Below are 57,671 nucleotides of genomic sequence, written 5' to 3' on the forward strand. Positions count from 1 at the left end.
TCCTGACAAGCGCGATGATCATCAATCTGCATGGTGTCCCCCAATACCGTATTCCGCTGCAAGTTCCGATAGGCTGTCGCGAAGATTCTTTCGCCCGCGATGAAGCCGCGACATGACTGTCCCAATAGGAATGTCAAGCATCTCGGCAATTTCTTTATAGGCAAACCCCTCAACATCAGACAGAAGTACGACCACACGCTGATCTTCAGACAGAGCTTCAAGAGCCGAACGAAGCTCAGCTGACGGAATATTATCCAGAGCTTCGGCTTCCGCCGAGACAAGCCCCTTTTCGTCGTGTGATGCAGCCGCTGCCAGCTGCCAGTCCTCAACGTCTTCACCACCGCTACGCTGTGGTGAACGCTGAGCCTTGCGGTACTGGGTAATGTACGTGTTCGTCAAAATCCGATAGAGCCAGGCCTTAATGTTCGTTCCTTGCTGATATTGGTGGAACTTCGTGTAGGCCTTCATAAAGGTCTCTTGCACGAGATCTTCTGCGTCGGCACGATTGCGCGTCATCCCCAGCGCCGCACCGAAGAGCTGATCGACCAGAGGCAGGGCTTGTTCGGCAAAAAGCCGGTCCTTTTCCTCTTGACTGATTTCTTGTGTATCACTCATCGATGTCAAGGCTAATCGCGAATACCTAGGATGGGAAAGCGGACGCGCAAAATCAGGGCGAGGCTTGTGCCTTCCCCTGACCGATGGGCGCTGCGCCACTCTCACATCGCTTTGCATATCCACATCAACGCCTGCGATAGCTAATTATTCCGCTCCGTATTCCACCCGCAGCCAAAATTGCCCATCTTTGCGACGTGGAAACCGGTGTACCTGAGTATTTTTTGACACAATAGAGTTATGTCTATTCTTCGCGGTATCGCTCGCCCCTTGTTGGTTGCACCCCTTGCGCTAGACGCATTTGACGCCTTGATCCATCCCGATCAGCATGCAGCTAAACTCGAAGGGCTTCGCCCGCTCTTCAACAAAGTTGAGGATTCGACACAGATCGACGACATCGATCCCTACCTGCGTTCCGCCGCACGCATCAGTGCTGGCGTAGCCTTGGCTGCCTCCGTCACTTTCGCAGTCGGTAGAGCCCCTCGTACATCGGCTGCACTCCTGGCAGGGATCGCTCTTCCCATGGCGATTATCAACCATGAGGATCGCACTTCCCTTGGTCTGAAGCTTGCAAATTGTGCAGGGCTTGTTTTTGCGGGGATGGACCGACGCGGTCGCCCAAGCGCTGCCTGGCGTCGTGATGAGAAACGCCGCGCGCTTTCTCAGCAGGCGATTGCAGCGGGCTCTGGACAGTGAAGCACTGGGACGCGCCGTGCGTACACGAGCCACTCAACACTCAGGTTGAAATCCCAGGCTCAAAATCTCAAACTGCCCGGGCTCTCTACCTTGCAGCGACCGGTTCTTCGCCCTGTACCATCCACGGACTGTTGCGTTCCCGAGATACAGATCTCTTTGCCGATGCCCTAGTCACCTTAGGCGCGCGGATCTCATTTATTGATGAGATGTCGGCACGCGTGATTCCAATGGAAATCCGCTCAGCTACCGAAGAAGAACGGCAGATCGACTGTGGCCTCGCGGGCACTGTGATGCGTTTTCTCCCTCCCCTGGCTGCGCTCTCCCCTATCCCCACGCGCTTCGATGGCGACAAACAAGCCTATGCGCGCCCTCTCGGCGCACTTCTCGATGTCCTCGAAAATCTGGGGGCACACATCACCTATCACGGGGAGCACGCTCACCTCCCCTTCACCATTCAGGGGCCCCTGCGCTACCACCCCGGTACGATTACCGTCGACGCCTCGGCCTCTTCTCAGTTCTTTTCTGCAATGCTGCTCATCGCTCCCCTCCTTGGCGGAGCCATCATTCGCAGCGAGCAAGAACTGATCTCTCTTCCCCATATCAACATGACCTTGGACATGATGCGGGCAACCGGAATTACCTGGTCAAAACTCAGCGGAAGCGAGTGGATGATTGAGGAAGGCAAGCCCACGGCCTCGGAAATCAAAATCGAAGCAGACCTTTCAAATGCGGGTCCCTTCTTGTGCGCGGGAATCCTTAGCGGCGGAAGTCTTGCTATCCCTCATTGGCCTGTGAACTCCACACAGCCGGGAGCAATGTGGCCAGAACTTTTTGAGCGCATGGGGATTGACACCCGATTGCTTGTCGAAGGAAGCGAAAACGGCACCTTGCTTGTCGACGGCCACGGCCCGGGCACTTTCCAGGGGATCACCTGTGATATGTCCGCAATGGGCGAGATGGTTCCAACCCTTGCTGCGCTCCTGCTCTTTGCACAAACTCCATCTACTCTCAGCGGAATCGCGCACCTTCGCGGGCATGAGACTGATCGTTTGGAAGCCATCGCGGACTCCATTCGATCCCTGGGCGGCTGCGTCGAAGTTCTTGACGATGGCCTCACAATTAAGCCACGCCCTCTTCATGGCGCCAAACTGCGTTCCTTCGCCGACCACAGGATGGCAACTTTCGCGGCAATCGTTGGATTGGTGATCGATGGGGTGAGCGTGGACGATATCGCGTGCACCTCAAAAACTCTCCCGAATTTTGAATCTATGTGGCAGAGCATGATGGAGAATCGAGGCGCAAATGTCTAGACGCGATATCGGCACCGATGACCCGCGCGTAAAAGTTCGCCCCGGGAAGCGCTCGCGGCCACGTACAAAAGTTCGCCCTGATTGGGGTAACAAGCCAATCGGTCAGGTGATCGGTATTGACCGTGGCCGCTACCTGGTTCGCTATGAGGATATCGACCTGCGCTCTGTTCTTGCCCGCGAGCTTAAGAAAGGAAGCGTTGTCGTTGGTGATCGTGTCCGTTTGACCGGTGATCTCAGTGGCCACCTTGACACCTTGGCCCGGATCGTTGCTGTAGAGGAAAGAAGCAGCGTTCTGCGCCGCTCTCTTGAGGACGCTCCCGATCAAAAGGGAGAAAAAATTATCGTTGCAAACGCACAGATTATGGTGATTGTGACGGCTTTGGCCGATCCTCCTCCTCGAATGGGAATGATTGACCGCTGTTTGGTAGCCGCTCACGAGGCGGGGATGCGCGCCGTTCTTTGCCTCACGAAAGCCGATCTTGCTCCGGCCGAAGAATTTCTTCGCGCGTATGCGGATTTTGACCTGACGACAGTGGTGACCTCGGTTGCGGCTGGCGATCAGGGGCTTGATGAATTAAGAGAGCTTCTAGCCGGGCATTTTTCCGTTTTGGTCGGCCACTCCGGAGTTGGAAAATCAACACTCATTAACGCGCTGATTCCCCAGGCCCAACGCAGCGTGGGAATGGTCAATCAGGTCACCGGACGAGGTCGCCATACATCAACCTCCTCTCGAGCCTTCGAGCTTCCCGGTGGCGGCTGGATTGTTGATACCCCCGGTGTGCGTTCCTTCGGACTCGGGCATGTCGATACCGACGATGTGCTTGGCGTTTTCCCCGATGTTGCCGAGGCTGCGCAGTGGTGCCTCCCGCTGTGCACGCACCTCGAGGATGCCCCCTCATGTGCACTGGATGCGTGGGCGCAGGGGCGCGAACCCTTCACTCTCCCTTCCTCCCCTTCCGAGGCCGAGGCAGAGCGCCAGAGACGTACTTCGCAGCTTGCTTCCGTTCGTCGCCTTTTGGACGCGGTTGCAGGAGCAATGCGCGTTTCGAAGGCTGCACGCTGATCTCGAGGTAATTTTTCTGGTGCTGCTCCAAACTGACTCAAAATGCCGGCGGGGCGGTTCATACTAGGCACATGCGAATTCTTCACACCTCCGATTGGCATTTTGGCCGTAGTCTCCACGGTCAAGATTTAGGCGACGCACGCGCTCTTTTTTCTCGCTGGCTCATCGACACCGTGAAGACGCAGAATATCCAGCTGGTTTTAATCTCTGGCGATGTCTATGACCGAGCTATTCCTCCCGTCGGTCAGATCAATGAAGTGATGAGCCTTCTTGAAGAACTTAGCTCTATCACTCAGGTATTACTCACATCAGGAAATCATGATTCCGCGGGGCGTCTGGGAATGTATTCGCACTTCCTTCGCGGAAATATCCAGGTGTGTACACGTGTTGAAGACATCGGCACCGCCCGCGAATACCTCGGCACCGGTGACGATCCAGGAGTTTTGGTCTACCCGATCCCCTACCTTGAGCCCGATTTAGTCCGTTCAGCGTTATCCCCCAGTGATCAGCCGCTTGAACGCAGCCATCAGGCAGTAATGGATGCAGCAATGCGGCGTATCGGCACTGATCTCAAGCAACGGCGCAGTGAAGGGGATTTGCGCCCAGCTGTGGTGATGGCCCATGCCTTCATTGTCGGTGCCGCACCTTCGGACTCTGAGCGCAACATTGAAGTTGGTGGTGTTCCTTCAGTCTCAGCCGAAACCTTCGAAAACTTTGGTGCTGATCCCCAAGCACCAACTCCTGGGCTAAGTTACGTTGCTTTAGGACATTTACATCGGCCTCAAGCTATCTCCTCTTCTCAAGTACCTATTCGCTATTCCGGTTCACCCATTGCCTATTCATTTTCAGAAGCTCCTGGGGATAAAAGCGCAGTCATCATTGATACTTATCCGGATATTAAAAAGCTCACGCCACATACTCAAAGGGTTGAGATTTCTGGTATTTCAATGCCTCTTACGCTCTCAACGGTTGATATCCCATCCGCGCATCCCCTTGTTGTCCTCACGGGCTCAATGGATTCTCTTCTCGAAAAAGCAGCACAGATCGATCGGGAATCCTATGTGTCTTTGACCGTTACCGATAATGCACGACCTCAGTCAATGGTTTCCCGTCTTCGCGCTGCGTACCCACACGCGCTCTCGATCATCCACGCGCCAGCACATACACCCATCCTGTCAGCGCCCGGGCGGAACCTTGCAACGATGGATATTCGTTCAACCCTCGCAGACTTTTTCTCTCAACAGGGTGGACAGCCGGTATCAACAGAAGAAAGTAACGTTATCGATCAGGTTGTGAACAAGGTGAAAGAAGACCTCCAATGAAGCTACTCACTTTGGAACTCAGCGGGATCGGCCCATTTGCGTCACGTCAATTTATTGACTTCCAGCATTTCACCGACGCGGGACTCTTCCTTTTACGTGGAGCAACCGGTTCTGGAAAATCGACACTGATCGATGCCATCGTGTTCGGACTCTACGGAGATGTCGCAAGCGGAAACGACGGGGCGAAAAACCGACTACGTTCGCTGTATTGCGCCCCAAATGACCCCTCTTATGTGGAAGTGGTTTTTGAAGTCTCTGCCGGGATTTACCGAGTTCGCCGAACCCCGCAGTATGTCAAAGAGGGACGTGCAACCCCGGTCAATGCAACAGTGACTTTTGAAAAGGTAACTCCCAGCCCTTCGGATCCCTCTGGTTTTTCAACACTTGAAGCCCTGAGCCGTTCCATCCCCGAAGCGCAATCAATGATTACCGCGCTCATCGGATTAACAAAGGAACAATTCCTGCAAACTGTTGTTCTTCCACAGGGACAATTTGCGCGCTTCCTCAGTGCAAAATCCTCGGATAGAGAGAAAATTCTCCGAGATATTTTCGGTACCCAGTATTTTCAAGATCTGCAAAATGCTTTTGTCGAAGAAGCAAAGTCAGCAGATGAATCCATCACGCGGACACGCCACGATATTTTGAGTGCTCTGGGAATGCTACAGAGCCAGATCACCGACTCTTCCCTGGGCGAGTCTCTTTCCGATGAGCTCACGAAGCTGAGCGAAAAACTTGAAAGTACCGGTGAATATGAAGAACTAAACGCAGATCTGCTGAAGCTCAGCGGGCACCTGAATGATGTATTGAAGAAACAGCGCGATGATGCCCAGCACAGTCTTGACAGTGCTCAGGTTCTTCTTGACCATCGAAACGCGGAGTTGACTGCAGCCCAAGACCTTCAACAACGTTTCAATGAATACAAGCTGTTAACCACCCAGCAGGCCGCACTTCTTTCACAAGAAAGTCAGATTGATTCCCTCACCGTCAAGGAAGCGCATCTGCGAAGCCTCGAGCCTCTCAAAGCTCCCCTGCAGCAATTCGACTCTGCAAGGTCAAAACTTATGCAGGCCTCGTCCGCTTTAGAAAAGTTCATCTCGCTCTCTGAGCGGATGGATGGAGCACTGTTCGATACGACTCAGGCCCATGCCGATTTATCCGCGGGAAAGAATGAACTTCTTGCTGAGTTTGAGAAGGTGAGCAACGCAAGCCATGTCCACCAGCAATTAGTCGATGCACGCATGGAATATGACCAGCTGAGCGCCCAGGAAATCCAGGCACGTCAACTGATCGAAGAGCTGAAACAGCGCTCAGATGCACTGCTTAAGACCCGAACGGAACTCAGGCAGAAAATTGAATCCAGCCAAGAGGCGCGTTCTGTCCTTGCTTCCTCATCGGCTCAGCTCGACGCATTGAACCAACGCGTCGATGCGGCTGAAAGAGCCGATATACTGCGTGCTCAACTCATCGGTCTTGCTGAGGAAATCCAAAAAGCGCATCGGACTGCCCGCGAAAGTGGCATCGCTGCTCTTCTTGCACGCGAGACATGGCTCCAAGAAACTGCTGCCTCGCTGGCTACCGAACTCGAAGAGGACACCCCCTGTCCCGTCTGCGGCTCAACCTCGCATCCCGCCCCAGCACAATCGGATAGCGACAATACAATGAGTCGCCAGAGACTCGATGAGCTTGAGGCACTTCGCCAAGAAGCCGATAAACTTCTTCATGAGCTCAGTACCCAACGCTCACAATGCGTGGCGCAAATTGCCGCACTCAATGAGCAAGCTGGATCAGACAGCAAATCCCTACGCATTCAACGAGATACCCTTAGGCAAAGCATTGACCAGCTCAACGCTCTGGCAGAAAACTATCAGGCACTGAGCGCAGAATTTGAAGCTACTTCAGAGAGCGAAAAAGAAATCCTGAGTGCGCACGCATCAACGCAAGAAAAACTCACAAGCATTAACTCACGAATCCAAGAAGTCAAAGCTCAAATCAGTACATTCGAAGCATCCCTCACCCAAGCTCTGGCGGACTACGCCTCGCTTGAAGAGTGGAAAGAGGCCCTTGAGCGCAAGCAAGATCATCAAGACGCTTTTTCTCAAGCTCTCAACGACTTCGATCAGGCTGCACAGCTTGTCCAGAGCAATCAGCAATACCTCAATACCGCGCTCTCAGAGTCCGGATATAAAGATGAGCATATAGACCTCAATCAGATTCGTGAAGAGCTCAAAGACCTTCCTCAGTTGGAGGGACTCAGCGAGCAGATTCGTCACTATCGCCAAGAACTTCATACGGTTCAGGCACGTTTGAATTCGGAACGTTTTTCTGGCTTAGAGACGGCAGAAATCCCAGATCTTAATGCATGTGAAAGCGCACGAGAAGCGGCACGAGAAGAAGAACTCCGCGCTAGTTCCACCCTTGCTGACATCCAAGCACTCACAAAAGGTATTCACCGCTCAGAAACCCAGATTCGCTCAACGCTGGCCGATCTACGTCAGGTGCTCAAAGAAGGATATCCTCGCCTTCGACTTGCCCAGCTTGCAAGTGGAAACGGCCAAGCCAGCATCCATCGAGTACCACTGAGTTCATGGATTCTCATGTCTCGTTTTGAAGAATTGATCTCGGCTGCCAATCCGCGGCTAGCAGAGATTTCACACGGACGCTACGAACTACAACGCAGCGATACAGACCCAACACGATCGCGTAAAAACGGCCTAGGTCTGGTGATCTTCGATCATGAGGCTGAAGATACTCGCACCCCTTCAACTCTCTCGGGTGGAGAAACCTTCTATGTCTCCCTGGCATTGGCACTTGGACTCGCAGACGTGGTTATGGCCGAAAGCGGCGGCATCATGCTTTCAAGCATGTTCATCGACGAGGGCTTCGGTTCCTTGGATCTCGACACCCTCGACATCGTGATGGCACAGCTCCTAGCCTTGCGTCAAAGCGATCGATGCATTGGTGTCATCAGTCATGTCGATGAGATGGCACGGCAAATCGCAGACCAAATCCAGGTCACATGGAAAGAAGGCCAAGGCTCAACCCTGAGCATCAGAGGGCACTAGCCGTCAGCGCATCTGACGAAGAATACGGATCACGTCCTCGCGCTCTTCCGGGGCGTACCATTCCATGCTTTCATCCCACAGGCTTGCGACAGCTTCGTCCGCCTCGTCCTGAGTCTGTGCGTCAAGGACTGCACGAACCTTCTCTGAAGCATCTGGATGATCGATAAAGTAAGCGGCAATATGGCTTTCAACTGGAGCGCAAGGCTGTGTCTGAGCAACCTCACCATCGTAGGGTGCAACAGAAATACCCTCGATATCTGCAGCGATAATGCACCGACTGAGCGCACCCTGTTCATCGCGTAGTAACGCCAAGGAATCGAGAGCAGCTAAATCGCGCGCATCGTCTTCAGCAAGTTCTAAATCTTCACCGCGCAGCGAAGAGGAAAGATCGACACAGTAGGCGGGTCGGGGCGCCAAGTTTCCCTCTTCCAATTCACGAGCAAGAACAGGGTAATAGATTCGCATAGCACCAGTTTATGCACGAAAGTGCGTACTGTCTTAAGGCACCCGCATCCACCCAAAGACGTGTCAGACAAGAACGAAATGACATTAACTGAAACAAAGCGGCAGTAATCAAATTGACACGTGTGACATTGTCCGAACTTAATCGATCGCCCCCGATTTCACCGAAGCGGAATCAATAGGCTTTCATCTGCACAAATAGCTCAAAAGTAATCGCTTTACAGACTCCAAAAATCCCGAAAAAAATGGCATGATTGAAGGCATGAATCAACGATTCCTCACTCTCGCCGAGGTCGCCGAGACACTCAACATTACGCTTTCCGCTGCGCGCTCACTGGTAAATTCCGGCGAGCTACCAGCCATTCAATTGGGAGGCAAGCGCATGTGGCGTGTTGAAGAATCCGTCCTCGAAGAATTTATCCAAACCCAATACGAGCATTCACGTGCACGCTTAAGCCATAGCGCATAACCCTAGGAGATGTTAGATGTGGGCAGAGATTTCTCTGCCCACATTTTCATGCGAAGGGCGCATAATCCTAGATCTTTTCACGGCGAAAAGAAGCTCATCCACAACCCTAAATCTGGATGTTTTCCCATCGGCGACTGCACATTTTCTCAATTTTTGCTGAGATCGAGAAGATACTTATTTTATTGCTACTGGCACATACGTCTACTTGAGCGACTTCACTTTCATATAAAAATTGATAAAACCAGGTATCACTCATACCTGACAGTGACTTCATTAGCCAACACCTTGTATACACAAGCATTTTATAGTTGGATTGACAGCTCAACTTAATTCCTCAAGACTCCAAGTATCCGCCCCAAAGATGAGGCGTCGCCCCCATGAATACAGCCGCCCAAGGAGTCTTGACAATGCCACGACAGTCAAGAGTACTGATCCCACCAGCAGATCACGCTTTCCGAATTAGCTGGGACCTTTCGCGAGATACTCCTGTCAATAGCCCAACAACGCTGAGTTCGTATCTCAACGCCGATAATCCTCTGATCCCGCAAGAACAAGAAATTACGAACCTATGCCAGTGGTCAATTGGACTAGCTCGAGGCATTATGGAGGTCCTTCTCCACCTCCGCCCATACGAACAGCTCCGACGATGGCTAGTCCCACCGCTCTACCAACGACTTGTCACCATCATTAACAGAGATCCACGAAGCTTTCGACGCGAGCCCTGCCACCCCATTCAATGGCATATCAGCCAAACTTCAGCAACGGTCATCGAATCCTGCGTGATCATCGCGCAAGGAGAAGGCAGACACGTCATCTCCATGCGTCTGCAGACTTTTAAAAACAGATGGATTGTCACCGCACTGGATGTTCTGTAAGGAGAGTGCAGATAAAACAGTGGCGGCATGCACCGCATGGTGCATGCCGCCATCAACATTCAGTCACAGCGGTCGATCAGCGCTTCTTACGCTTCTTTGCCGCGCGACGCTGAGCACGATTAGTTCCCTCTGTTGTCGAGGTCGTCTCACCGTCTTGATCTGGTGAAGAATAGCTCAGACGAGCAGAGGTCTTTTCCTGCCCCACATCACCCATCACGGATGCGGAACGCTCGATAGCCCGTTCTTCGGTCTCAGCAGCCTTGCGGCGCGCATCCTCACTGAGTTCAGCCTCAGATACGCCTTCTGCCTGCTCTTCGACCGCCGCGCGCTCACGAGCCTGCTCATAGGCCAGCTGGAATTGACGCGCGTAGGAGAAGATCTGCTGAACGCTTTCCTCGCGAATGCGATCCATCATCGTGTTAAACAACCGCGCACCCTCGTCCTTATATTCGACAAGAGGATCACGCTGGCCCATCGCACGAAGACCGATACCTTCCTTCAGGTAATCCATCTCGTAGAGGTGTTCACGCCACAGACGATCAACAGTTGCAATCACCACTCGTCGTTCCAGCGTACGCATCGGTTCATCACCGAGCTGCTGAATGGCCAACGGGTTGTGGTTGAGCTGCTCTTCTGCTTCTTGGTACTGCGTTTCAATATCGCCGAGGACCTCGCGCATCAAGTCATCGCGGGTTAGCGAGCCGTGGCCGCCATACTGGTCTTCAACTTCCTCAGGAGTAACCGAGGGCGGGTAGTAACCGCGCAGGGTATCCCAGAGTTCCTTGAGGTTCCATTCACGAGGCGACAGACCGTTGGTCTTTTCAGCGATGATCCCGGACACCAGGGACTCCATGAAGCCCTTCATCTGGGGCCCCAAATCTTCGCCTTCCAAAACGCGACGACGCTGGTCGTAGATCAGCTCACGCTGGTCAGTCATCACGTCGTCATACTTCAAGACGTTCTTTCGAATCTCGAAGTTACGAGCCTCAACCTGGTGCTGTGCGGAGGCAATCGAGCGGGTGACAATACGATTTTCTAGCGGCTGATCCTCGGGGTAAGCACCTGATGCCATGATGCGCTGTGCGAGGCCTGAGGAGAAGAGACGCATGAGGTCGTCTTCCATCGACAGGTAGAAACGAGACTCGCCAGGATCGCCTTGACGACCGCTACGGCCTCGGAGCTGATTGTCGATACGACGGGACTCATGGCGCTCCGAGCCCAGCACATACAAGCCACCCAGCTCACGAACTTCTTCACGCTCGGCATCGACTGCGGCCTCGGCCTCGGCAAGGGCTTCCGGCCACGCGCTACGGTATTCTTCTGCGTCAGCCTTCGGGTCCAGCCCACGAGCAGCAAGGTTCGCCTGAGCCAGGAACTCAGAGTTTCCACCGAGCATGATGTCGGTACCACGACCGGCCATGTTTGTCGCAACTGTCACTGCGCCCTTACGGCCAGCCATCGCAACAATCTGAGCTTCACGCGCATGCTGCTTAGCGTTCAGAACCTGGTGCGGAATCTTACGTTCTTTGAGCATCCGCGACAAAAGCTCGGACTTTTGAACCGATGCGGTACCAACCAAAACCGGCTGTCCAGCCGCGTGGCGTTCTTCAATATCGTCAATGATCGCTCGGAACTTGCCGGCCTCGGTCGGGTAGACCAGGTCGCCTTGATCCTTACGAATCATCGGACGGTTCGTCGGAATCGGAATAACACCGATCTTGTAGGTCGAGGCGAATTCTGCAGCTTCGGTCTCTGCAGTACCGGTCATACCCGAACGCGAACCCTCGGGGTACAGACGGAAGTAGTTCTGAAGAGTAATGGTTGCCAGGGTCTGATTTTCAGCCTGGATCTTCACGCCTTCCTTCGCTTCGATCGCTTGGTGCATACCATCGTTGTAACGACGCCCAGGAAGCACACGGCCAGTGTGTTCGTCAACGATCAGGACTTCTCCCCCGTCGACGATGTAATCGCGATCGCGATGGAAAAGTTCCTTTGCACGAATCGCGTTATTGAGGAAGCCGATCAGCGGAGTATTAGCTGCTTCGTAGAGGTTCTCGACACCCAGTTGATCTTCAACCTTGTCGATACCGGGTTCAAGGACACCGATGGTCTTCTTCTTCTCATCGACTTCGTAGTCCTCGTCGCGAACCAGAATATTCGCGATGCGAGCAAACTCCGTGTACCAGCGATTGACATCGCCAGATGCGGGGCCTGAAATGATCAGAGGGGTACGAGCCTCGTCGATCAGAATCGAGTCGACCTCATCGACAATCACGAAGTTGTGTCCACGCTGGACCATATCTTCTGGACGCTGCGCCATGTTGTCACGCAGGTAATCGAAGCCGAATTCGTTATTCGTTCCGTAGGTAATGTCCGCGTTGTACTGCTCGCGGCGTTCCTCCGGCTCCTGTCCAACCAGCACACAGCCCACGGTGAGTCCCAGGAAGTTGTAGACGCGGGCCATCAGATCAGATTGGTACTTCGCCAGATAATCGTTCACGGTCACGACGTGAACGCCCTTACCGGTCAGCGCACGCAGGTAGGAGGGCATAGTCGCGACTAGCGTCTTACCTTCACCGGTTTTCATTTCGGCGATGTTGCCTCGGTGCAGGGCGATACCACCCATGACCTGAACATGGAAGGGACGCTGACGCAGGGTGCGCCACGCTGCTTCGCGAACGGTTGCAAAAGCCTCAACCAGGATGTCATCCAAGGTTTCGCCTTCATTGAGGCGCTCTTTGAACTCCTCTGTTTTTCCGCGCAATTCCTCATCGGTGAGGGCTTCAAAGTCATCTTGAAGAGCATCGACTTGCGAGGCGAGCCGGTCGAGTTGACGTAAGGTACGTCCTTCTCCAGCTCGGAGGATCTTGTCAATAATGGACACGGGGACTCCTGGGATTGTGACCGGATGATCCGGGCGTGCGTCTAGCACACTTCTCCTAGTCTACGAATTTCCGCCGACGCTTTCGACTTCATCCCAACAACCGTGTCGTTTTTCTCTGCAAGCCGATTGTTCTGAAGTTGTTCATCAGTGACGCAATATCAACCCGACAACTGATATCCGACAACTTGGCGCGCAAGCAATGGTACGCTGTACGGGTCAGGAAATTACGCGCGTAGAAATGGGTCTATGCGCACAACCTCGCGATCTTCTCTTCTACGACGAGGAGCAGGTCCCCAGGTGCGAAAGAGTCTAAGCCATGTCCGAAATTCAATCGCCTCACCCCGACGCTGGAGTGTTCGCACACCGGAGCGCGATACAGTCGCCGGCTCCAACACTACTTTCGCGCACCGAAACAACGATGGAAGCGATCGAACAGTACATCGTCGCTAATCACTTACAACCCGGAGATCCTCTTCCCACAGAATCAGCTCTATGCGATTCGCTAGGTGTATCACGTTCATCAGTACGCGAGGCACTGCGCCAGCTCAAGGCGCTTGAGATTGTGGATGTCCAGCAAGGTCGCGGTGCTTTCGTCGGAGATATGACACTTCGCCCCTTGATCAAAACCGTTTTCCTTCGCTCCTCTACCGCTCCTGATTCTGCCGAGGCCTTGTCCCAGGTTTTGCGGGTCCGCCAAGTTTTGGATCTAGGTTTGGCAAGCGAGGCAATCCAGGCACTTCAAGGCACGCACGATGATCATCTTCATGAACTAGTCGACCAGATGATCTCGAAGGCTCAGCGCAGCGAGTTCTTCATGGACGAAGACATTGAATTTCACACCGCGCTCTTGAAGAAGATCAATAACCCCCTTGCCGAGCAGCTGGTGAATGCCATGTGGATGATTCACATGATGGCGCTCCCACAGATCCATCGAGGTTTTGAAGGGCTTCCGGAAACTGCTCGCGCCCACGAGGCCATGCTGGTCAGTGCAGAAAACGGCGATCTTGAGGGATACCGTCGTGCTGTCTTCGCACACTACGATCCACTGAACCAGGCCTTGGGTTCTTTGTCGCAAGAAGAAGCCTCATCCACTGATAAATGAAAACTTGAGGGGTGTGGGGAGCCTACCGAAGCAGGCTCCCCACACCCCTCAAGTGCGCGTTTTATTCGCCAGTTTGGATAACTGTTGCATTCAGACGCAGAACACCATAGGTCCAGCCGTGGCGATGGTAGACGACGCAGGGCTGCATTGTTTCTTCATCAACAAAGAGGAAGAAGGGGTGCCCCACCAGTTCCATCTGATTCAATGCCTCGTCAACGCTCATAGGAACCGTCTCATGAACCTTCTGGCGGACAATAATCGGACTATCTCCCAGCTGCTCCTCGCGAGCTTCGCCGACTTTCAGATCCCCCGCGCTCTTCAAGGACGTTGGAGCCCGTTCAACAAGCTCCGCTTCTTCCCCAACGCTTGCGGGAAGAACATCTAAATCGGGAGCCAGAATTTCTTCCGTGCGGTGGTGATCTTTCGCCCGATCACGCATACGACGAAGGCGCTCAAATAGCTTTCCAGCAGCAATATCAACCGCGGCGTAGCGGTCTGCAGATTCTGCCTCTGCTCGAATAATTGGGCCTTTGCCAAAGACTGTTAGTTCAATCCGCTCTGCTGTATCAGCCTGTCGCGGATTCTTCTGGTGGGTTAACTCAACATCAACCCTTTGGGCACGAGGATAAAACTGCGTAACCTTCGCAAGTTTTTCCTCGATGTATGCGCGGAAGTTCGGATGAATCTCTGCATTACGTGCAGCTACTGTGATGTCCATATTTCTCTCCACATCATGAAATGCGACCACAGTCGCGATCGAAAACCCGGCGACGTCATTGCCCCGGAGTGTCTTGAACTACCACCCCCGATCAGCATGTGATGGAAAACCATCACTGGAAGAGATGCATCGAGTATAGCAGATAACGGTGATCTGCATCATAGAGCGACACTATCGTCGCGCCCGCGCAATACACGCCCCTGCCACCCAGTTTTTTCCGCAAACACGGAATAATTCGCTCATCGTTCCACCCGTTGCAACAACATCGTCGACTGCCACAAGTCCCACATCCTGAGGAATGGGCATTGATACGTACATGTGACCGCGCCGAGCTTCTCTGCGCTTTTCTGAGTTCTTTCCCGCCTGTGAAGAGACCCAGGGATCCAACCTGCAGATATCACGAACCACTACCGGAACCGGCGCAGATAAACGAATTCCCTGAGCCACACCATCGGCAATATGGGAGGTTATGGGATGACCAAAGAAACGTCGTTTCCAACTGGATGGTGCAGGCACAATCCACAAACATGTATGGGGTTCACCCACCGCAAGCATCCCGCTCTTTCCCAGCGCATCGCCAATGCTTTTTCCGCATTCGAAAAGAAAAGGCGATAGATCGACGCGCCCGGAGTGTTTTGCGGCCAAAATAATGGACCGCATAGATCCGGAGTATTCACTCAGCGACCACAGCGGATATTCTGCCCACCCCGAATCGATAACTTCCCATGTCGGCACGAAGGAGCGTGATAACCCAAAACATTGGTCACACAAGGTCTGATCCCACGCGCCACAGCCAGCGCAACTACTGGGGATACATAAACTGGCCAACTCCCGCGCGGCCTCGTGAAAAACTCCCATACAGGAAGATCAGCACGAAAAGAAAGCACACGCAGACCGCATAGGCAATCTGTGGAGAAAACGATTCAGCCAGGGAAGTTCACGTCGCGAAGGTTCCCTTCAAGAGACTGCCATAGCGCCCCGGAACGAACCTGATAATTGCCGTCTTTCCCGCGGATCACCATCGTCGTTGAAGAGGAGCCTGCACTCAGTCGCTGAGTCCCAGTGGGAAGAGCAAGAACCGAGGGAAAACCACCGACAGGCACGGTCACCAAAGAAACTTCGTCCACCTGATCATTACCTACGCGAAGCCCCCCTTGACGCACGGCAACAACCGTAGAACGCCCTGCCCACGACACATCATCGACACCGGTAGACAAACCAGCCAGGGGTTCGGGGTCAGTGAGCGCGATCGGCTCACCACTGCCTCGGCGCTCAATTCCGGCAATCCAGGCACTCGTGGAGCCACCCACCTGGCGGAGTAAAAGTGCACGCGCGCCATCGGGAGAGATCCTCACGGCACTCACACCGCTCAGGGATTGATTTTCCGAGGCAATCGGCAAGTTCTGCCCATCAATTCGCGAGGCCCTCAGGTTGCCTCCCCGAGGAATGTCCCACACCCATCCGAAACGATCGATAGAAGGCGAATACTGCCCTTCTGACCCATCCACTACCCGCGTTGCGTTGGTTGAGGAATCGACCAAAATAAGACGATCGTCCTCACGCCAAGCTAGCAAGGATGAAGAAACTGGAGACACCGCCGGAAGCGAGGCAGATGGCGAAGGGGCAATGGGAAGAACCCGGGTCGAAACACTACGCCCGTCAATTCGAACCAAACCATTCGAGTTGAAAGCAACCGCTGAATCAAGATCAAAGGACGGCTGAGAAGGAAGCCCCGAGGAAGGAAGAACCTCTCCCCCGACATTAATCTCGACAGAATTCACGCGACCCGAGCGCTGGAGGGTTTGGGAAATCTCCCACGCCATCAACTGCTTCCCGCGGTCATCGCTGGGAAGCGTTCCGTTCAAAGACACCTTGGCAACGTGGTCGGAGAGCTCGATACCACCCGCTGAAATCGAGGTGCCCGAAGGGATTGCATTCACTAGGGCATCGGAGAGATGTGACTGGGGGCCAGCGATGAGTCCCTCGAGCATATGGGTTTCGACCCGGCGCGTGGGATACCAGCGCGGATCAGCAATCAGAGAATCGCCGGTCGCTGAAAGAAACATCAGCGAAACAAGCTCGTGCGAGGCCGTAAATGATGCCTGAGAAACAACGACCCCATCCGCAGGCGCATCAATACGCCACTGGCCATTCTCACGAACCAGGTGGAAGCGCGCTTCAAGTGAGGAAGTTTCTGCCGGGGAAAGGACACCATTTTGGTCAACAGAGCCCACGCCGGTGGCCGTGATCGATGCATTCAGAGTGTCCGTTTTCGAAGGGTCAAAAGAGTAAGACACCTTCGGCGTTGAATCCGTCGAATAAATCGTCACTAACTTATGCGGGTCCCAGGTCTGCGCGGAGGAGCTGGTTAAGAAAAGACGCGCGGTTGCGTAGTCGTCTGAAGCTCCCGCGGCACAGGCCAAGAGAAAACTGCTGAGCAAGCTTTCCGGATCCGCATCAGCCACAGGACCACCCGCTGCCAAATCAACCGGCTGAGCATTGGGGGCATCGACATCAAAAGGCGAAGGTGAGGAGGAAGTTGGCAAAGAAGTGCAGGCAGCCAGAGAAAGGCTGCTGAGAATAGCCACTACAGCAAGATACAGTCGCTGATTCATCTTCACTCCTTTTCCCACAGTTCTAAGGGATCGCTTGAAATCGCTGTCCCGACTTTCTTGGGAAGCGTCATCATGAAAGAGGATCCGACTCCGATCTCACCCCACGCAGTTAATGTTCCTCCGTGAAGAACAACATCTTCCAAGGAAATGGCCAACCCAAGACCTGTTCCTCCAGTGGTTCGTGTTCGCGCAGGATCCGCACGATAAAAGCGGTCAAAAACTCGCTCAACCGTTGCCGGTTCCATGCCAACGCCATGGTCACGTACGCGTACCGCGACAGCGGTTTCATTCGAAGCAATGGTCACAACAACTGGTCGAGATTCTGCGTGTTCATAAGCGTTCACCAAGAGATTGCGAATGACACGCTCAATACGTCGATCATCAATTTCTGCTGTGCAATTATGCGTCGGCGCATTGACAATAACCTCGACTCCCAAGCGCTGCGCAAGCTCACTGTTTGCGTTAACAACGCGCGTGACCAAGCCTCGAAGATCAATGCTTTCCGCAGCGAGGTCGACAGATTGCGCATCGTGACGCGAGATCTCTAGGAGATCAGCCAGCATGGAATCGAAGCGCTCAACCTGTTCATGAAGCAGTTCTGCACTCCGAGTGGTCACGGGATCAAAATTCTTACGTTGATCCCAGATCATTTCTTCCGCCATACGAATGGTCGTCAGCGGCGTACGGAGTTCATGAGAGACATCAGAGACGAAGCGCTGCTGGAGCCGAGAGAGCTCGTCATATTCATCAATTTTCTTCTCAAGCGATTCGGCCATGTTATTGAAGGCACGCCCAAGATTTGCCATCTCATCGCTACCGCGGGCATCACTGCTGTCAATTCGAACATCTAGATTTCCCTCAGCAAGCTTTCCTGCCGCTGTTGCAGTACGACGCACCGGTCCCAAGATGTGATAGATCAAGATGAAGGTGATGATCGGAATCAACAGCAAGAACGGAATCCCGGCAAAGATCAAGATTCCCATGACGGTGTCAATGCGTTCTTGGTCTGCTTGAAGCGAATAAACGATATACAGCTGGTGGGTTCCTGCTCGCGGTACCTGAACGTTTCTCCCCACAAGGATTGCAGGTACTCGCTGGTTCGCATCACGCGCGGAAGGAATTGAGACTGATTGCCATTGGGGATCCGTTGATCCTGCTACGGCATTTTTCATCTCTTCACTAATGACACCTAAGACCGTGGGGTCAACAATCTCATTGATCCGAAGTGATTGCGATTGCGATTGCGATTGCGAGCGCAAGAGCAGAACAGAAACCGCCCCAGTACCCGAGGCAGAAACACGTAAGGAGGTTGCAAGCTGTCGGGTTGATTCTTGGATCTGATCGGGAGTGCTGGCTGTTGACTGGTCGAAAACCGATTGCGCAGTTGAAAAACGCAAAGCCGCATCTGAAAGTACTGCGGTTCGTCGAGATTCAAAAACGCTACTGCGCAGTTGAGTCGCAACAATTGTTCCCGCAATAAGGATGAGCACCATCGACACCGCAGCGAGGTAGGAAGCCGCACGCAAAGAAGCGGAATTACGAATTGCTCTTAGAGCTTCCCACTGAGAAATACGTTCCCAACCACGCCACTGTCGAAGAGGCCGGAATAGCCGTTGAAGAAAAAGAAGTATGCGCTCCAGTGGCGCAACATGAGACTCAGGAACAGGGGGCGTCGAGAGCACTCCCCCATCTCCACCTATCATGACGAGGCGTTGCCGGCGCGGTAGCCTACTCCGCGGACAGTCACAACGACCTCGGGATTATCCGGATCGCGCTCAACTTTTGAACGTAGACGCTGGACATGGACATTCACCAAGCGAGTGTCTGCAGCGTGGCGGTAACCCCATACAGATTCAAGCAACTCTTCGCGGGAGAATACCTTCCACGGGGAACGCGCAAGAGTCACGAGCAGATCGAATTCAAGTGGTGTCAAAGGCAATTCTTGGCCACCACGATGCACGCTATGACCTTGAACATCGATGACAAGATCCCCAAGACGAACCAGCTCTTCACCACTGTCATCTCGCCCTCGCAGTCGCGCTCGAACACGCGCGACTAGTTCTTTGGGCTTGAAAGGTTTAGGAACGTAGTCGTCTGCCCCGGCTTCAAGACCGGCGACGACATCTGTTGTATCTGATCGAGCAGTCAGCATCACAATAGGCACGTCGGATTCTCGGCGAATCTGACGGCAGATTTCAATCCCATCGACGTTTGGAAGCATGAGGTCCAGAAGGACAAGATCCGGTGAAACTTCATGGAAAACATCAAGGGCTTGCGCTCCATCTGCACAATCAGCAACCTCGAAACCTTCAGCATGAAGCATGATTCCGATCATTTCGGAAAGCGCGACATCGTCGTCAACGACCAGGATCCGTGAACTCATGTAACGATTGTGTCACGAAACTGACAGGTGTGTCGAAAAGACGCGGCGAATTTTATCAACATAAGAAACGCTGAAGACTCGCTGACTACTTCCTCAGTTCTTTCTGATTAGTTGAATGCATGGCACAATATTCAGGAAGACACGTGTCACCTATATAGGAGTAATAATGTCTGATCCTCAGGGCGTTCCCACGAATGATCCGTGGGCACCCCAGTCATCTTCTTCTCAGAATCCCTCCCAGGGCTCTGTTCCCTCAACACCCCAAGTTCCTCAGACTCCTCAGGCTCAGCAGCCTTGGGGAGCACCTGAGCAGCCCGCACAGCCCCAGCAGACTCAGCAGCCTTGGGGCGCACCTGAGCAGCCCGCACAGCCCCAGCAGGCTCAGCAGCCTTGGGGAGCACCCGAGCAGCCCGCACAGCCCCAGCAGCAGTGGGGCGCGGCGCCTCAGCCCGACGCCGCATGGCAGGGCACCCAGACTCAGGGCGGCACCGCATGGACCGTTGCGCAGCCCGGAATTATCCCGCTCCGTCCGCTAACCGTTGGCGAGCTCTTCAGTGGCGCCTTCCAGGCGGTTCGCGTCAACCCGCAAACCATGTTTGGTTTTGCCTTTGCGATTATGGCGGTCGTCGGTCTCGTTCAGGCCTTCTTCGCTTCCTCTTCGACATCGTCACTGACGCGCGCACTGTCCTCCGGAGATGCCAACGATTTGGTCTACTCGCTGGGCAGCAGCATGGGTTCCTTCGTAACAAGCGGACTTACCCTGCTCGCAACCGCGTTCCTCTCGGGCATGCTGGCACTGACAGTGTGGGATGCAGTCCTCGGACGCAAGTCTTCTCCCGCGGACGCATGGCACCGTTTCTCGCCGCGCTTCGTCCCGGTTCTTCTGGCAACCCTCCTCATCGGCATCATTGAATTCGTGGCGATCGTGGTAGTCCTGCTGGTCTTCCTGATCCCCTTCATCCTTGTGGCTGTTAACGCAGCTTCGGCTCGCAGCTACGATTCTGCGAGTGCAAGCATTGGTGGAGCCTTATCGATCATCTTCCTCATGATCGTTGCCTTGATCGTGATCGCCTGCTTCTTGACTGTGAAGTTCGCATTCACTTCCAGTGCAGTCGTCCTTGAGGGACTCGGCCCGGTCGATGCCATGAAGCGTTCATGGTCACTGTCTAAGGGTTCCTTCTGGCGAATCCTGGGCCGCATCTGGCTCATCGGTATCGTCACCGCTTTGATCACCTCAGTTCTGGGCGGCATCGTCGGTGCAATTCTGGGTGTTGGCGCCGCTGCAGCTGACTCGGTAGGTATGCTCGTCGCCTTCTCGGCCTTCTTGAGTGCACTACTGTCGGCAGTTGTAATCCCGGTTCAATCGTCCTTCTACACTCTGATGTACCTGGACGAGCGCATGCGCAAGGAGAACCTTGCTCCCATGATTGCTCAGGAAGCTTCTCGCGCCTGATGTTTTTCTGTGAAGCTCCGCTGACACCCGACGACGAGGAAGCTCGCGCATGGGTGTCAGCGGAGCTTTCGCGTCCCGACTACCTACCCACCCCGCCTTCCGCGTTATCACGCTTCTTCAACTGGCTTATTCAACACCTCGTGAGCGGTGCTAGTAAGGCTGCACCTGTCGGTTTCCCCATTGAGGGTTTCTTTATCTTCCTCTTATTCGTGATACTCGCGATCATCGCAATCATCGTCATCACCCACCCGATCCGCCTGCGCCGCCGCATGCGACGAACTGCTGTGTTTGACTCCGATTCCACGCTTTCGTTGCGCGATGTCATGAAGCGGATTGACGAGGCTCGCGCAAGCGGAGATCTCGATGCTACGTTGATCTGGTCCTACCGACTTTTTGTGCTCTATCTAGCGCGCGACGGCATTCTTCGAGATACTCCCGGCCTTACAGCGGATGAAGCCGGCCGAGCAGCTCAAAATGCTTTTCCCTTCCTCGCTGCCCCGATCACCTCCGCGACTTCCGTCTTCGCCTCGGTACGTTACGGTGAAGGCCACGCAAGCGCAGAGGACTGCGCGGGGATGGACCAGCTTATTGCCGCCTATTCACAGAACAAGAAGCAGGCAGTGCACGCATGAAAGCAACTCAAAGCACTGTCGTTTCGCCAACTGTTCGTCAGCGTTGGACGCGAATGCGCCCGCTTGTCATCATCATCTTTTTGGGGCTGTTGTTTGTCATCGCAACCACGTTGGTCCCTCGCTACGAAAAAGATAGCGAGACTCTATCGCCGAATAACCCCGGGAATTCTGGCGCTCAAGCTCTTGTCCAAACGCTGCGTCACCACGGTGTTAAGGTCGTGAAAGTCCGCTCCGCACGCGAACTCATTGCACGCTCAACACCTGATTCGACAGCTGTTATTACCTATCCAGGTTACTTGCCTGATGCCACCGCGAAAGCAATCGACGAGAAACTTCATCGAGTGGTCTATCTTCTGTCTCACTACGGCTCGGATCTTGATACTCCCTCCGTCGAAGTGACGACTTCAAAGACGACAAATGCGACGAGAATCCTCTCTGCAGAATGCGCGTCTGAGCCTGCGCAAAAAGCTCAAACTCTGACCAATTACAGTGGGCAGCTTGTTACCACCACCGAAGATGGATGGACCAAGTGTTTCCCCGTAGATGACGCCTACGCCTACCTTGAAAAGAATGAAGGCAATCGTTTCCGCGGGATCATCGCCGATGGGGCTATCGCATCAAATCAATGGGTCGATAGTGATGGCAATGCAGCACTTGTCATCAATGCCATGGCGCAGAAACCAACCATCTACTGGTATGACGGCAGTAAAGACAACGTCCTAGCTAGCGACACGGTTGACACTCTTCAACCCGAGTGGCTGATCCCGATCCTTTCGCTGATCGGCATCGGAATTACCGTCATCGGTTTTTCTCGGGGCCAACGATTAGGACGTTTAGTTCCCGAAGATCTGCCCTCTTACGTCCCTTCATCAGAGACAACGAAGGGCCGCGGACGTCTAATGGCAACACAGAAGCAACATGCTCACGCGGCGCGCCTCTTGCGAATCGATGCCGTAACGACAATCGCCAAGCGCTTGGGAATCGACCCCAAAGCACCGCGAGCCACCCTAGAACACGCACTTGCGGCGCGAGGATTGCTGACTGAGCACGTGAGTGATTTACTGTGGGGTCCAGCCCCAACAAACAACTCTGAACTGGTCGAATTGGCCGAAGCACTATCCGCGCTCACACAGGAGATTGAGTATCAATGACAAGCCCCGAACTACCGCCCCAGGGGCGTGATTCCCGCGACGCTCTGGTTTCCCTGCATTCAGAAATTGGCAAGGCTGTCGTCGGCCAAGAAGGTGCACTCACCGGCCTGATCATCGCTCTGGTAGCCGATGGACACGTCTTACTTGAAGGCGTCCCTGGCGTTGCGAAGACACTCTTGGTTCGAACCCTTGCTCGATGCATCGATTTGACTATGACGCGTGTCCAATTCACCCCAGATCTTATGCCCGCCGATATCACTGGTTCTTTGGTGTGGGACAACGGCAAGAGCGAGTTTGAGTTCCGCCCAGGACCGATCTTCACCAATCTTCTTCTGGCAGATGAAATTAACCGAACGCCCCCCAAGACTCAATCTGCGCTCTTGGAAGCTATGGAAGAGCACCAGGTCAGCGTCGATGGGCATACCCGCCCGCTGGCTTCGCCCTTCATGGTGATCGCCACCCAGAACCCTGTCGAATACGAGGGCACCTATCCTCTTCCCGAGGCCCAGCTCGACCGTTTCTTACTCAAGCTTGATCTGCCTCTGCCCTCTCGCGAGGACGAATTCAATATTCTGCTCCGCCACCAAAATGGTTTTAATCCTCTGGATTTGGCCAGCGCTGATCTACACCCGGTCGCAAATGCCTCAGATATCTTGACGGCTCGCGAGCAGGCAGAACACATTGAGGTCTCCCCCGCGGTTTTGACCTACATGGTCGATCTGATCCGCGCGACCCGAACCTCTCCCGCTGTCCGCATCGGTGTCTCTCCCCGTGGTGCAACCGCATTACTTCGCGTGTGCCGCGTCTGGGCGTTCCTTCAGGGACGTTCTTTCGTCACTCCTGATGATGTCAAGGCAATGGCTGACTCGGTTCTTGCACACCGCCTGAGCATGAAGGCTGAAGCAGAATTGGAAGGCTTAAACGCTCACTCTGTCATCGCCTCGATCCTCGAACAGGTCCCGGTTCCTCGCTGATGGCACTGTCTTGGCGCGCGAGTATCCCCATTTTCTTGGGGGTCATTCCACTGTTTTTCTTCCCGACATGGGGTTTCATTGTCGGGTGGGTTGTTCTGTGCGCATGCCTGTGGGCCTTTGACGCTTACCTTGCGCCTTCTCCCAGGCAGTTGGTCATTGAGCGCTCCATTGATACACCCATCGCAATGGACTCTCCCGGTCATTCGCGCCTTTCTCTGCGCTCGGCGCTCCCCATGCGCGTCGATGTTAGGGACGCGTGGCCACCCTCGGCACATCCCACGCCCTATTCACATTCGTGTGAGCTCGAGGCAGATGTTCCGATGCCGCTTACGACGCTCTTGCAGCTGGAGCGTCGCGGAAGCGTTCGCGCCGACTACGTGACGATTCGCTCCTGGGGGCCTCTGGGAATGGCCGCTCGTCAGACCTCGATTGCGGCGCCACTGACGCTCACCGCGCTTCCTCCATTCCGCGCGAAGCGTCTTCTTCCTTCTCGGCTTGCGCGTCTCCATGAGCTTGAGGGAACAACCGCCACGATTCTTCGAGGCCCGGGAACGGAATTTGATTCTTTACGCGAGTACGTCCGCGGAGATGATCCACGCGATATCGATTGGCGAGCCTCGGCGCGCTCAAAAGATTTGGTTGTACGCACGTGGCGTCCCGAACGGGACCGTCACGTCATGATCGTTGTCGACACCGGGCGTTCTGGGGCAATGCTCTTGGGCGAGGCTCAGGAAAAGGATTTGGGAGACAAGGACCTGGTCGAGTTGGGGGTTGCACCCCGCTTGGATGCTGAGATCGAGGCGGCACTCTTGCTGGGGGTTCTGGCTGACCGTGCCGGAGATCAAGTTCATCTGCTTGCTCTGGACCGCAGTATTCACGAAGATCTTGCCCAGGCACGTGGTGGGAATTTGATTAGCGAGGCCGCGCAGGCTTTCTCGCGCGTCCAGCCTTCCCTTCTCCCACTGGATTGGCAGATGGTCGTCTCCTCGGTTGAGAAGCGTATGCATCACCCGGGGCTTGTCGTCCTTCTGACAGAGATCCCGCCCGCAGCTACAGACGCCGATTTTTCCGAAGCCATTGCAGCGCTCAGCAAGCGTCACCGAGTAGTTGTCGCGGGCGCACGCGACCCCGAGCTTGGCCGAATGGAACGCGATTGGAGCGACGCAGCTTCTGCCTTCACTGCTGCCGCGGCAAGTGCAACAATCCGCGACCTTGATGCTGGTGCCAATGATGCTCGCGCACTTGGCGCTTATGTCGTTGATTGTGATGCGGGCTTTTTGCCTGCACGTCTGGCAGACACGTACATTGCATTGAAGAAGGCTGGAAAGCTCTAAGCCTTTCTTAGATCACAGGTGTCGCGTAACCGGCGTCTTCGTCAAGGTCGCCGCTCACTCCCGCGCGATAGGCACGTCCACCGGCCACGAAGGTGTAGATCCACACGCCCGCGGTTAAGTTCACACCGCAGGTGATCTTCAGCCACAGTGGAAGATTAGACGGGGTGACGAAACCTTCGATGGCTCCGCACAAGAAAAGCAAGATCACCATTCCCAAACCAACAGTGATCATCGAGCGCCCTGCCTCGCCGAGCGCTTGGCCTCGAGTCTTTCGCCCAGGAACAAGCCACGCCCAGAAGAGGCGTAAGCCCGCTGCGGTTGAGATCCAAATTGCTGTAAGTTCCGGGATGCCGTGGGGAAGAATAAAACTGAAGAAGTGCGCGGGGCCGGCATAGTGAATGACAACCGCAGCGGAAATTCCTAGGTTTTGGGCATTCCCCCACAAAGCCATAATTGGATAGAACCCTGTGATTCCACCTGCAACGACACGCAAGGCAATAAAGGCATTATTAGTCCACACATAGGACATGAAAGAGGCATTGGTGTCTTGACTGTAGTAGCTGGAAAATTGTGTTGTCGCGTAGTTCTTCAGCTGTTCCGGACTTCCCAGCATGGAGAGAGCAGCGGGGTCACGCAAGATCCACCACGTCTGCAACGCTGTCATCGCGATGAAAATGAGCATGACCGCAATCGTGACATAGCGGATCCGATACAGGGCTGCGGGAAGATCATAACGGAACCAACGCGAAATCGCCCACAGGCTCGCTCCAGCCGTTCCCGTCAATCGAGCTCTTGCATGCAAGAGCTCACCAGAGAGATAGGAAATGACATCTTGATCCGGGTTTTGTGAGCGTACTTTCGCAAGATCAGCGGTGACCTGCCGATAAAGCACTGAAAGCTCATCAATTTCCGGTCCCGTCAATCGGCGCGAATGCGCCAATTGATGAAACCGATTCCAATGGCGCATATGTGAAGCTTTTAGTGCGTCGATATCCATACAAGATATAGTGTCATACATGAGCGAGCTTCCTGTAAACGTCCAACGAATTTCTGATGAATCTTTCATCAGCGGCGAGGGCGTCAAACTCGATCTCAAACCCGCTTCTCCTTTTGTCAGGGCCGCTGCTTTCCTCATAGACCTGACCCTGTATGTTGGAGCTTTTTTCGTTCTCTTCTGCATTCTTGTTGCTGTCACCTTTGATCAAGGCCTTCCACAAACCTTGGTGAAGGCAATCTTCGTTATCATTATTTTCTTGTCTTTAGGAGTCCTCCCCTTTGTTATTGAGGTCTTCACCCATGGTTATTCCCTCGGCAAGTGGGCCTTTAACCTAAAAGTTGTGCGTCGGGATGGCGGGATTATCACCGCGCGTCACGCCTTCGTCCGCGCAATGACTGCAATAGTGGAAACTTACATGTTCTTCGGCCTGTTGTCTTTCATGGCAACGGTCTTCTCTCCGCGAGCGACACGCCTAGGAGACATCGCAGCAGGGACCATGGTTATTCAGGTTCCCGAAGCTGTCTTCTATCCACCGCTGGTTATGCCCCCCGACTGTGCTGAGTGGGCATCTCATGCACAGGTCCTTCCGATCCCGGATGAGCTGCACTTTGAGTGTATGAATTTCCTGCACAATAATCGCCAGATTCTTGACCAGCTCCGTCTGTCGATCGCAATGTCCTTAGCGGGACGAGTTTCGGCTTTTGTTTCACCCAAGCCGCCAACAAGTATTCACCCCGAGCGTTTCCTTGCAGCGGTTCTTGTTGTTCTGCGCGACCGGGAGTACGCGAAGGAACTCAAGCGACAAGACATCCTTGAAACCCGCCGGCAACAGGTGGAAGCCGTACCCTTCGAGGTCTAGTGCACGCGCGCAGCCCTCTTATTCCTGATCGGATTATTCTTGATCGGAAGAAGGCTCCTCGGTGATCAATTTAAACTGAGCCCGGCGACGAGCCCACGGCGAATGTGGATCGAGGGGGCTGGAGGATTCGGCCTCGTGAGAGCTAGTCGGTTGAGCGAAGGGACCAAGCTCAGCGTGTGCCGAGGCCGTAGCGCCCGTTTTCGCGGCAATTGCAGGCTGAGCAGGAGTCTGGGTTTCCACGTCGTCAGCGTGCTGTGAGCGGTTTCGGGTGTGTGCTGCGGCTTGGCGAACCGCGTCAACAAGAGCCATAAGGTCATCCCCCGATGGAGGTGCCGGTTCGAAGGTCGTCTGAAGGCGCACGATCTGCCACCCACGCGGGACCGTCAAACTGTTTGCATGGTGCTCACACAGGTCGTAGGCGTTGGGGTCTGCAGCAGCTGAAAGCGAACCGACAACAGCAGTCGAATCCGAATAATCGTAGGTGAGTGTAGCTACAGCAGGCCTTGAGCAGCCGGGCTTAGAACAGTGTCGAACCGAGATCACCGCTCTACAATACGGCATTTTCTATTCCTATTGCGTGCCCTTCGTCGGCAGGTCCTCAGCTTGAGCGCAGAGGTGAGCGATACCCTTATGTGTATGGCTCTCCCATCAGCTTTTCCACGCACCCGTGACCGCCATGGCCGCACCCCGCGCTATGTTCGTCTTTTCCCTGGGCTTCCCGCGTGGAAAACGCGTCGGGAAACATTTGATTCGACCGTTGCCCTTGTGATTAGCGAACTCACCGAGCGCTGGCCTGAGGTTGCGACAATCGAGTTTGCAACCGAGGACGTTCCTCCCTCAGATCCAGCTCCCTGGGAAGACCACGGGGTAGTTTTAGCTCGCGTTTTTCCCGCGGACCGACGTAAGGGACTGGGAGACCGCATCGTCCTCTACCGGCTCCCCATCACCATGCGGATTCCTCCTACAGACCTCTATCCGGCATTGCGCGCACTCATTGCCGAGCGCGTCTCACATATCCTCTACATCTCACCAGAGGAACTTGATTCCCTCTCCTAGGCGTTCTGGCGACCTCGCATTGCCGCTGTAGAAGGTGGCAAAAGGGGCCACGCAGGCTTTGCGCAGGCACGCTTGTGCATCAAAGCATGCTTTGAGCGTGTGGACGCTCTTTGCAAGCTAGTGAACGGTGATCGAGGTCGATGCCTGCTCGACATCGTCTGCACTCAGCGGCCATACGGCACGAAGCACTCCACTGGGAGTTTTCGCTTCCACCTCAATCGCAATCGCAACATCGCTTGGAGATTCTAGGCCCCTGCCCTGCGAGGGAAGATCCAGCATTGCCATCTTCCCGGCTTCGAGGGTGACCTGTTCATCTCCCAGTTGAAGCTGGATGCCACTTTGAGAGTGCACAGAGGTGAGCAACAGATGGGAAGAAATCTCATTGACTCCACTACCGCTCTCTTGCGCAGTCCCGCGTAGAATCGTCGAGCTCAAGCGCGAACGAACCAGCGCTTCCACTGTTGATGCAGAAGGTAGTTGAGCGTGAACTAACCCCTGAGCAGAGCTCATACCCGCGCGCATCCCCCAGTGTTGTCCTCCGGGATATTCTTCCTGCTCGGCATTCGTCACAACCTGAGCCACAAGCGGACGTTCGGCATGAACACGCAGGGCATAGCGTTCATCGGTGATTCCGTTCAGCGGAACATCAACGACCGTTCCCGCGCTCACGTCCAATTCCCCGCCCGGCACATTAAAGGTGCCAGCGTCACTGGTGTAGCTCAAGGCGACGTGAGTATCGGCCTCGTCATCTGCTGCCGAAGGAGGAACAAGAAGACGCAGGCTACTGCTCCCCTGCTTTGAAAGCCCAAGGAAAAGCTGGTCCTCCCTTGGCTTTGTCCCACTCACGCTTGTCACGCCTTTAGGCACTTCTCCCTGCATTGCAGAGCTTTGCACCCAGGTTGCCACTCCTTGACCATCGGCGTGGATATGTACGGCCAGTGCGCTCTCTTCTGGGAAGAGTCCCCCTGCCAGGACAGATTGAGTGGAACGGGCCGGAATCGTCATCTGGTGCGGTTTGACATCAATGGGGCCGTTTGCTCCGTACCCCTCAAGGGTCACCACAGAAGGCGAAGAATTGGGGTTTGCAAAGGTCACGACCAAGTCTTCGCCGCTGGTACTTGATCCCAGAACGCTCCACTGGTCATTCGCCGGCAATTGGCATGACGTCATACTCAGACCGCGAAGCTCTCCCCCGCCTTGGCCCATCACTCCAAGCGTTGTGGGAAGGGTGTGCGCAGAGGCATCCGCGCGAAGGATTGTCCATTCTCCGCTGGTGTCATGTTCCCCGGCGGAATTCCACACTGAGGCAGCAGATACACCTCCATCAAGGTGGAATGGATCGACAATCCCTGCCGGACAGGCATAGTTAAGGGCTTCTGGACGCGCGTGGACAACCTGGGGCGCAGGAAGTGAGGGTTCAGGCACGACTCTGCCTATTCCCCACGAGGCAGCGCCTAGGAGTAGGAGCGAGGCGGGGATGGCGCCAATAGTGAGAATGCGTTTTCTATTCACCATCGTCTACTACGTCCTTCCTCCCTCGAAGAAGCCCACAAAGCATCACCGCGGCAGCAAGTGCGCACGCAGCTTTCCACGCCAGAACCCAGTTCGAGCGGAAGTTCAGCACGAGCTCACCTTCGGATGGAACCGAAAATGCCGTTCCCCACTGATTCGTTGCTTCAGCTTGCTCCAAGTGCTGCCCATTGAGAGTTGCAACCCAATGCGAGTTCTGCCGTTCAGCAAGGCTAAGGACCCCCGGGCCCGACACGTGTGTTCGCGCACCGATAACACCGCTTGCGAGCTCTTCACACTGGGAGTCTGCAGATTCCGAAGCAAGGCACAAGCGCGCGGGCTTACGCCCATCTGGACGCACTCTCCATGCGCTCCCGGCCTCGGTTTCACCGATCTTCTCAATACCGGGTGCACGATCCAGTGTTTGTGTAATAGAAGACGCTGCAGGTCCCTGGGAGTGCACAATGATCGTATCGACGCCGTGAAGCGCTAGACGCTTGGAAGCAGAATCGTCAGGGAAAGACACTAAGGTCGCGATCGTCTCCCCCAATTCGACCCGCGCTGGATCGCTGGTGTTGTTCATCCTGTCATGAAGTGCCACCCACGAGGCCACAGTGGAATGTTCAGTCCATTGCGAACCTGCGCCGCGCCAGATTCGAGCATCGAGGTCACCATCGGCGCCGACGTTGAGCACAAGAACCCGAGCATCCCGCGAAGAATTCTGTGCGTAGCGAGAAACAAGAGGGATCTGTTCGCTGGTCGAGCGCGCGCTCCACTGCGCTGAAGGGAGTACCTCAAGCCAGGGGTTAGCCGCCATAAAAAGAAGTGGGATCAGTCCAACACAGGCAACGAGTTTCCATCCTGCGCGGACAATTTTTCCTTCATTTTCTGTACCTTTGACGCAAAGCAATGAAGCACAGATCAGGGCTAAAGCCTGAACGCTGAGCAGCGCTCCACCCCAAGCAAACAGCGGGCTATTGGCAGAATCAACTGGAACATAAGACAGGGCTAATGCTCCGATACCGCTCACAAGCGCAATGCCCACGAGCGCCGGAAGAGAAGCCGGGAAGGAAGAAGAGCCTCGGGAAGGAAGAAGAAAACGCCCGAGGCTCAGCAGAGTGACCAGCCAGAGGCAAAGGAGAAGGAGCACGCAGATACCAAGCCACGCGGCAGAAGAAGCTGCGGGAATACCCCAAGCGCCCAAACCGAAGGGGGCACGCTCATAGGAAGCTACGGCCTCGGCGGGAGCAAGAAGTGCGGGCCAGGCACGCCAGGCAATTGCATCGACAAAGAAGGGCAGACACAGGAGCAGGGCGGGAAGAGTTGCTGTGGCGCGGTTGAGATCACGTGAAAAAAGCACAAGCGCGCATACCCCAAGCAGCGGGTAAGCGGCGGTAATAATCAGCCCAACGATTGCCGCGCAAGTCCAGCGGCGACCCACAATGACATGTCGGTCACGTGGAAGAGAAAGAAGCAAAGCTACCCACAGGGGCATAAATACATGCACAGCAAGGGAAGCCAGTCTTCCGCTGGTCATTGCGAAAAGAGCACTGGGAAGAGAGGCCCACAGACACATCAGTGCCACTCGCAGTGAGCGCGATGATGTCAGGCGCATGCTGAGGACGTCCATATTCCACGCTGCCCACGCAGGGCTCAGGACCAGGAAGACGTAGAGCAGTACCGTTGGCGCGATGCCTAGAAGCGCAAGTGGAGCGCTTACAACGCTCAGCAGCTGGACAAGAGGGTCCACCGCATGCGCGGAGCCATCGCCAGAAGGCAACCAGCCGGACCAAGCGTAGGTCCACAGATCAGCGAAGCGGTCGGGAAGGTTGAGCCAGGCTCCCCCATTAATCGATCCCAGATCTAAGCGGTAGATCCACACAGAGAGCAAGAAGAGCGCAAGGGTCGTGACAACGCGAGGCGTCAGGTCGTTGCTGCGACGTTCAAGAAGCGAATCTTTCCACGAGGCCTGTTCCTCAATAACGTGAGCGCTGCGGTGCGTGCGGCGAATGCGAGAAGCATCAAAGCGCCCAGTGAGTAGCGGGCGTAGTGAGGAACGCGGCTGGCTGGCACAGCGGGCATGACGCGCCCGTGCAGCCACAATATGCGGGATATGAGCAAAGAGGCCAAGCCACGCAAAGAAACGAGCATAGGCTGCGCGAGGGCGAGCGCTGAGCAGCAAGGCAAGGCAGCTCAGGGGAATCCAGAGCAGGGAAGCCAGAGCCTGAACAATGAGTAGCAGTGGGTTTGCGATGAGCGTGGCGAAATAGAACTCGCTGGAACGCCGAGCTCGAAGCGCCGAGGCACGCCGCAGGTTTTGCGGTGAGGAGACCTGCAGGTGAGTGAGATGGGCCTTTGGGGCCGCAACAACGCGGTGGCCTGCTCGGTGAAGCCTCCAGCAAAGCTCAAGTCCTTCGTTGTACGGACCGAGCGCTCGATCTAAACCACCGACCTGATTGAAAGCGGAGGAAGCCACCAGAAGACCCGCACTACCACCGGCAAGAACGTCGGTGACACCGTCATACTGTCCCTGGTCGATTTCTCCATCCAGAACAAGCGGAACGCGCCTTCCTGAGGCTGTGGCGTGGATTCCCACTTCGGCAAGAGTCCCATCAGCGCGGAAAACCTTTGGAGTTACAGCTCCAATAGATGCCCCTGCCTCGCTAGCTGCAAGCTGCTCCTCCAGACAGGTATCTGCCGGAAGACAATCATCATGGAGGATCCACAGCCAATCGCTTGCGGTGATGAGCTGCGAGGCGGCGTGATCTTTGGAAGCTTTAGCAAGTGCGTCGCTGATGTTGCGCGCACGCCCAACGGAGATCAGCAGCGCATTATCGGGGAGGTCCTCAGCGACGACAACCTGTCCCGAGGTCAAGGGAGAAGTTCGGGGGGCACGCACATCGCAGACGATCAAGTGATCAACCACGCGGCTCTGCGCAGCTAGGGCATCAAGAAGTGAACGCAGCTCGGGGCTCATTCCCCGAGCGACGACGATGGCTGCGACTGTCCCCCGCGAGAAGGGGATGCCCCGAGCCATTAGATGGCCGAGCGGCGCAGTCGACGACGTTCGCGCTCTGACAGGCCACCCCAAATTCCGAAGCGTTCATCATTCGCCAATGCGTATTCAAGGCATTGCTGGCGAACCTCGCAAGACTGGCACACGGCCTTTGCTTCGCGAGTCGAGCCTCCCTTTTCAGGGAAGAAGGCTTCGGGGTCGGTCTGAGCGCACAGTGCGTGCTGCTGCCAGGCTAGGGGACCGTCAGAGAAGGGAAGAGCTTCAACATCGGCGTCAGACCACTCAATAGGGCCGTCACCCAGAATGTTCCACACGATAGTATCCCCTCTGTGTGATGAGATGTAACAAAAAGGTCAATACGAGAATTACACGCGTGTCGTTTCCACCTGTCAAGCGGATTAAGGATAAAGGGAATGCGTGCTGAAGGCCTTCAAAACAGTGCACGAATTGACGCTTTATGCAAGTCCAAAAGCGCAGAAATCCGGGCTTTCCGCGGAATTTCAAGGAAACCTGAACATAAAGCTGGACACTTGCTGTGAATATTGGGCAAAAACAGCACATTTACACCCTTTCCGCTACCCTTTTTCTATGCAAGCCATCTCACATTTTCTCTCGACAACCTCGCGGGCAAATCATCCAATTTTGACCCACTATCACAGTTTTCGAGATGAGATTTCAGGCCCCGTCGCCTCTCGATGGGTTTCAAAAATGGCAAATTTACTTGCTTCTGACCTCAGTAATGACCTGTTCGGAAATGCTGACACCCCCTCTAGCATTCTGATTGAGCTACCAGCGGGCTGGCAGGGGACATTTTGGCAGGTCAGCGCGGATTTGATGGGTTGGGAAACCCGAAATACGATTTTCTCCCAGTATTCATCCAGTAACACTTTCAGCTTCGATGTGCTCGTCAGTAACGAGCTTGCGACCCTCGAAGCAAGCACTGCAGCATGGCGCCTAGCCCATTCCACCGCTCCCCTGGCTATGCGTTGGAGAGGCTCTTTACCCTCTGGGATCCTTGACGCACTGTCCGAGCTCATGGCTCAAAGCGATCAATTCGAGTACGAGGCACTGGACAGCGCCCCTTCCATGAAGGATTACCTCGCGCAGATAAAGGTGGGCGAAGAGGACCTTCTGAAGGAGGCCTCGGCACAGGGACCACCCACGCGCTTGGGGCTCTACAGCGAAAGCTTCCCGACTGCTCCCCTACTCACGCGACTATGGATGGATGGACACAGCGTTGTTGTTGTCGAGAAATCCCACTACACCCTCGAAAAGGCTCAGGAGATTTTCGTCAGCGAAAAGGTTCGTCTTGTCGTCGATTAGGAGCTGAAAGCGCCACACTCAAGGGCTGCTCAACAGCCCGTTAGTGGTGCGGGTGAGATCTCATCACTTCTTCAGGTGGAAGATCTCTGTTCCTGTTCGATTGATCTTTGCTCCATCGCCGGTTTCGATGTCCCAGCAAACCATTGCCTCGCTTGTGCTGGCACACACGTCATTGCCAGCATAAACGATTTCTCCATAGGCAAGGGTGCGCAAACGCTCGCCCTGGTTCGTGGGGAGCGGACCATCGCGACGAGCGGAAATATAGGGAATTTCTTGGTCTTTGGAGAGCCCTGCAAAAAGAATATTGTCTTTGGCAAGCGGTTGCGTTCCCGGGAAAAATTCCTGCTCACCGTAGGGCTTATCCTCACGATAGGAATCGACCATACATAGCTGCAAAAGATCGTTAGCAAACCAGCAGTGGATGTTTCCAGAGGGCGAATTCACCCAGATTCCTTTGGAATCTCCGGCATCCTCCAAGCGGCTTGCCCCCTGGGGAATTGAGCCGAGTGTTGGGGTCACTCCCCTATCTTCAGCATTCGCGGTGGCACTTTGCGTCGAGGTCGTGGGAGAAGAACTTTGGGAAGCCTCGCTTTGCGCACTCCCCTGCGTTCCATTCCCGCTTGCCGAGGCCGCCGGAGAGCTCTGTGCACCTGAATTCCCCGAGCCCGTCCTGCAGGAAGTCAGAGAAAAGCTGAGCAGACCGATGAGGGCGATGGTAGAAACTTTGATGGTGGGATTACGCATAATGGGACCTCCAACAGCGTTGTGTGGATGTGTTGGAAGGAAGTATATCTACTTCTTGCGGGTAAAAATGAACCTATACCCCAAGTAGTTACACACCGCTCCGGTACCCATTGCAACGATCTTTGCGGCAGGTTTCAGCAAGGATAGCGAGACCCCGACACCGAGTGCGGGAAGACCATGGACAATCACCCAGATGATGGCAGATTGAAGGACCATACCCGTAAAAAGAGTCAGCCCCGCAAAAGAAAAGAACGAGGCCCAGGAAAAACCTTTTGCTTGGAAGACAAAGTGTTGGTTAATCCAATAGCTCACGCACACGGTGATAATCGTCGAGGTGATATTCGACGGGATCACCGGCAGATCAAAGCCCACCGAGAGCAGCGAGAAGAGCGTAAAGTCCAGAAGCGAGGTTCCAACACCCACCAAGAGGTAACGGTAGAAGGAACCCGCTTCAAGAAGACGCTTCCACGCCTTTTGAAAGACGTTCATAGATTGCGTTGTCGCTTATCAGTTCGGGAGCACTGAAGAATAGCGCAGGTAGGCCAAGCGCATGGCTTCGCGACGAGTCTTCAAATTACCGGATTGGAGAAGCCCGACCACGAAGGACAAGACACCAACTATTACCAGAGAGGATGCCAGTACAGCGCTGGGGAGCTTCGGAACATTGCCGGCCTGGATGAAATGCCAGATGACAGGAGCTCCGAAGCACAGGGCCAGAAGCATGAAGATTGCCGAGAAGATCCCGTAGAAAGCCATGGGACGCTCGTGCGCAACCAGACGGCCAATCAGTCCAAGGATTCGGAAACCATCGTGGAAGGTACGCAGCTTGGATTCTGAGCCTGCGGGGCGATCCTTGAAGCCGACGCCGTACTCGGCCTGAGGAACACGCAACGCCATGGAGTGGACTGTGAGTTCGGTTTCGATCTCGAACTCACGAGAAAGCGCCGGGAAGGACTTGACGAAACGGCGAGAGAAAACACGGTAGCCGGAGAGCATATCAGTAACAGTGTCGCCAAAGAGGAAGCCAACCAAAGAGTTGAACATCTTATTGCCCTGGGCGTGACCCGGGCGGTAGGCGGAGTTATCCTTGTCGTCAACGCGGCAGCCCAGAACATGATCAAGGTTTTCACGCACTAACAGGTCGATCATTTCGGGTGCAGCAGCAGCATCGTAGGTGTCATCACCGTCGATCATCACGTAAACATCGGCATCGATGTCCGCGAAGGCACGACGTACAACATTACCTTTGCCCTTACGAGTCTCTTTGCGGACGATTGCGCCGGCTGCGGCTGCAACTTCAGCGGTGCGATCCGAAGAGTTGTTGTCGTACACGTAGACTTCAATTCCTGGAACTGCATTCTTCAGGTCCGTGACAACTGTGCCAACTGCGGCTTCTTCGTTATAACACGGGACGATTGCTGCGATACGCACCTTGAATTCCTTTACTCCGACATCGAGGGCCACAGGCAGAGCCTGCACTCATGCGTATAGCCTAGCGAAGATCACTGCAATTTAGCGAGATAGCGCCCCCGGCAAGTCTGTTTTACATGAAAGCACACACAATGAGTTGCATCTCTTGACATGGCGAATAAAAGTCGGATGTTTCTTGGTTCTCTCTTTCCTAATCTTTCTGATGTCGGCCGATAAAGAAAAACCCGATACATCTGAAAGGAGGAATACATGCCTTCAATTTCAAAGTTGATTGAACGAATGCGCTACTGGTGTGAAGAAGTGAGTCTTGGATACAGTCAGGGGCCGAAACGGTGGAATATCTACCCCGGCGGAGAAACTGACTGTTCAGCATTGGTCATCCATTGCTTACAAGAAGCTGGTTTCGACACCGGGAGCGCAGAGAGCACAAAAAATCTCAGCGACCAGTTAGTTCCCCGAGGCTGGCGACGAATGCCTGCAAATGGCCATCCAGAAGCAGGTGATCTCTTGCTCAATGACGGACTTCATGTCGCTGTCTACCTTGGCGGCGGAAAGCTCGCCGAGGCTTCACTCAACGAATTCGGAAAAACCACCGGTGGTAACCCCGGTGATCAGACTGGACATGAAACCCATGTCACTACCTACTACAACCGACCGTGGAAATGCTATCTGCGCTACACCGACTATTTGGAAGGATTTGACAACATGACTGCAGATGAAGTGAGGGCCATTATGTGTGGTGGCGGAATCTTGGTCCGAGACCGCTCTGGACAGGACACCGGTATTCACACTGATTTGAGCAATGAAGCAGCTTGGAATCGAACGAATTTCGAGCGTATTTACGAACGCTTGGATCAAATTGAGGAACTTCTCAGTAAGAAGTAACGCCTGAAACACTCAGGCTTCAGCTTGTGGCATTCCATTTCCCAGAATGCGAATGCCACAAGCTGTCTCCCTCAGATGATTTCCTCGGTAATATCCCATCACTCAAAGGAGCACATTGCCGCTATGGAAGCGACAATCAAAGATGTTCTCGAGCAATACGAATTCGCAAAGAAGGTGCTTGCCGCACCAACGTGCGATCTTGACGAGATCCGTTCTTTTCTCAGTCACATCAACAATGCCGAAATTCTCAATACCAGAAGACACCAACTAAAGATTGCAAGCTTTTACAACGAATGGGTAACACCTGCCTGGCAGAGCCTAAGCCCCTCAGATCGTGCGGTTCTCACCATTCTCTACGTGAAACAACACGTATCACGTAGCGCTGCAATGGAAGACGTCTGTGACTATCTCTGTGTTGAGAGAAGCAGTGCTTACCGCTACCGAGAACAAGCCTGTCACCGTTTTCTTTCATATCTCAAGGTGAATTACCATGAACAAGCTGGTTGAAGCCCTTGAATTCACAGTCGATCAAGGGACAAGCCTCACGATTGTATTTATCGCACTTATGGTCACTGACTACATTACTGGAACTATGGCGGCCTGGAGCCAACATTCCTTGAGCTCAAAAAGCGGCCGTATTGGCATCTTCAAAAAGATCACCATCTGCCTGATCATCGCGCTCATGAAACTGATTGATTGGTTGATCGCAGGAAACAGTGGCTTACTGTTTACCAGCGTGGTTCTGTTCTACTGCACCAATGAGGCAATCAGTATCCTAGAAAACTGCCAGTGCCTAAAAGTTGCTCTTCCCGATCATTGGCTCGAGACTCTTCGCTCGTTGTTTTCCTCTCATCAGAGCTAGACAAAATAGATAGGCTGTCGGGGATGCGACTCACGCATCCCCGACAGTTCGTTTAACGCGATTCTAGATCACGCGATACCGAAGGTCTTCTCCCAAGATTGGACAGAAACCAATTGCGTATAGCCTAGCGAAGATCACTGCAATTTAGCGAGATAGCACTCCCGGCAAGTCTGTTTTCTAACAGAGTTTGGAGAAGACAGTTACCTCATTTGACTCCCCGGGATTGTTCGGATGCTTGTACTCAGGTAGTCGTCAAGGAAGAAGCCGCCGGCAACCCCAAAGATTAGGGCCGGGAAAGCACTTTCAGGAAAGCCTTTTCGCACGGCTGGACAACGAGCCGGAAAATTACAAAACAAACAGCAAAAAGCACCAGATAAATAAGCACGATACTCAAAGAGGCATATGCAAGTCGCCATACACCGCCAGGGCTGGGAACCGAGAAAACAAATCCCCACAGGTGGGGCTTAAAAATGAAATTCTCGTGAAGAAGGTAGACGCCAAAAGTTGCCGGAGAAAGCGTCAGGACAAGGGAAGAGAGTTTCTCATGCGTCGAAGCATGCGTACGGCCTGAAATGTACTGAAGCGTCAAGATGAAAATAAGCACGCCACAAATCACGGAAAGGATCGGAGACGCCCCCGTACCGGCTGTGAAGAGATTTCCCGGGTAGTACAACTGTTCCCTGAGGAAAGAAGAAACAGCAATTGTATGCGTACCAACCATGCAAATGAGCGCACAGAGTATCATGATCGCCATCGCGAAATACCAACGTACGCGAGGCAAGCGATCTTCGTGTCGACGAATCAAAGCCCCGATGAGATAGAGAGTGCACAGATAGGATGCATCGGTAAAAGCCCATGTGTTTGCCGGGTTCAGAATATGCCAGATAAAGGTAATCCACAGCGATAGGCACAGCAGTGCCCCGTGCTGCCGAGCTGAGGTCGCGTCAAGAAGAATATTGATATAGGGCGCGACAATCACCATCACAACGTATGCACTGATGAACCAGTACGCTCCGAATGTCACTGGGAATACGGACATCAGGATAGAACGAGGATTGACAAAATACTGGCTGGATCCTACAAGGAGCGAGAGAACAAAGTAAGCACCCCATAATCCACACGAATATATGAAGGTCTGAATCCAGATTTTTGCTACTCGTGTGAACGGGCTGCGTGTACTACGTGATAAAAAGTAGGCTGAGATGAGAACGAAAACCGTCACGCCTACTTGTCCCGGCATGATCGTGACCGCGTGGAGTGCTGATTTCCATGACTGGGCGAGTGCTGGATCTATCCGTGAGGGAGAATCATCGGAAGCAAAATAGTGCGTCGCGACAATGAGGAACATCGAGAATATACGCAGAAGTTCGAGTTCCCAATGACGTTTCGCGGCTGGCTTCCCAATTTGTGCAGCACTCATTTTTGTTCTTTCCACCTATGATCGACAGATCAAGAACTTATTTTCGCGTAAATAAGGGAAGGTGTGAGCAGTTTGAGCCGCTCGCACCTTCCCTTATCTCACAGACCGAAAGTCTTTTCCCAAGCTTGGACGGAGACCAGTTCTGGAAGAGCTTCCCGATACTCACGACTGAGCGAGGCCCAACGACGAATGAGCTCCGCGTGTAGCGCAATGCTCTCTGTCAGAGCACGACGGTAGTGCTTGGCATCGCGCTGGTAGCGCCATGCTCCGGAGCCTTCTGCGTTCGATACCAGCGCAGAGTTGAGGTTTGCGAGCCTCCACCAACGCGCGTCCGTGCTGGAGAGGACGTCCTCAACACGATCTTCACGGTGTTCACCTTCAGGCAGGAACTGCTTGGTGATACCAGCGATTGCCTTTGACATAAACTGGGCGCGTGAATCAGGCTTGGTGCCGACCGGAGCAGGCTTCTTACGGTGTACTGCTGGGAAGTCTGCAGCCTCGGTCATCAGACGTGCGTCTGTGTATTCCTTTGCCTTTGCGCGCGCCTCTGCAGCACGAGTGTGCATTGACGGGTGCAGGTGGCCGGGGCCAAGCAAAACGTCCTTGAGCCCCTGACGGCGCAGATCTGCACTGTAATACTGCAGTGAGAGCAGGGCACGAACGTCCGAGGCCAGAGAGGTCTTCGGGAAGGATGCACCACGCGGGTAGGGAGAGTGCAGCAGCGCAGCAACCCAACGGTTGCGCTGGTGGAAGTATGCCTGCCAGTCCAGACCGTCGTCTTTCTCGGTCCACGGCACGTGCCACACGGCAGCGCCAGGAAGAGAGACCGTCGGGAACCCGTGTTCTGCTGCGCGCAGACCATATTCGGAGTCGTCCCACTTGATAAAGAAGGGCAGAGAAAGACCGATCTCAGCAACAACAGGCTTGGGGATCAAGCACATCCACCAACCGTTGTAGGCAACATCAATGCGGCGGTTCAAGCGAGGATCATTGCGGATCGTGCGCTGAGCCAAGTCAACTGTTGCAAGTTCAGGGTTGACAGCTCCCCACCAGAATTTGTGAGCATCAATCGTTTCACCCATTGAGTGCAAAATGGTACGTTCATTCGCATTGAACATATGGCCACCAACAATGGTTGGCGTCAAAGTGTGCTCTGCGAAAGCAAGCGCGCGAAGCAAACCTTCGGGCTCGATCACAGCATCATCATCAAGCAGCAGGACATAGTCCGAATCGGGGTTCTTGAGCATCTCGTACATACCGCGAGAGAAGCCACCGGAACCACCCAGGTTCGCCTGCTCAATGACACGGAGTTTACTTCCCAGTTCTTCTTGAAGACGCGGGTAACGCTCGCAGTCCTTCACGTTCTTATTGCCCTGATCGACAATGAGAATCTCAGCAATATGATCAAGAACCTCGGGTTCTGCTTGGAAGCGCTCCGCTTGCGTCAAGCAGTCTTCGGGAAGGTTGTAGGTGGTGATACCCACGGTCACATTGGCATGACGGTCACCTTCGCGCGTAGGTACCGACCAGGTTCCCCATTCAAGCTCAACATCTTCCTTGAGAGCAGTGATTTCGGGCCAGATCCAGCCGCCATCACCAAAACGGTTCAGCGGGATATCGAAACTCAGTTCACCAGATCCTGCGCGCGTTGCAACAGGGGTGAAGGTACCACGTGCCGAGGAACGCATAACCTCAACAACCGCCCTCTTCGAGAGCTTCAGAGTCAGACGGATGTTACGAACATCTGTCCAACGCTGCCAATAAGAAGCAGGGAAAGCGTTGAAGTAAGTCGCAAGTGAAAGACGCTCGCGTGCCGGGATCATAAGCGAGGTACGAGTCGCATCCACTCCACGCGGCATTTCAAACTGACGCAGCGTCAGAGAGGTTTGGTCGCCTTGTGCGGCACTCAGCGCGGCACTAGAAGGTGCAACTCCCCAGTCCACATAGAGCGGCCATAACGACGTGTCGCTTTCTCCTGGGAACACAACGCGTTGGACGGGAGTCCATTGCTGTTCGATTGCAGTTCCTTCAGCAACCGCTTCGGTTTTCGCTTTCACGCGGCACTCCTTCATTGTGTGCATTTACGGGCAAAGTCTATGACAGAAAAGCTAATAAAATCTATGTCAAACCGCGGGTGCCTTGTTGACGTTTAGCCAAGTCCACAAGCCGTAATCTTGTAAAGGCTGTATGGTCCGCGTTCCAGAACACGCTCAAAACCGGGTGTTTCCGGAGTAATGTTCCGAATGCCGGTCCACGGCGAGTGCTCATCAAAAATCTGGTGATGACGCTCAAGAACAATCGCGTAGCGGATATCCTCCTGTTGGATCACCGGGCAAATTTCTTGCGGGTCTTCGGAAACCTTGTACAAGTCATCCATGATGACAAGAGCATCCGGCTTCATCTGACCAATCCAGTTCCCCGGCATGGAAGTGAAGACAACTGGCAATCCGCTGGTTGCGTATCCAAACATCGATCCATCGAAAGGATCATTAGCGACCTTCCCTTGAGTTCCGGTGATCTGGCTTGCCTCATCCATGAAGGCAATCTCATCAGAATAGGTGTAGTGATCCTGACGGTCCTGGGCATGGTCATTCATCGTTTCAATGCGCCACTTCATGTTTCCCCCAGTCAGCGTGACCGCAGCGATCAGAGCATAGACGAGCGCAGAGGAGATGAAACGAAGAGCGGCGCCCTTGGGATGTGATGTCTTGCCAAGATTTTCGCTCAACCACGCAAGAGAAAGCGCCAGCATCGGAACCGCAACGATTGACATAGCACCGGCGGGGCGATAGGAGTCGTGATACCAGAATCCCGTCGCGATGTCTCGGAATTTCCCCTCAAAGGCCGCACACAAAACATAGAGCGCGGCGATGAATGCGTAGGAAATGACAAGCCAGGCCCGACGGTATTTGATGACGGCAAGAAGACCACCGATGGCAACGCCAATGGCAAGGAGCCACTGTGCAGCCAAACGCACCGATGCTGCATTCGTCGACAGAAGAAGGACCGCCGCAATCGCGCGTTTTGGACTTTGGAAGGAATCCCAACGCCACGTAACGGTGCGTTGCATGAACGGAGCTCTATACAGCGCATACCACAGGCAAGCTGCCAGAGCGACCAGCACAATTGCGACCAAGGCTGCCTTAATAGTGCTCCCACTCGAACGACGCACCTGGTTGAAAGCAAGAGCAACCACGTAGGGGAAGAGAATAACCGCAAGGGTGAAGACCGAGTTGGGCTGAGCCAAGGCAATGGCTGCAAAACCACCAATGGCAATCAGAATCAGACCGCAGAGCTCAGCACCCTTGAATTGCTTGACAAGAACGCCTCGAAGCAAAAGAACAAATGCCGCAAGGTAAGCAGGCGCGAGCGCGTAGGAGAAGAAGTTTGAGTACAAGACTCCGAAGGCAAGCAATCCCCAGGGATATGCCGCAAAAAGCGAAGAAACCAGAACGGCAAAAACTGGCGATAGGCGCACCTTCTTACCAAAAAGCACGTCCGTCAGAACGGCAGAAGAAAGAGGCCAAATGGTCAGCAAAACCACCAAGCACGAGGCGTTAATCGCAACCGTCATGGGGGTTCCCAAGCCGGAAATCACCATAGATACCCAGCCGTGCCACAGAGCGGGATAGAAGTGGGAGCCAACGGTCCCGTCAACAGCTGCACTATGAAGTGAGGATCCGTCACCACTTTCAATCAGCCAGCGGATCACCGACATATGGAAGGGGGTGTCGTAGGTCGAGAAGAAAGCCTGAGGAGAGGGAACGGAGCGGATGAAAACTCCGATTGCGATCACGGCATTAACAATCAGTGCACCGACCAGAGCAATGGCACGCGACCCCGCCCAGCCCGAGAAAAGCCTCTTATAGTTCTCAAGCCAATGCCTTGGCCTCGAACCACACAACCACATGATCCCCGCAACTACGATGAACACACCGATGTCGCAGCACAGGACAAACTTGAGGCTCCAGTGTCCTGGAATAACGCCGCTCGCAAGTGACGCGAAGCCCAAGATCGCTGCTCCCGTCACGGGTGCAAAACCGACCGTATAGAGGCGTCTACTCAGGAAAAGAGCGTTAACCGCAATACCGGGAACGTACAGGATCGCAGCCAGCACAAGCGCCGGAACGATCACCGAGAGCCATGCCATTTTCTCTCCTGATCTACGTGAAAAGCGTGTTACAAAGAACGCAGTCGATCGACTGCTTCTTGCGCTGTACCGTCTACAAGAAGCTCACCGTGGTGCAGCAACACTCCCCTATTGCACAGGCGCGCAATCAGGTCCAGGTCGTGGCTGACAATCACCAAAGAGGTTCCCTGTTCTTGCATCTCATGGATACGGTCAAGGCACTTGCGCTGGAAGGGCTCGTCACCCACAGCCAGAATCTCATCAACAAGGAAGATATCCGGGCTGGTGTGCACTGCGACAGCGAAAGCCAAACGCAAGAACATACCCGAGGAGTAGAACTTCACCTCGGTGTCGATAAACTTCTCAATCTCCGAAAAGGCGACAATATCGTCAAAAGCAGCTTCGATTTGCTCTTTACTCATGCCAAGAATTGCGCCGTTGAGAAAAACATTTTCACGGCCCGTCAGGTCCGGGTGGAAGCCCGCACCGACTTCAATGAGGCCTGCCATGCGTCCGCGGTATCCCACCGAGCCCTCGTCGGGCGTAATGACACCTGAAATGAGCTTAAGCATTGTGGACTTACCGGAACCGTTGAACCCGATCAGACCGATCGAATCCCCCTGCTCAACCGAGAAACTCACATGGTTGAGTGCGCGGAAATGATTCACCAGCTGACTGCGACGCCCCGTCAAGCTCCAGACCAATCGGTCCTTCAGAGTGTGCGTATTGCGCAGTGCGAATTCTTTGACAACATCATCAACGCGAATAACTTCAGTCATCACAGCTCCTGAGCAAACTTGGGATCCATGCGCCTGAAAGAGACCTCGCCAAAGATGACGGCGCCAAGAGAAATCAGAAGAGCGATTCCAGTCCACAGGCCCAGATTCGGGAGGTAGGGATTCGCGGCAGTATCGACCAGGGTCGGCTGCCAGAAACCGTAGTGGAAAAGCTCAACTGCAATGGTCAGTGGATTGGCCTCGTACACCCACCACAACCAGTGCCAGCCGTGTGCATCCAAAACATCACGCACACTAAACCACGTGTAAAGAACGGGAGAAACCCACGTCGCCATCATCAAGATCAGATCAACGAAGTTCTCTGAATCTCGATAGAACACGTTAAGCGCGCCGGAGAAAAGGCCAATCCCCAGTGCAAACATCGAAACAATGAGGAAGGCCGCAAGGATTGCCAAAACTCCCCACACCGTCGGATGCCAGCCAAAGATAAGTGCACCAATGAAGAGAACAGCGACCTGCGGGAGGAAGTGAACAAGGGCAACCCACATTGCAGACATCGGGAACAGCTCACGGGGAAGATAGATCTTCTTTACCAATGGCGCGTTGCCGACAACAGATCGGGTTGCGTTGCCAAAAACTTCCGAGAAATAGTTCATGAGAACCACGCCGGAGAACATGTAAATGACATAGTTCTCCACGGCGCGGTTCATCTTCATGAAGACGCCAAGTGCGAAGTAGAAGACCAAGAATTGGGTCAGAGGCTTCGCGTAGCTCCACAGCATTCCAAAGATCGAGCCGCGATAGCGAGCCCGCAGTTCCTTATGAACAATGAGGCTGGTCAGGTAGGGCTGACGGAAAACCTCGATCAGTCCCGATGACTTGCCCGGGGTTTGGAATTGCTGCGATGCGATGTTACTCAACGAGTGGTCCCATCCTCGAACAGCGGGGCAAGCTCGTTATCGAGCATCGTCAGTGCCGAAGCGATGGCCATGTGCATATCCAAGTACTTGTAGGTACCAAGGCGGCCCCCGAAGAAGACACGGTCTTCATTCTTCATAAGCTCACGGTACTGTTCGAGGCGCTCGCGATCTTGCGCGGTATTCACCGGGTAGTAGGGCTCGTCGCCATGATCAGCAAAGCGAGAGAACTCGCGGAAGATCACGGTCTTCTTGTCCTGGTAGTCACGCTCGGGGTGGAAGTGGCGGAATTCAATGATTCGCGTGAAGGGAACATCGATATCGCCATAGTTCATGACGGAGCAACCCTGGTAGTCACCGGTTTCGACAACTTCCTTTTCGAAATCGACGGTACGCCAGGACAGGTCACCTGCTGAGTAGTCAAAGTAGCGATCAACCGGACCGGTGTAGACAACCGGAACCTTGCCGACGACCGCAGCCTTGTTCAGCGGGTTCTCTGGATCAAAGAAGTCGGTATCCAAGTAGACATCGATGAGGTCCGAGGCCACCATGCGTTCCATCCACGCGGTGTAGCCATCCACCGGCAGACCTTCGTACTTATCGTTGAAGTAGCGCGAATCGTAGTTGTAGCGCACGGGAAGACGCGAAATGATCGAGGCGGGAAGATCCTTGGGATCAGTCTGCCATTGCTTTGCCGTGTAGTTCTTGAAGAATGCCTCGAAGAGGGGGCGACCAACCAGAGAAACACCCTTGGACTCAAAGTCGGTGATCTCTTGGCCGTCAACTTCTGCTGCCTGCTGGGCAATGAGGGCGCGGGCCTCGTCCGGGCCGTAGGCAGCGGAGAAGAACTGGTTAATAGTTCCCAGGTTCACGGGCATCGGGTAGACAACACCGTCAACGGTGGTCCATACGCGGTGAACGTAAGAGGTAAAGGAGGTGAAACGATTGACGTACTCCCACACACGCTCATTGGAGGTGTGGAAGAGGTGTGCGCCGTACTTATGAACTTCGATACCGGTTTCCGGATCAATCTCAGAGTAGGCATTGCCACCAAGGTGTGAGCGACGCTCAACGATTGCGACGCGGAGGCCCCAGCGAGATGCGGCCTGCTCAGCAATTGTCAGGCCGAAGAGGCCAGATCCGACGACAACAAGGTCATAGTTCACGGTCGAACTCCTTTCAATCCCAGTCAGTATAAGCGAAAGAACTGGACAGATCGCGTCATTGGTCCTTCGACACGAACCAGCGAAGTTTTCCAACCCCTCGATAAAGAGTTTGTCGAAGTTGTGTAGGAATCAACCGATAGGCCCCACGGACGGCTAGGTTTCGCGAGTATTGAGCTTTAGACACGATTCCTTCACTGAGGAAATGGTTTTGAAGGCGCATCTCTGAACGCAGCATCTGCGCTCCACCGCGCCTCTTATATGCACCGGATCCCACCCGATAGCGAACAAGAACCTCTGGCACATTCGCGCAGGGAACTCCCGCTGCAACCATCCGCGCAAAAAGCAAGTAATCCTCCATCAGCTGAAGATGCTCGTATCCCCCGACTGATTCAACTGCACTCTTGCGGTAGACAACTGAAGGGTGCGCAAAGGGTGAACGATAAGAAATGGTCCGACGGATCTCTTCTTCACTCACCGGCATGTTCCGGATCATGCCGTCTTCGGCCTCGTCGTCACTAAATTCTTGAATTGCTGAGCCCAACAAGCCCAAGCCATCCTCAACAAGGGGAACTTGGACGGCGAAACGACGAGGGAGCGATATATCGTCAGCATCAACGCGCGCAACGATTTCATACGAACAATGCGCCAGGCCGATATTCAAGGCATTCGCCAGTCCCATATTGTGCTTGAGCCGGACAACCCTGACATCAGTGTTTCCCAAAACTTCAGTTTCTTCCCCTCGCGCAGCGCGGTGGAGAAATTCCGAAATCTCTTCGGGGACGGGACCATCACACACGACAACCAGCTGGCGTGGGCGCAATTCTTGTTCCCGCGTCGCGCTGGAAATGGCACGGAAGAAGAACTCCGGCTGATCCCCCACATAAACAGGGAGCAGGACCGAAAAGTTAGCGGCTGTCATCGAGGCTCCCCCTCTGAGCAGCCACGTGCCTCAGAGACGGATGAGGAGCAGCCACAGCCGCAGGAACGATGTCCATGTTCAAGAGCAGCGACTTCATCGGCAACCTCAGTGAGATGCAGAATTTCACTGGAGCGCAACGGCGGCCGCCACGCATCACGAAGTCCCTCACGCAGGTATCCGAGCGCGGCTTCGCGGTCGGCCGAGGCAGCAATCATCTTTGCCCAGCGAAGCGCAGTGGCAGCCCCAAAAGCACAGCGATCAAAAAGACCAAAGCCCGAAGAAGTTCCAAGCGCCCAAACTTTGTTACGAACTTCGTTGTAGAAACGCGGGCCGGGATCAGCAGTGGAGTTTCCGAAGGTCTTCGTTCGGTGCTCGACGCGTGCACCATCCACGTAAAGCCCCACTCGCCCTTTGAGAAGGCGCGCGGTGTACTCAAAGTCGTCATTCCACAAGAAGTAGGCCGCTTCGGGTAGCCCTTCTTCTTCAATCGCACGCGCATCGATCATGATTGCAACGAATGATGCCGTGCGAATCTGACGCGCTCCAACGGCAGCCGCGTGTTCACGAAGCTCGCGGGAGATCAAGAAGCGTTCGCGAGGTGCATTCATCGGATGTTCGCGCCCGTCAATCCAATCGGCTCGGCACGCCAAAACGGCGGGCACGCCAGGGTATTCCTCACGAGTGCGTAGCAAGACCTCAAGGGCAGTAGGAGTTGGGATCGTGTCATCATCCATGATCCACACGAGGTCTGCACCTAAAGTCATCGCTCGGGCAATTCCCGCGGCGAAGCCACCGGCACCACCGTAATTTTGTGGAAGCGTCACAACATTGGTGACGGCAGGATGTGAGGCAATGAGCTGCGGGGTTTCATCGCTGGAAGCATTGTCAACGACGACAACTCCATCCAATGGCCGGGTCTGCGAGGCAAGGCCGTCCAAGGTTTCACGCAAGAGCTGTGCTCGGTTCCATGCAACGACGACGGCGATGACGGTTGGATTGCTCATGGGATAAGCCTACGGGCAAATGTGAGGTATATGCCAAGTAATGCACATAAATTCTGAATAATATTTGGATAGGGTGTTTGAAGAGTTAGTCTCTGTTTGCCCCCCAGGAGATTCACCAATGCGTTCTTCGCTTTTTGCTTCATCGTGTGCAACTGCGGCGCTGCTTGCCCTCAGCATTGCACCGATTTCCCTTGCCACTCCCACTTCCGAGGCCGAAGCTCCCACCCCATCAACACTGGCGTCTTCCCCCACTCAGCCTGAAACTCCCGCACCCGAAGCATCCCCATCTACAAGTGCGTCCTCTTCGGTCGATTCCACTACATCCTCGGGAGACACTCCGACCGGAGACAATATTCCAAGTAGCGAAGACCGCTCCGCTACTGACGACTTTGCGTCCCTCTCCCCCGAGGAGCAGATCCGCCAGCGCTGGCAGGACATGGGCGCAGAAAACGGAGTGCTTGGTGCCGCAACTTCTGGACTAGTCCCCCTGCGCGACGGGGCTTTCATCCAGTTCTACCGGGGCGGCCAAATCTATTGGACCGCTCAATACGGTGCGCATGCCTCGCGAGCAGGAATCCACAGTGCCTATGGCGCACAGAAGTGGGAAAACGGCCCTCTGGGTTTCCCGACCTCTGATGAAGAAGTTCAGACAATCGGAGGAATTCGCGGCGCGGTCCAAACCTATGAGAACGGCCAAATTCGATGGAGCACCCGGGGCGGGGCCCACCCCATCTGGGGCAAAATCCTCGAACGCTACAAAACCGCCGAAGCCGAAGGTCGTTCATTGGGCTGGCCCACCGCGAACGAAATGAAGGACGCAGCGGACGGCGGCGCATACCAGCACTTCACTGGTGGCTCGATCTACTTCCACCCATCTACCGGCGCGCATAGGGTGAGTGGTGGTATCCGCAATCTCTGGGAAGGTCAGGGCTGGGAACGCGGCCAGATGGGCTACCCGACGGGCGAAGAGACCGCTACGGCGGATGGTGGCGTGTATCAGACCTTCCAAGGCGGCACCGCTTACTGGCACCCTCGTACTGGCAGCTATTACGTGCATGGCGCAGTGCTGGGAGCATACGGCCGCGCCGGATATGCGCGTGGACGCTACGGCTACCCTTTGACCAATGAAACCCCTTCGACAAACGGTGGTGTTTTCCAGCGTTTCCAGGGTGGAACAGCGTACTGGCACCCAGGTTCGGATTCGTATTTCGTCCACGACGCGATTTTTGACACTTATGGTTCCTACAACTGGGAGCGAGGGGAACTCGGTTATCCCCTAACCGACGAAACGGCTTCCGCAAACGGTGGTGTCTTCCAACGTTTCCAAGGCGGAACAGTCTACTGGTCCGCTCGCACAGGATCTCACGCAGTCCCACTCTCGATGCTAGAACTTTACGGCCAGCATGGTTACGTGCGCGGGCACCTGGGATATCCAACATCAGAGCCCTACTGGGATGGCAACCGTCAGAAGCAAAACTTCGAGCACGGAGTCTTGGAAAAGACCAACGATTTCAACATGACCTGGGCCGGGCAGCCTAATAATTACTTCTGCGGGCCGACCAGTGGATGGATGATCCTCAACGCAATTGGTGCACACCAGTCCGCACAGGGAACACCGCTCAGCATTGATGCGGTTGCAAGCCGTGATTACATGAACACCGTAGATTATGGCTACACAAGCTTCCACGATCGACGTTTTGAGTACGGGATGAACCGTTGGCTGGGCCGCGATGCCTACACCACGATTCACACTCCTTCGGTTGATCAGGTTCGTGATTCGGTAAAGAACTCCTTCCGTAAGGGACTCCCCACCGCTGTCGATGCCCAAGAACGTCGCGGTGGCCCGCACTATAACGGTCACCCAAACTCAACCTTCTCCCACATCATGGTTGTGACTTCCTATGATCCGAACACCGATTCCATGCGGATGGCCGACCCGGGAGTTCACTACCTGTGGAACGGTGAGGAACAATTCTGGTATCACCTGCCCTCATTCACCCAGAACTTCCTCCAAACCGAGGTCGAACGCGATGGACGCGAGCACATTGGCATCTACACCGCACGCTGAGAGTTGGGGCGTTCCGGGAGCGCCGGCTAACCCGCCACATCCCGGCTTTCATTCTCATTCTCGAGGCCGCGCGTCCCTGCGCCGCTTTGCATTCCTCAGCGTTTGCGCCCTTGTCACCCTCGGTGGATGCACAAGCGGAGGGAGCGGGGATTCCTCGGCCTCGGCGAGCGCACAGGTATCACCTCGTCAGATGAATGGCGTTTTCGAGCCGATCGTTGCGAAGTCCGCGCTGGAGGATCCACACGAAAGCGTCTGCACAGACCTCGCTCTTCCTTTTGAGATCATCGCGATGCATGCGAGCGATCAGCCTTGCGCTTTGTCCCCATCAGGGCAGCCCCAGCCGGCTTCCGTGGATGAGAAATGGTCACTGGGCGGGGATTTCCGGCAGATCCCTTCTCTTCCCATCGATACCTCTGAGGTTTTCGGCTCATCAACACATGACCCGAAGGACCTGTACTCCTACAAGCCCGCAATTCTCACCCCCCAGGGGGCACACGATCTGTCTGCCAATCTACTTCGAGAAGACGGCAACTACGTTGAGCCCCTCGATGGAACACAAAACGGTCCTTGGATTACTTTCCTTGGCCGGCAGATTTCTTCTTCATCAACTGGAGATCACCAAGAAGACAATGTCTTTGCCCCGTGGACAATTTACTCCTGGAATACGAACGAGCAACGTTTGCGTACCGTGATGACTTGGAGTGATCTTCCCGCTCATAGTCCACGAAGCTCAGGTGAACTTCCCCCTGTTAGCGATGGGACGCATGCGTTTTACGGCGCAAAAGCCTCAACTGATCACGGAGATTTTTCACTAATCATCGCCCAAGGCCTTGATGGTCCAACGCGTTCCAACAAACCGCAGATTCTTCTCTTTGGTGCCTACCCCGCGGTCTCTGAGCAGGGGCTCAGCGTGGTTGCAACTACGATGAACTCGCCTCTGCCCTCTCGCGTCGCCACGCTCAGCGGAACTGATTTCTCAAAGGTCACCACACACTTCGACCTCAAATCACAGGACTATCGAATCACTGGGCTCTACGCAGCCGGAGATCACCACGCAGTCCTCGTCAGCCCCTCAAGTACTTCTTCCGCGGCCTCGTCCTACCTTGGACTCTGGGACAGCTCTTCCACCGACTATCCCACGCAGTGGATCATGGTCGACTCTCGAACTCCTTGGGTGTCCATTGGTGAAGAGGCAATCACGTGGGGTGCAGGATCTCAGGCGAACAATGCACAGATGTACCTGCGTCCATGGAAAACCGGCCAGATCACGCGGTTGGGAGAAACCCCCGGATATTCGCGTCCCATTGTCGCTGCAAGTGGACACACAGTGATGATTCCGCGTGTGAACAGCCAGGGTGGCATTCAATGGGCTATCGGAGAATTTACTGCGGAATAACACGCGGAGAACTCAAGTAACGATATGATAAACGTGATGAGTACTCCACAACCGCGCGATGCGCGACCGATCCTGCACTCTGCGACGCTCCCTTTTAAGAGCGGTGCGGCACGAGTGGTTTCACTGGTTGCTTTTAGCTGCGTTCTACTGTTGGTGTGGACAATATTTTTTGTCTATCACAGCTTTGGCAGCCAGCTTTCGGCAAACAGCATCAACACAAATGGTCTTGGAAATGCGAATTCAACCGAATCCGCAGCACCTTCGGACTCTTTTGAAGGGCGTGCCGTCAATATCTTGATTTCAGGTATTGATTCACGACAGAACCAAGGCGATGACGCCAATGGCGATCCCGATGAACTTTCGTCTATCCACTCTGATACGACCATGTTCATGCATATTTCTGCGGACCGCTCACGAATCCAGGTCGTCTCTATCCCACGAGATCTCATCACCGATATTCCCTCGTGCCGCCGCTCCGATGGCACGACATCCTCTGCCTACACAGGAATGTTTAATTCCGCATTCTCAACGGGTTCGAATGACACCGATATCGCGGGTGGCATTGCCTGTACCGAGGCCACAGTCGAGCAACTGACCGGAACGAAGGTTGATGGATTTGTTGTCGTCGACTTCCACGGTTTCCGCGGTTTGATTGATGCTCTTGGAGGGGTCTGGTTCGATATCCCCGAAGATATCGATGATTCCAAGTCAGACCTTCACGTTCAAGCAGGGTGCCAGAAGCTCGACGGCAAGACCGCCCTTGCCTACGCGCGCACTCGCTACGCCGTTGGCGACGGTTCCGACCTCGGCCGTATCTCCAACCAGCAGAAACTTGTCGCGGCAATTATGCGCGAGTTGATGGCGAAGAACTTTGTCTCTGATCTTCCCTCACTTCTCTCCTTCACGAAGCAGGGGCTTTCAGCTCTGCAGCCTTCGCAGAACCTGTCAAACATCAACACCGACGTGGGCCTGATGCTTTCGCTCACTTCGGTCAATCGTTCGAATATCCAGTTCATCACCTCACCGAACCAGTATTCGCCGGTTGACCCGAACCGAGTCATCAACCTGGAGCCTCAGTTCAGCCAGGTGTGGGAAGCAATCCGCAAGGACCAGCCCTTCCCCGCGACAATTGAGTTCACGAACGGCAGCGGTGAAGACGGACAGACGAATGCTCCCGCTCAGGATCCTTCGGCCTCGCCTTCCTCATCACAAAGCGCATCTGCTTCCGCAACGCCCAGTGCAAGCGCGTCGCAATCTCCAAGCGCCACGCCAACTCAAAAGCCCTGTCCCCCGGAGAAGTGATGACTCAGCCGCCTTCATTCCAACCTGATCCTTCACGTCGGCGGCCTCGTCTTTCAGAGGTCGCTAATGCTGGTGCCCAGAATGAAGAGGCGGCTGCTCACCACCGTAGGATCCCCGCTGAGTCCACGCGGCACTCTGCCGCTCAACACAGCACACCGGCAGAGCCTTCCAGCGTTCAAGAAGAGGCGATGCCTCCCTCCTTTGCGCCCCGCGCGCGGAGAACCCAGCCCCCGGCCTACGCTCCCTCAGCTCCAGCACGCGAATCCGTAGGTGCGACTTCCAGACCTCCTGTGCAGGCATCAACGCAACGCCCGCACTTCCAACCCGTTCAGCCCCAGCCCAGCACAAGCCAAGCCCGGGGCGTAAGCCCAGCGAAGCCTCGTCAGAGGAAGAAGAGGCGCTGGCCTCTTGTCGTCGTCGTGTGCGTTCTGCTCATGCTGGCATGGCCGGTTTTCCTGATGGTTGATGCCAACTCTCATTTGAAGAAGATCGACGCGCTGTCAGGAGCTGCCAATACTTCCGGAACAACGTATCTATTAGCAGGCTCAGATTCGCGCGCAGACGGCTCAGTTCCCGACGACACCGAGGGGCAACGCGCAGATTCGATCATGCTTGTTCACGTTGCCCCCAATGGACAGACCAGCAATATCTCACTCCCCCGCGATACCTACGTCGAAATCCCCGGTTATGGCTGGGACAAGCTCAATGCCTCATACGCATATGGCGGCCCCGCACTCCTAGTCAAGACGGTCGAAAAGCTCACCGGACTTACCGTTGATCACTATGCAGAGATCGGAATGGGCGGAGTGTCCAATATTGTCGACGCGGTCGACGGGGTGAGTCTGTGTTTCGATCTCAGCGTTGAGGATGAACGCTCCGAGCTCAATTGGGAAGCTGGATGCCACGATGCCAACGGTAAGACTGCTCTGGCATTTGCGCGCATGCGCTATTCGGATCCACGAGGTGACATTGGACGTGCTGAACGCCAGCGCCAGGTAGTGTCGAAGACCGTTTCAAAGGCAATGAAACCGGCAACGCTACTGAACCCAATGAGCGCCCTGCGCGTTGAACGAGCTGGTGCCTCTGCATTCACGGTCGATCAGGACTCGTCTGTTATTGACGTTGCACGCTTGGTACTGGCATTCCGCGAGGCACAAAACTCTGGGATGACTGGTGTTCCCCCGATTGAATCGCTGGGCTATGCGACATCGGCTGGAAGCGCAGTGTTGCTTGAAGATACGACCGCACCGGATTTCTTCGCCAAGCTTCGTGCTGGGACGCTCACAAAAGACGACCTAGCATCGCAGTCCTCATAATCGGGAAGTCCTTGAGGCACAGTGCTGATCTCAACTTGCAAGTTGCGTCTTGTACTCGAAAGTCGTGCCCACCGTTAAACAGCAGTCAGGAATTGTTGCGAAGGCTCCAGATGGAAAAAGCCGCAAGAGAAATGGCGTCTTGAAGCTGGCCACCCGCAATCATCTCTTTGAGTACAGCAAGGCTGACCCACTGAAGAGCATCAACTTCTCCATCGATAGCTTGCCGCTCCTGTGGTGGGACCGTGCAGGAGACAACTTCGACGTGCCCGGCGAGGATGCCAGAATCGGGGTAAATCTGCCCCAAGGACTCTCCGTTTTCCCCATAAAATCCTGTCTCTTCGAGGAGCTCACGCAAGCCGGTCGCTACCCCATCCGCGTCTGTTTCCTCGCTCATTCCGCGTGGGAATTCCCAGAGGTCACGCTCAATGGCAAGACGTTGCTGACGGACCAGGGCAAACTCACCGTTCTGGTTTCGAGCAATCGCAACCGCCCCGGCGCGATTTCCCCCGATAACAACGCGGTGCATACGCGGAGTCCCATCGTTACCTTCAACCCACAGAGGAAAGTTTTCCGCGTGCCAAACCTGGGTCCATTTCATGGTGTCTCCTTGTGCCTGATGGGGTGAATTTTGAGTGGTTGTCGAGTCGTCAAATTTATGCCTGAGCCAATCGGATTTCAGACATCATCCTTGAGGGACGGAGTTTAAAGAGTTCCCGAACATCCGAATACGGGAAGGATGCAAGGAACGCAATCGCCGTCCACAGGACATTCATCCAAAGAGTATCTTCACCAAACCATCCTGAATCGTGTGCGGTCAGGAAGAAGGCCAAAATGGTAACAGCGATGCAGCGAAGCACTCCGCTGACGACGCGTTTACGCCACTCCACCGGATCGATTTCAAACTCGCGAATGAAGAGTGCAAGAGAGCGCCACGCATTACGCGAAGCCCGCTTTACCCTGATTTCCTCAGCGGGGTGCGCATCTGTGAGAGCACTGAGTTCAAGCTGAGCAGCACGGGCCTTGGCGGTCATCGGGTGGGTCAGCACGCGCTGGTACTGTTCGGGAGAAAGCGTTCCCATAGCCTCGGTAATTTCCCCGTTGACGTTAAGTCCACGCGCGCTTCCCCCAACTCCCTCACGGCCAGAGCCAGTTTTTGACGCAACTCGCAGCCCTATGCGGGCAAGTGTCAGTCGGGTATTTTCTTGCAATCGGGCACGCCAATATTGCTTTCTGCTCTGCGGTGGGACGCACATCCCCCACTGACGCTGCGCCCGGACTTCCGCATCATCGGTGCCATCATCGTCGGCGATCATCGTAAAACTCATGCGTGAAGTTGCGGTATCGAGGAGCGCAAGACGCTGATGCATGGCTGCGTCCTCGTAAAGAAGTGAAAACCAGCGCAATGCACAGCGTGCCTGAGGCGCCGTGAGCACAGAACGATAAAGCTCTCCTTCTGAGGCATCAAGATCTGCCGGCGGGGCTTCTTCCATCCAATGGGACAGGAGTGAGACAACATCACCGCGCCGAGCTGGTCGCGTCACTTCCCCACCGTCATTGGCAATCCACTTCGGCAGCCAGATCCGCAGGGTGCGGGCGATTGCGATCGCTTCGGTATTCTTAAGATCCTCGAGGCGACCGTGGCTCTCCCAGAAATCAGCATCCTCAACGCTAGGGGTTCGAGGCCAGGTCATGAGATGAACACGCATGCCTTCCATCGCGCGCACCCATTGATCGCGCCCTGTCTCAATAAGCCGTGCCGGATCTTGTCGAGAACGCGGTACCGAGCAGTAGGCCGGGAATGGCTGGCCCTCTTCGGTTTCCGTCTCGCTCAGCCCTTTAAGCAGCAAGGCAAGCCGAGCATGTCCTTCAGTCACCGAATGAGCTGTAGGCATATCACATTCAAAGACCGCGCGTGCGGCAGAAACAAAGCCTTCCCGCTCAACCTGACGGCGTTGAAGATCCGCCCATTCAGCACGTTCTTCGGCGCTCGCAGGGCGGGCAAAGCCCGCGGGAGTGCCCGCGGGAGGCTGACACCCCACGAGTAAAGGAAGATCCTGGTACGAGGGCAAGCCCAAGGCCTCGGCAAGCCCATCGGGGCCAAGAGCGAGGAAACAGACCCCATCGAGAAGCTGATTGCGGTCGATATAGACATAATCCGCACTCAGCAGGGCCATACGCAGCATCATGACGAAACTGTGCAGTGCTGCCTGCGGGCCAAGACGACGCCACGCCATCGCCTGCTCAAGAGAATCTAAATCACTGATAGATACAGTCGAAGAATTCCACGGTCGAGCAGGCAAGGCGTTCGCTTCGGCGTCTGTCATAGGTCAGGACTGAGAGGGGACCTCAATTGCGCGAGGCCCAGCCTGCCAGGCATCCCATGCAGACTGCAGAATCTCGGTGACACCGTAGTTAGCCTTCCAGCCCAAATCCACAGCAATTGACTGAGGATCACCAATGAGCATGGGCGGGTCACCTGCGCGACGATCAAGTTCGTCAACCGGGAAATCCCAGCCGGAAACTGCGCGAAGACCGTCGATGATCTCGCGGACCGAGGTGCCCAGACCGGTACCCACATTGAATTGACGATGCGCAGGAACCCCGCGAGTCAGTGCATCCAGAGCAAAGATGTGGGCATCGGCTAGGTCTTTGACGTGAATGTAGTCGCGGATGCAGGTTCCGTCATCGGTCGGGTAATCCGTTCCGAAGATCTTCGGGTGCTCACCGCGAGCCAAACGGTCAAGGACCATAGGAACCAAGTTGAGGCATGCGGGATCGGCGAGATCATTCCATCCAGCGCCGGCAACGTTGAAGTAGCGCAGTCCGATCCAGTTGAGGCCCCATGCGCGTTCAGCATCGGCCATCATCCATTCGCCGATCAGCTTGGTCTCGCCGTAGGGATTGATGGGCTTCTTCTCAATATCCTCGGGGATCACGGGAACCGGAGGCATCCCATAAACGGCAGCTGAGGAAGAGAAAATCATGTTCTTCACACCGGCTTCTTCCATTGCCAGCAGGACATTCGCCAAACCACCGATATTTTGACGGTAGTACCACGCAGGACGTTCAACAGATTCGCCAACCTGCTTCTGAGCAGCAAAATGAATAACGCCAGTGACGTCTTCATCAATCATTGCCTGGGTCAAGATGGGCAGAGCCTCATCGCGTGCAACATCCACTTCGATGAGTGTCGCATCACCGATTCGATTGGCTGCGCCGGTGGTCAGATTGTCAACAACAACAACCTTTTCGCCACGTTCCAGCAGAAGACGGACAACGTGCGCGCCGATGTAGCCGGCGCCTCCCGTAACAAGAATGCTCATAGAATTCAGTGTACGGCAATTAAAAGCGTCGTGAGCGCCGCCCCATAGAGACCAGCGCGCCCTCGGGCATCACGCGGCCCGGGTCATAGCTAGCGGGAATCGCCGCCAAAGAGAGAGTGAAAACTGGCGGCACCGCTTGAGAAAGCTCGATGCGGCCACCCATCGTTTCAATGAG

Annotated in this window: 52 protein-coding genes (2 of these 52 running past the window's edge); 23 read left to right on the forward strand and 29 right to left on the reverse strand. The window is 54.7% G+C overall.

The window, feature by feature from the left end:
* Positions 1–32 carry the 5' end (the start) of a hypothetical protein gene (locus ADG72_RS02155; RefSeq protein ID WP_048711860.1) on the reverse strand. It extends 274 nt beyond the left edge of the window, so only the first 32 of its 306 coding nucleotides appear in the window; the start codon lies at positions 30–32; its stop codon lies beyond the left edge, outside the window.
* Positions 22–615: a sigma-70 family RNA polymerase sigma factor gene (locus ADG72_RS02160; RefSeq protein WP_009409212.1), complete on the reverse strand. Its 594-nt coding sequence runs from the start codon at positions 613–615 to the stop codon at positions 22–24. The genes ADG72_RS02155 and ADG72_RS02160 overlap by 11 nt, the downstream gene beginning before the upstream one ends.
* Positions 616–852: 237 nt before the next feature.
* On the opposite strand from ADG72_RS02160, the gene ADG72_RS02165 reads away from it, so the two are divergent.
* The 5 genes from ADG72_RS02165 (at position 853) to ADG72_RS02185 (ending at position 8,065) form a co-directional block, all read left to right on the forward strand.
* Positions 853–1,308 carry a hypothetical protein gene (locus ADG72_RS02165; RefSeq protein ID WP_048711862.1) on the forward strand — a complete coding sequence of 152 codons (456 nt, stop codon included), beginning with the start codon at positions 853–855 and terminating at the stop codon, positions 1,306–1,308.
* On the forward strand, positions 1,305–2,618 hold the full coding sequence (aroA, locus tag ADG72_RS02170; RefSeq protein WP_048711864.1) for a 3-phosphoshikimate 1-carboxyvinyltransferase: 1,314 nt from the start codon (positions 1,305–1,307) through the stop codon (positions 2,616–2,618). Before ADG72_RS02165 ends, aroA begins: the two co-directional genes overlap by 4 nt.
* Positions 2,611–3,681 carry a ribosome small subunit-dependent GTPase A gene (gene rsgA / locus ADG72_RS02175; RefSeq protein WP_048711866.1) on the forward strand — a complete coding sequence of 357 codons (1,071 nt, stop codon included), beginning with the start codon at positions 2,611–2,613 and terminating at the stop codon, positions 3,679–3,681. Before aroA ends, rsgA begins: the two co-directional genes overlap by 8 nt.
* 71 nt (positions 3,682–3,752) lie before the next feature.
* Positions 3,753–5,003: an exonuclease SbcCD subunit D gene (locus tag ADG72_RS02180; RefSeq protein WP_048711868.1), complete on the forward strand. Its 1,251-nt coding sequence runs from the start codon at positions 3,753–3,755 to the stop codon at positions 5,001–5,003.
* Positions 5,000–8,065, forward strand: coding sequence for an AAA family ATPase (locus tag ADG72_RS02185; protein ID WP_048711870.1), 3,066 nt, complete (start codon positions 5,000–5,002; stop codon positions 8,063–8,065). Before ADG72_RS02180 ends, ADG72_RS02185 begins: the two co-directional genes overlap by 4 nt.
* 3 nt (positions 8,066–8,068) lie before the next feature.
* Here the strand turns inward: ADG72_RS02185 and ADG72_RS02190 are convergent, their stop codons facing one another.
* Positions 8,069–8,530 carry a DUF6912 family protein gene (locus tag ADG72_RS02190; RefSeq protein ID WP_048711871.1) on the reverse strand — a complete coding sequence of 154 codons (462 nt, stop codon included), beginning with the start codon at positions 8,528–8,530 and terminating at the stop codon, positions 8,069–8,071.
* Positions 8,531–8,789: 259 nt separating this feature from the next.
* Here ADG72_RS02190 and ADG72_RS02195 point away from each other — a divergent pair, with 259 nt between their 5' ends.
* Both ADG72_RS02195 and ADG72_RS02200 read left to right on the forward strand, forming a co-directional pair.
* Positions 8,790–8,996, forward strand: a complete 207-nt coding sequence (locus tag ADG72_RS02195) for a helix-turn-helix domain-containing protein (protein ID WP_192831724.1) — start codon at positions 8,790–8,792, stop codon at positions 8,994–8,996.
* A 407-nt stretch (positions 8,997–9,403) separates the two neighbouring features.
* Entirely contained in the window at positions 9,404–9,871 is a 468-nt protein-coding gene (locus ADG72_RS02200; RefSeq protein WP_048711874.1) for an Rv3235 family protein, read from the forward strand.
* 76 nt (positions 9,872–9,947) lie between these two features.
* Here ADG72_RS02200 and secA read toward each other — a convergent pair whose 3' ends face one another.
* Positions 9,948–12,755: a preprotein translocase subunit SecA gene (secA, locus tag ADG72_RS02205; protein ID WP_048711875.1), complete on the reverse strand. Its 2,808-nt coding sequence runs from the start codon at positions 12,753–12,755 to the stop codon at positions 9,948–9,950.
* A gap of 316 nt (positions 12,756–13,071) precedes the next feature.
* Between secA and ADG72_RS02210 the strand changes: the two genes are divergently transcribed.
* Positions 13,072–13,857 carry a FadR/GntR family transcriptional regulator gene (locus ADG72_RS02210; protein WP_048711876.1) on the forward strand — a complete coding sequence of 262 codons (786 nt, stop codon included), beginning with the start codon at positions 13,072–13,074 and terminating at the stop codon, positions 13,855–13,857.
* Between the two features lie 61 nt (positions 13,858–13,918).
* On the opposite strand, the gene hpf is transcribed toward ADG72_RS02210, so the two are convergent.
* The 5 genes from hpf to mtrA all read right to left on the reverse strand — a co-directional run bounded on the left by hpf (position 13,919) and on the right by mtrA (position 19,573).
* Positions 13,919–14,575 carry a ribosome hibernation-promoting factor, HPF/YfiA family gene (hpf, locus tag ADG72_RS02215; RefSeq protein ID WP_048711878.1) on the reverse strand — a complete coding sequence of 219 codons (657 nt, stop codon included), beginning with the start codon at positions 14,573–14,575 and terminating at the stop codon, positions 13,919–13,921.
* Between the two features lie 171 nt (positions 14,576–14,746).
* On the reverse strand, positions 14,747–15,310 hold the full coding sequence (locus tag ADG72_RS02220; RefSeq protein ID WP_048711879.1) for a hypothetical protein: 564 nt from the start codon (positions 15,308–15,310) through the stop codon (positions 14,747–14,749).
* Positions 15,311–15,498: 188 nt separating this feature from the next.
* A complete protein-coding gene (locus tag ADG72_RS02225) occupies positions 15,499–17,190 on the reverse strand; it encodes an LpqB family beta-propeller domain-containing protein (RefSeq protein ID WP_048711880.1) in 1,692 nt (563 codons plus the stop codon).
* A gap of 2 nt (positions 17,191–17,192) precedes the next feature.
* A complete protein-coding gene (gene mtrB / locus ADG72_RS02230; RefSeq protein ID WP_048711882.1) occupies positions 17,193–18,872 on the reverse strand; it encodes an MtrAB system histidine kinase MtrB in 1,680 nt (559 codons plus the stop codon).
* A 17-nt stretch (positions 18,873–18,889) separates the two neighbouring features.
* A complete protein-coding gene (gene mtrA, locus ADG72_RS02235; protein ID WP_009409196.1) occupies positions 18,890–19,573 on the reverse strand; it encodes an MtrAB system response regulator MtrA in 684 nt (227 codons plus the stop codon).
* Between the two features lie 166 nt (positions 19,574–19,739).
* Here mtrA and ADG72_RS02240 point away from each other — a divergent pair, with 166 nt between their 5' ends.
* The 5 genes from ADG72_RS02240 to ADG72_RS02260 are packed head-to-tail and all read left to right on the forward strand — an operon-like array spanning position 19,740 to position 25,117.
* Complete coding sequence (locus ADG72_RS02240; RefSeq protein WP_239667627.1) at positions 19,740–21,026, forward strand: glycerophosphoryl diester phosphodiesterase membrane domain-containing protein; 1,287 nt, start codon at positions 19,740–19,742, stop codon at positions 21,024–21,026.
* Positions 21,026–21,658, forward strand: a complete 633-nt coding sequence (locus ADG72_RS02245; protein ID WP_048711886.1) for a DUF4129 domain-containing protein — start codon at positions 21,026–21,028, stop codon at positions 21,656–21,658. Before ADG72_RS02240 ends, ADG72_RS02245 begins: the two co-directional genes overlap by 1 nt.
* A complete protein-coding gene (locus ADG72_RS02250) occupies positions 21,655–22,809 on the forward strand; it encodes a DUF4350 domain-containing protein (RefSeq protein ID WP_048711888.1) in 1,155 nt (384 codons plus the stop codon). Before ADG72_RS02245 ends, ADG72_RS02250 begins: the two co-directional genes overlap by 4 nt.
* Positions 22,806–23,783 (forward strand): AAA family ATPase, encoded by a 978-nt coding sequence (locus tag ADG72_RS02255; protein WP_048711890.1) that lies wholly within the window; start codon positions 22,806–22,808, stop codon positions 23,781–23,783. Before ADG72_RS02250 ends, ADG72_RS02255 begins: the two co-directional genes overlap by 4 nt.
* A complete protein-coding gene (locus tag ADG72_RS02260; RefSeq protein WP_048711892.1) occupies positions 23,783–25,117 on the forward strand; it encodes a DUF58 domain-containing protein in 1,335 nt (444 codons plus the stop codon). The genes ADG72_RS02255 and ADG72_RS02260 overlap by 1 nt, the downstream gene beginning before the upstream one ends.
* A 7-nt stretch (positions 25,118–25,124) precedes the next feature.
* Here ADG72_RS02260 and ADG72_RS02265 read toward each other — a convergent pair whose 3' ends face one another.
* Positions 25,125–26,114 carry a stage II sporulation protein M gene (locus tag ADG72_RS02265; RefSeq protein WP_048711895.1) on the reverse strand — a complete coding sequence of 330 codons (990 nt, stop codon included), beginning with the start codon at positions 26,112–26,114 and terminating at the stop codon, positions 25,125–25,127.
* A 19-nt stretch (positions 26,115–26,133) separates the two neighbouring features.
* Between ADG72_RS02265 and ADG72_RS02270 the strand changes: the two genes are divergently transcribed.
* Positions 26,134–26,973: an RDD family protein gene (locus ADG72_RS02270; protein WP_048711897.1), complete on the forward strand. Its 840-nt coding sequence runs from the start codon at positions 26,134–26,136 to the stop codon at positions 26,971–26,973.
* Between the two features lie 33 nt (positions 26,974–27,006).
* Here ADG72_RS02270 and ADG72_RS02275 read toward each other — a convergent pair whose 3' ends face one another.
* Entirely contained in the window at positions 27,007–27,516 is a 510-nt protein-coding gene (locus ADG72_RS02275; RefSeq protein ID WP_048711899.1) for a DUF3499 domain-containing protein, read from the reverse strand.
* A gap of 93 nt (positions 27,517–27,609) precedes the next feature.
* Here ADG72_RS02275 and ADG72_RS02280 point away from each other — a divergent pair, with 93 nt between their 5' ends.
* Positions 27,610–28,029, forward strand: a complete 420-nt coding sequence (locus ADG72_RS02280; RefSeq protein ID WP_048712071.1) for a metallopeptidase family protein — start codon at positions 27,610–27,612, stop codon at positions 28,027–28,029.
* 117 nt (positions 28,030–28,146) lie between these two features.
* On the opposite strand, the gene ADG72_RS02285 is transcribed toward ADG72_RS02280, so the two are convergent.
* The 3 genes from ADG72_RS02285 to ADG72_RS02295 form a co-directional block, all read right to left on the reverse strand.
* Entirely contained in the window at positions 28,147–29,454 is a 1,308-nt protein-coding gene (locus tag ADG72_RS02285; protein ID WP_048711901.1) for a DUF5719 family protein, read from the reverse strand.
* A 79-nt stretch (positions 29,455–29,533) separates the two neighbouring features.
* A complete protein-coding gene (locus ADG72_RS02290) occupies positions 29,534–32,575 on the reverse strand; it encodes a glycosyltransferase (protein ID WP_048711902.1) in 3,042 nt (1,013 codons plus the stop codon).
* Positions 32,575–32,868, reverse strand: coding sequence for a WhiB family transcriptional regulator (locus tag ADG72_RS02295; protein ID WP_009409184.1), 294 nt, complete (start codon positions 32,866–32,868; stop codon positions 32,575–32,577). The genes ADG72_RS02290 and ADG72_RS02295 overlap by 1 nt, the downstream gene beginning before the upstream one ends.
* Positions 32,869–33,142: 274 nt before the next feature.
* Here ADG72_RS02295 and ADG72_RS02300 point away from each other — a divergent pair, with 274 nt between their 5' ends.
* Positions 33,143–33,877, forward strand: coding sequence for a TIGR03089 family protein (locus ADG72_RS02300; protein ID WP_048712073.1), 735 nt, complete (start codon positions 33,143–33,145; stop codon positions 33,875–33,877).
* Positions 33,878–33,940: 63 nt separating this feature from the next.
* Here ADG72_RS02300 and ADG72_RS02305 read toward each other — a convergent pair whose 3' ends face one another.
* From ADG72_RS02305 to ADG72_RS02315, 3 genes are read right to left on the reverse strand one after another with little or no spacing between them, the layout of a single operon-like run.
* Complete coding sequence (locus tag ADG72_RS02305; RefSeq protein ID WP_048711904.1) at positions 33,941–34,621, reverse strand: hypothetical protein; 681 nt, start codon at positions 34,619–34,621, stop codon at positions 33,941–33,943.
* A 48-nt stretch (positions 34,622–34,669) separates the two neighbouring features.
* Positions 34,670–35,110, reverse strand: coding sequence for a GtrA family protein (locus tag ADG72_RS02310; RefSeq protein ID WP_048711906.1), 441 nt, complete (start codon positions 35,108–35,110; stop codon positions 34,670–34,672).
* Between the two features lie 18 nt (positions 35,111–35,128).
* On the reverse strand, positions 35,129–36,085 hold the full coding sequence (locus tag ADG72_RS02315) for a glycosyltransferase (protein WP_239667629.1): 957 nt from the start codon (positions 36,083–36,085) through the stop codon (positions 35,129–35,131).
* A 216-nt stretch (positions 36,086–36,301) separates the two neighbouring features.
* Between ADG72_RS02315 and ADG72_RS02320 the strand changes: the two genes are divergently transcribed.
* The 3 genes from ADG72_RS02320 (at position 36,302) to ADG72_RS02330 (ending at position 37,799) form a co-directional block, all read left to right on the forward strand.
* Entirely contained in the window at positions 36,302–36,937 is a 636-nt protein-coding gene (locus tag ADG72_RS02320) for an NlpC/P60 family protein (protein ID WP_053090544.1), read from the forward strand.
* A 123-nt stretch (positions 36,938–37,060) separates the two neighbouring features.
* Positions 37,061–37,444 carry a hypothetical protein gene (locus tag ADG72_RS02325; RefSeq protein ID WP_048711910.1) on the forward strand — a complete coding sequence of 128 codons (384 nt, stop codon included), beginning with the start codon at positions 37,061–37,063 and terminating at the stop codon, positions 37,442–37,444.
* Positions 37,428–37,799, forward strand: coding sequence for a phage holin family protein (locus ADG72_RS02330; RefSeq protein WP_048711911.1), 372 nt, complete (start codon positions 37,428–37,430; stop codon positions 37,797–37,799). The genes ADG72_RS02325 and ADG72_RS02330 overlap by 17 nt, the downstream gene beginning before the upstream one ends.
* 283 nt (positions 37,800–38,082) lie before the next feature.
* Here the strand turns inward: ADG72_RS02330 and ADG72_RS02335 are convergent, their stop codons facing one another.
* From ADG72_RS02335 to ADG72_RS02370, 8 genes are all read right to left on the reverse strand, one after another.
* On the reverse strand, positions 38,083–39,219 hold the full coding sequence (locus tag ADG72_RS02335) for an acyltransferase family protein (protein WP_048711913.1): 1,137 nt from the start codon (positions 39,217–39,219) through the stop codon (positions 38,083–38,085).
* Between the two features lie 98 nt (positions 39,220–39,317).
* Positions 39,318–41,276, reverse strand: coding sequence for a glycosyltransferase (locus ADG72_RS02340; RefSeq protein WP_107070831.1), 1,959 nt, complete (start codon positions 41,274–41,276; stop codon positions 39,318–39,320).
* 92 nt (positions 41,277–41,368) lie between these two features.
* Positions 41,369–43,369, reverse strand: a complete 2,001-nt coding sequence (locus ADG72_RS02345; RefSeq protein WP_048711915.1) for a DUF6541 family protein — start codon at positions 43,367–43,369, stop codon at positions 41,369–41,371.
* Between the two features lie 29 nt (positions 43,370–43,398).
* Positions 43,399–44,127: an ABC transporter ATP-binding protein gene (locus ADG72_RS02350; protein WP_048711917.1), complete on the reverse strand. Its 729-nt coding sequence runs from the start codon at positions 44,125–44,127 to the stop codon at positions 43,399–43,401.
* Positions 44,127–45,005, reverse strand: coding sequence for an ABC transporter permease (locus tag ADG72_RS02355; protein ID WP_009409171.1), 879 nt, complete (start codon positions 45,003–45,005; stop codon positions 44,127–44,129). Before ADG72_RS02355 ends, ADG72_RS02350 begins: the two co-directional genes overlap by 1 nt.
* The gene (gene glf, locus ADG72_RS02360; RefSeq protein WP_009409170.1) at positions 45,002–46,168 is read right to left on the reverse strand and encodes a UDP-galactopyranose mutase; all 1,167 of its coding nucleotides are present in this window, start codon (positions 46,166–46,168) and stop codon (positions 45,002–45,004) included. Before glf ends, ADG72_RS02355 begins: the two co-directional genes overlap by 4 nt.
* A 55-nt stretch (positions 46,169–46,223) precedes the next feature.
* The gene (locus ADG72_RS02365; protein ID WP_048711919.1) at positions 46,224–47,087 is read right to left on the reverse strand and encodes a glycosyltransferase; all 864 of its coding nucleotides are present in this window, start codon (positions 47,085–47,087) and stop codon (positions 46,224–46,226) included.
* Positions 47,084–48,091, reverse strand: coding sequence for a glycosyltransferase (locus ADG72_RS02370; protein WP_048711921.1), 1,008 nt, complete (start codon positions 48,089–48,091; stop codon positions 47,084–47,086). The genes ADG72_RS02365 and ADG72_RS02370 overlap by 4 nt, the downstream gene beginning before the upstream one ends.
* 118 nt (positions 48,092–48,209) lie before the next feature.
* Between ADG72_RS02370 and ADG72_RS02375 the strand changes: the two genes are divergently transcribed.
* Genes ADG72_RS02375 through ADG72_RS02390 form a run of 4 tightly spaced genes read left to right on the forward strand, consistent with a single transcriptional unit; the run spans position 48,210 to position 54,173 of the window.
* Complete coding sequence (locus ADG72_RS02375; protein WP_048711922.1) at positions 48,210–50,159, forward strand: C39 family peptidase; 1,950 nt, start codon at positions 48,210–48,212, stop codon at positions 50,157–50,159.
* Entirely contained in the window at positions 50,122–51,555 is a 1,434-nt protein-coding gene (locus ADG72_RS02380) for a hypothetical protein (protein ID WP_239667630.1), read from the forward strand. Before ADG72_RS02375 ends, ADG72_RS02380 begins: the two co-directional genes overlap by 38 nt.
* 36 nt (positions 51,556–51,591) lie before the next feature.
* Entirely contained in the window at positions 51,592–52,857 is a 1,266-nt protein-coding gene (locus ADG72_RS02385) for an LCP family protein (RefSeq protein WP_065427145.1), read from the forward strand.
* A complete protein-coding gene (locus ADG72_RS02390) occupies positions 52,857–54,173 on the forward strand; it encodes an LCP family protein (protein ID WP_080978634.1) in 1,317 nt (438 codons plus the stop codon). The genes ADG72_RS02385 and ADG72_RS02390 overlap by 1 nt, the downstream gene beginning before the upstream one ends.
* 85 nt (positions 54,174–54,258) lie before the next feature.
* On the opposite strand, the gene ADG72_RS02395 is transcribed toward ADG72_RS02390, so the two are convergent.
* The 4 genes in view from ADG72_RS02395 to ADG72_RS02410 are tightly spaced (at most 55 nt apart) and all read right to left on the reverse strand, a layout consistent with a single transcriptional unit that may run on beyond the window.
* Positions 54,259–54,771, reverse strand: coding sequence for an NUDIX hydrolase (locus ADG72_RS02395; protein WP_048711928.1), 513 nt, complete (start codon positions 54,769–54,771; stop codon positions 54,259–54,261).
* A gap of 55 nt (positions 54,772–54,826) precedes the next feature.
* On the reverse strand, positions 54,827–56,497 hold the full coding sequence (locus ADG72_RS02400; RefSeq protein ID WP_048711930.1) for a hypothetical protein: 1,671 nt from the start codon (positions 56,495–56,497) through the stop codon (positions 54,827–54,829).
* A gap of 3 nt (positions 56,498–56,500) precedes the next feature.
* Positions 56,501–57,496: a UDP-glucose 4-epimerase GalE gene (galE, locus tag ADG72_RS02405; RefSeq protein ID WP_048711932.1), complete on the reverse strand. Its 996-nt coding sequence runs from the start codon at positions 57,494–57,496 to the stop codon at positions 56,501–56,503.
* A 19-nt stretch (positions 57,497–57,515) separates the two neighbouring features.
* A protein-coding gene (locus tag ADG72_RS02410; protein ID WP_048711933.1) for a sensor histidine kinase crosses the window boundary here: on the reverse strand, positions 57,516–57,671 show its final stretch. The gene runs 1,170 nt beyond the window's last position; the window shows 156 of its 1,326 coding nt (coding positions 1,171–1,326); its start codon lies off the right edge, out of view; its stop codon occupies positions 57,516–57,518.

It is taken from the genome of Trueperella pyogenes (genome assembly GCF_001070855.1).
Taxonomy (GTDB): domain Bacteria; phylum Actinomycetota; class Actinomycetes; order Actinomycetales; family Actinomycetaceae; genus Pauljensenia; species Pauljensenia pyogenes_A.

What these genes read in the sequence shown, in the direction of transcription:
- ADG72_RS02160 (WP_009409212.1), bottom strand. Translation starts at nt 615, where the DNA reads ATGAGTGATACACAAGAAATCAGTCAAGAGGAAAAGGACCGGCTTTTT.
- ADG72_RS02165 (WP_048711862.1), top strand. Translation starts at nt 853, where the DNA reads ATGTCTATTCTTCGCGGTATCGCTCGCCCCTTGTTGGTTGCACCCCTT.
- rsgA (WP_048711866.1), top strand. Translation starts at nt 2,611, where the DNA reads ATGTCTAGACGCGATATCGGCACCGATGACCCGCGCGTAAAAGTTCGC.
- ADG72_RS02180 (WP_048711868.1), top strand. Translation starts at nt 3,753, where the DNA reads ATGCGAATTCTTCACACCTCCGATTGGCATTTTGGCCGTAGTCTCCAC.
- ADG72_RS02185 (WP_048711870.1), top strand. Translation starts at nt 5,000, where the DNA reads ATGAAGCTACTCACTTTGGAACTCAGCGGGATCGGCCCATTTGCGTCA.
- ADG72_RS02190 (WP_048711871.1), bottom strand. Translation starts at nt 8,530, where the DNA reads ATGCGAATCTATTACCCTGTTCTTGCTCGTGAATTGGAAGAGGGAAAC.
- ADG72_RS02195 (WP_192831724.1), top strand. Translation starts at nt 8,790, where the DNA reads ATGAATCAACGATTCCTCACTCTCGCCGAGGTCGCCGAGACACTCAAC.
- ADG72_RS02200 (WP_048711874.1), top strand. Translation starts at nt 9,404, where the DNA reads ATGCCACGACAGTCAAGAGTACTGATCCCACCAGCAGATCACGCTTTC.
- ADG72_RS02210 (WP_048711876.1), top strand. Translation starts at nt 13,072, where the DNA reads ATGTCCGAAATTCAATCGCCTCACCCCGACGCTGGAGTGTTCGCACAC.
- hpf (WP_048711878.1), bottom strand. Translation starts at nt 14,575, where the DNA reads ATGGACATCACAGTAGCTGCACGTAATGCAGAGATTCATCCGAACTTC.
- ADG72_RS02225 (WP_048711880.1), bottom strand. Translation starts at nt 17,190, where the DNA reads ATGAATCAGCGACTGTATCTTGCTGTAGTGGCTATTCTCAGCAGCCTT.
- mtrA (WP_009409196.1), bottom strand. Translation starts at nt 19,573, where the DNA reads ATGAGTTCACGGATCCTGGTCGTTGACGACGATGTCGCGCTTTCCGAA.
- ADG72_RS02240 (WP_239667627.1), top strand. Translation starts at nt 19,740, where the DNA reads ATGTCTGATCCTCAGGGCGTTCCCACGAATGATCCGTGGGCACCCCAG.
- ADG72_RS02245 (WP_048711886.1), top strand. Translation starts at nt 21,026, where the DNA reads ATGTTTTTCTGTGAAGCTCCGCTGACACCCGACGACGAGGAAGCTCGC.
- ADG72_RS02250 (WP_048711888.1), top strand. Translation starts at nt 21,655, where the DNA reads ATGAAAGCAACTCAAAGCACTGTCGTTTCGCCAACTGTTCGTCAGCGT.
- ADG72_RS02255 (WP_048711890.1), top strand. Translation starts at nt 22,806, where the DNA reads ATGACAAGCCCCGAACTACCGCCCCAGGGGCGTGATTCCCGCGACGCT.
- ADG72_RS02260 (WP_048711892.1), top strand. Translation starts at nt 23,783, where the DNA reads ATGGCACTGTCTTGGCGCGCGAGTATCCCCATTTTCTTGGGGGTCATT.
- ADG72_RS02265 (WP_048711895.1), bottom strand. Translation starts at nt 26,114, where the DNA reads ATGGATATCGACGCACTAAAAGCTTCACATATGCGCCATTGGAATCGG.
- ADG72_RS02270 (WP_048711897.1), top strand. Translation starts at nt 26,134, where the DNA reads ATGAGCGAGCTTCCTGTAAACGTCCAACGAATTTCTGATGAATCTTTC.
- ADG72_RS02280 (WP_048712071.1), top strand. Translation starts at nt 27,610, where the DNA reads ATGGCTCTCCCATCAGCTTTTCCACGCACCCGTGACCGCCATGGCCGC.
- ADG72_RS02290 (WP_048711902.1), bottom strand. Translation starts at nt 32,575, where the DNA reads ATGGCTCGGGGCATCCCCTTCTCGCGGGGGACAGTCGCAGCCATCGTC.
- ADG72_RS02300 (WP_048712073.1), top strand. Translation starts at nt 33,143, where the DNA reads ATGCAAGCCATCTCACATTTTCTCTCGACAACCTCGCGGGCAAATCAT.
- ADG72_RS02305 (WP_048711904.1), bottom strand. Translation starts at nt 34,621, where the DNA reads ATGCGTAATCCCACCATCAAAGTTTCTACCATCGCCCTCATCGGTCTG.
- ADG72_RS02310 (WP_048711906.1), bottom strand. Translation starts at nt 35,110, where the DNA reads ATGAACGTCTTTCAAAAGGCGTGGAAGCGTCTTCTTGAAGCGGGTTCC.
- ADG72_RS02320 (WP_053090544.1), top strand. Translation starts at nt 36,302, where the DNA reads ATGCCTTCAATTTCAAAGTTGATTGAACGAATGCGCTACTGGTGTGAA.
- ADG72_RS02325 (WP_048711910.1), top strand. Translation starts at nt 37,061, where the DNA reads ATGGAAGCGACAATCAAAGATGTTCTCGAGCAATACGAATTCGCAAAG.
- ADG72_RS02330 (WP_048711911.1), top strand. Translation starts at nt 37,428, where the DNA reads ATGAACAAGCTGGTTGAAGCCCTTGAATTCACAGTCGATCAAGGGACA.
- ADG72_RS02335 (WP_048711913.1), bottom strand. Translation starts at nt 39,219, where the DNA reads ATGAGTGCTGCACAAATTGGGAAGCCAGCCGCGAAACGTCATTGGGAA.
- ADG72_RS02345 (WP_048711915.1), bottom strand. Translation starts at nt 43,369, where the DNA reads ATGGCATGGCTCTCGGTGATCGTTCCGGCGCTTGTGCTGGCTGCGATC.
- ADG72_RS02350 (WP_048711917.1), bottom strand. Translation starts at nt 44,127, where the DNA reads ATGACTGAAGTTATTCGCGTTGATGATGTTGTCAAAGAATTCGCACTG.
- ADG72_RS02365 (WP_048711919.1), bottom strand. Translation starts at nt 47,087, where the DNA reads ATGACAGCCGCTAACTTTTCGGTCCTGCTCCCTGTTTATGTGGGGGAT.
- ADG72_RS02370 (WP_048711921.1), bottom strand. Translation starts at nt 48,091, where the DNA reads ATGAGCAATCCAACCGTCATCGCCGTCGTCGTTGCATGGAACCGAGCA.
- ADG72_RS02375 (WP_048711922.1), top strand. Translation starts at nt 48,210, where the DNA reads ATGCGTTCTTCGCTTTTTGCTTCATCGTGTGCAACTGCGGCGCTGCTT.
- ADG72_RS02380 (WP_239667630.1), top strand. Translation starts at nt 50,122, where the DNA reads ATGGACGCGAGCACATTGGCATCTACACCGCACGCTGAGAGTTGGGGC.
- ADG72_RS02385 (WP_065427145.1), top strand. Translation starts at nt 51,592, where the DNA reads ATGAGTACTCCACAACCGCGCGATGCGCGACCGATCCTGCACTCTGCG.
- ADG72_RS02390 (WP_080978634.1), top strand. Translation starts at nt 52,857, where the DNA reads ATGACTCAGCCGCCTTCATTCCAACCTGATCCTTCACGTCGGCGGCCT.
- ADG72_RS02395 (WP_048711928.1), bottom strand. Translation starts at nt 54,771, where the DNA reads ATGAAATGGACCCAGGTTTGGCACGCGGAAAACTTTCCTCTGTGGGTT.
- ADG72_RS02400 (WP_048711930.1), bottom strand. Translation starts at nt 56,497, where the DNA reads ATGACAGACGCCGAAGCGAACGCCTTGCCTGCTCGACCGTGGAATTCT.
- galE (WP_048711932.1), bottom strand. Translation starts at nt 57,496, where the DNA reads ATGAGCATTCTTGTTACGGGAGGCGCCGGCTACATCGGCGCGCACGTT.